Origin of the sequence: Pedobacter nanyangensis (assembly GCF_003313505.1) — a bacterium.
Taxonomy (GTDB): domain Bacteria; phylum Bacteroidota; class Bacteroidia; order Sphingobacteriales; family Sphingobacteriaceae; genus Pedobacter; species Pedobacter nanyangensis.
The window spans coordinates 282,679-340,349 of record NZ_QMHO01000004.1; the positions used below are offsets into that span (position 1 = coordinate 282,679).

Consider the following 57,671-nt stretch of genomic DNA (forward strand, 5'->3'; position numbering starts at 1 on the left):
GCCGGTCTCTATGCTGGGAAGCAAATCGGCATAAACTTTGGCTGTTTATTAAGTCCGTCCCAAATATGGGATGGGCTTTTTCCATGTTCCTCATAGGTACAGAATTTGTAGGTGTAAACTTTTTAGCCTAAGGGTTTCGTATTTTTGGTGTCGTTATCCCGAATTGTCTTTCGGAGTGAGGAAATGATAATGTGAAGTTGAAAAATAAAGACAAGATGAAAAATCCTTTAGAGAACAGACCCCGGCTGTACAGGGAACAGCTATTGACCGTTGAAGATATGGAGCAGTTTAAGTTTGAACTGCTGGAAGCCATGAAAAAGCTATTAAAGTCTAATGGTACACCACCTCCCAAAAAATGGCTGAAAACCGATGAGGTACGTAAGATACTGGGCATATCGGCCGGAAAATTGTTGAACCTGCGTATCAACGGAACGCTCCCTTACACTAAAATTGGCGGGGTAATCTATTACGACCAGGATGACATACAACAAATGTTTTCTTCGAGGAAATTCCAACATCCGTAGGTAATGGATATTCTTAATACACGTGGACTGGGGCGGCAGGTACCGCCTCCCTTTAGGTTTGTTAGCATATATTTTATGCAAAAGGGGCTGGATGAGAGCGAAGCACTAAAATTTTATGAATACCACCAACAGCACAACTGGAGGGATACTAAAGGCAGGCCTGTTAAAAACTGGAAAACACTTGCTTGCGATTGGATATGGGCTTTGCGGAGTATCAGGTTTGTTAGTTAAATTAGGGAGAAAGATTTATTTTACGTAAACGTTCTTTTGTTATAGTTCCTTTAATGCATTTATAATATCCTCTGTAGAATGAATTGAAGTATTCAACGCCATCTTGTCCGCTAAGGTTGGACTGAACTTTAGAACTTCGTCTTTGGATATTTTATGCCATATTGGAAGAATTACTTTGTGTCCGTTCATTTCCCTTGCAACCATACCGTTGAGTTCATATTCTGTCCAGTTTTTCTTTACAAACGAAGGGGATATGATTACAATTCCAAACCTTGAATTTATTAGACCTGTGTCTATTTTTCTTCTCAGGCTATCTCCGATTTTCAGTTCAAATTCATCATACCACACTTGAAACCCATTATCTCTTAATGCATCTGCAAGGCTTCTCACAATGCCGTCTTTATCTTCTGATGCATGAGAGATAAAGAAATCGTATTGCTTAATCTCATTTTCAAAAGCCTCTTGTTGGTTGGACATTAATTTAGATGAGTAGTTTTGATTAATTAAATAGTCTAATTGGCTTTTTTGTTGCTCAATAGAACGCTGTAACTCCCGTTGAAAATCTAATTGTTTCTGGTTCTGCTTTTTTTGTTCATTTTCTTCAGCTTTTCTAAGTTCTTGTTTCTTCCGTCCTAGTTCACTTGTTTTTGTTGCTATTTTCTTCTGATGGTCGGCTACTTTTTTTTTACAGTTGAAAATTTCATTTTGATAGCTTTGTATTTGACGTTGTTTGCTTTGCAGGGATGCAAGTGAAGTATTTTTATTGATAGACCTGTTTACGGTATCAATCTGTTTGGTCTTGTCATTTTCTTTTTTGCTTTCATCGGCTATCTTTTTATATAGATCAGCTATTTCTTTTTCAATGCTATTTATTTGATTTTGGTAGTATGTTGTGTTCATGATTTAGATAAATTTTTCTATACTCTAGTTAGCAAATTTTTAAATTATTCACAAGAAACCTGGTCTGAATTTGCTAGCCTAAGTCAGATTTATATTACAAGAAGTGTTTTTTGCATTCTTATAGTTTGGTTATATGAATTAAAATTACATAAAATATCCGGGGCAGTATATTTACATTAAACAACTCTCTATTACGGTTCACCCTTTCCTCCTCACACTTGCAAAGTCGTGTATATTACCCTGGTTTAAGGAAGCGCATAGCTTTATTTTTGGTTTGTAATTGCAACCATTATTAGTAGTGTGGCCTTACCGTATGGGCACACCACTATTTAGTCTACCCAAAGCCACAGCAATATGGTATTATATGAAAGTGATAGAACCCGTTTAGAGGAACTAAAAAGTTTCATTGATGAGCACATCCATGAAAAGCTTGTTATTGCAGCTTTGGCCGAACGGTATGGAATGAGTACCCGCACATTGCAACGGCAATTTTTAGCTATGTACAGAGAGCCGGTTTTTAACTACATACATCGCAAAAGGATGCAAACGGCCATGAACATAATTACCTCTCGTACCATGCGTATTAGCCAAACTGCTTATGCTGTAGGCTATCGCAGTCTCCCTTCGTTTGTAAAGGCTTTTACCAAATATTATGGCCACCCACCAACGTATTATGCAGGCTTTGCAAACGATTAAAATTTGGCAGGCACGTTTGGATAATATACTGCCGCAATAGGATAACGATTTGCTTGGTTTGGATAACTTTTTGCCGTGATTGGATAAACAGGCTCTTCTAATTTTACATGGCGTTACGGAAGAGGCGTTACGGAAGAAACTCTGAGCAGATGAAATGCGATCAACGGAATATAGACAGTATGACCCTTTAAAATAGTTTTCCATGCTCCGAAGAATTACACTAGAACTTATTACTATCCTTTTTATTGTTCTTTGGATGTACGCCGGACTAAGCAAGTTGTTTGAGTACGACAAGTTCCGGTTTCAGTTGGGGCGCTCTCCTTACATAGAAAGTATGGCAGGTGTAATCGCCTGGCTATTGCCCTTGGGCGAAATTGTACTAGCCGTTTTGTTGGTGCCCAAAGCAACACGCTTGTTGGCACTGTATGGTTCGTTCTTTTTAATGCTGTTGTTTACGGGCTATATCTACATGATGCTGCACCATAGCTATTTTATACCCTGTAGCTGTGGCGGCATATTGGCCCTGATGGACTGGCACGCCCATCTAATATTTAATGTGGGTTTTACGGTACTGGCTTTAGTTGGGGTTTTGCTTTTTAAGCTGTTGCCAAAAAGTAATTCCGCAATGAAAATCGCTTTCAATTGACTGCATGGTTATGAAAAACAGGATATTCGTTTTAGTGGGTTTAACAGTTGCTGCTTTTGCAATACTATTGGCATTAGGCACCAATGTTAGCAACAAGACCCGGCACAAAAATGGGTTTAGCCGCTCTATAATTCATCTTAGCCCAACACTTACAACAGAACTGCCTTTTATAGACGAGGTGCGTAATGTATGTGGCAGTTACGATGAGTGGATTTTTATAGAAACGGCTACGGTGGGTAAACTGTATAAATTTTCAAGCCAATCGCATACCCTTGATACCGTTATTATTCCCATGCCTAAAATTGCTGGTTTTGCTCATGCTTTTTCTACCGAGGTGCTTTATCCCTTTGTTTACATCAATAGTAGTTACGCACGCTGCCAAATCAGATACAATCTATTAAATGCACAGGTTGATACTATGCAATTGCTAACCGGAGGTTTTACCAATGCAGTTATGCTGCATAATGGCGATGTGGTTGTAAAAGCTATTGATACCCCCTCTTTTAACAGCAAATTTAAAAAGGTGGCTGCGGCCAGCCGGCAAATACTTGTGGAGAAAAATCTGTCTCCCGAATTGGGAGATGCGGGAATTACGTTAGATGGTAAACTGAGTTACGACCCCTCGTTGGGCTTGTTGGTTTACGTTTGTTATTACAATAACCAGATTACCTGTTTTGATACCACATTGAAAAAGGTTTATAACTCCCGTACCATTGATACGGTAAAGTTTTCGCCAGTAGGGCTAAAAAAAACATCATCTTATGTATCGTTTGCTAAGCCACCATTTACCATTAATGCTTACAGTACGGTGGCAGCAGGTAGGCTTTACGTAAAATCTTTATTGAATGCCGATGACGAGACTACGGATAATGACCATACGGTTATAGATGTTTATAGTGTTACAGATGGTAGGTATAGCGGAAGTTTTTATCTGCCTAAGCCCAAAAAGCAGGTGCCATTATTTAAAATTTATAACGACCGGGTTATTGTATTGAGCAAACACCTGTTGAGTATTTATTCGCTTAACCTAAAGCAGTTGCCCACATAAATATCTTGAAAGAGGAATAATTTATTAACCCTCAACAATAGCGTAGCCGGTAATGCCGCCCGATACGCTGATAACAGATAGCGGATTGTTTAATTTTTGTTGTGGTATATAAAATCGAATACCAAACGCCCCATTTTTTAACCATCTAATTTTAAAAACAATGAAAAAAGTAAAAATCTCCTTAGCAGCAGTAGCCTTGCTTTTGGCTACCGGCATTACCTATGCCACTACATCAAAAAGCACAAGTGAAAATGTTCCTTGCAAATCAAGTCCGTTTTTAACAGAGCCAGATATGTCCTACAATCCTGAAGACTGTCAGAATGTTATTGAGGTAATCTGCTGTTTTGACGCTGAAACGAACCTGCCAATTAGAAAAACAGAACTATAGCATTGAACTGTAAATAAAGAGGTCGATAAATTCTTATCGACCTCTTTCAGTTTACTTTTTATCTCTGATTACAATCATATCCAATTCTTTCTCTGTTTCAACCAGCTTAAAGCCGTATGCTTCCAATGCTTTTGATACTGCCCAAATATCTTTAGGGTCTGCATCTAAACGGAAGTCAAGCGGTGTTTTATATTCGGTTTCGTTAAGGATCGGCGTCATGTACCTAAATAAATGAAAGCTCATCCACATAAAAAGAAACTCATCAGTAGTTGAGTTAGAAAAATCAAATATTTTCCTTGCCCCATCTATAGTTGTAGCTTTTTTACCTCCTTTCGATGGAATTACAGAAATACCGGGTATCCTCACTAAACTGAGGCACTTTACTTTCCGCTTTTCAACTAAACCCTCAATGCCGTACAGTTCTCCAAAATAACGGTTAAGATCCGCAACCATCCAACTGTTTAACTTATCAACGTCTTTTGCAAGCATTACCACCTCGTAACAAAATTGGCTGTCTTCCTGTACTCTTCTATTAGAACGTGGCCGACCGGGATAGTAATATCTCGTACTATCTTTGGCTTCCCAAACTAACCTTGAAGGGTAGCGCAAAGGCCAGTTTGGATCGTTGACTAATGTATATGGTTTGGGCTTAGAGGCGAATGCTGTTTGGTACAACGTTTCAATATCTGCGTTAGTAGCCTGTATCATAGCGTAACCGTCTTTTACAAATGGTTGACCAGCTCCCGCACGAATGCTAGGGTTAAATGGCGTAAAAATTGAACTATACGTAATGATAACATCTGAGTTTGCATTTTCGTTTAGTCCGCCTAACAGCAATGGTTTATAGGGATTGAAACTAACATTGTCCTTTTTTACCTTAAAATTTACCTCATGTTGTTTAAACAGTTTTTCCAGATTTTCTTCGGTCAGATCATCAGTAGAAGTAGTGGTAATTACTTTGCCATCTGGATTAATAATCACCTCATGCGGTATCATTCGGTGTGGGAATAATTTATTAACGGAAGTATCGGAATATACCACTGGAATATTAGACGGTAATACTCCCGGTCTGGGTTTGAAAAAACTACCAATTACTTTATCTGTTTCTCTTGTTACCGCCAGTATCACTAATTTGTCTTTGAACTTTTCGGCAAGCTTACCCAGTTTAGGGAATGCACCTACACAAGGAGCGCACCAGGTGGCCCAAAAATCAATGATAACATACTTTCCCTTAAAGTCTGACAAGCGTGCGCTCTTATAGTTCGCATTCATTACCTGTGCAAACTGAAGGTCTGGCACCTGATCGCCAATGGTTAACCCTACTTTCTTGTCTTGCGCTTTTAGATTAAGTACATTGAGTATAATTAAACAACAACCTAAAACTATTAAGCTAGTTGCTTTTGTAACAATTCTATTCATAGCCCGGGTTTTGTGTAATCGAGTTGAACTTCTGTATATCGCCCAACGGGATTGGCCAGAGTGCGGCGGTAGCTTTCCATGTGCCGGGTTTTTCTAGTGCCATAATGGTATTTACCCTGCCGGTGCGTTTAATGTCATACCATCGCAGACCGTTTTCTGCAAACAGTTCATTACGTCTTTCACGTTCTACAGCAAGCAGTGCATTTTCTTTGCTAATGTTATCAGCAATAGGTACTAAGTGGTTAGGGCTTGGCAGGCTTGCTCTAGTTCTTAGTATATTTAAATCTGCTACGCCATCTGCTATTTTATTCTGCTGTATTCTGCTTTCCGCCCTTATGAGGTATTGCTCTGCCAACCTCAATAGGGTGGTTTGTTCGGTATTGCCCACAGCGGTTACCGTAAATTTAAAAGGCGTATAAAATGTTTCCGTACCTACGGTATATCTTTTGGTCCATTTTTCCTTGCGTTGGTCATTTGGTTCAAAAGAATTTGTCATTGAACTGGTCAACACAAAATTTGGATTAGTGCTCGGAAGAAACAACACCGCTTCATAGTTTTGGTTAGAGGTTAAATTGGTAATCTGAAAAATGGCCTCATTATTATTTCTGCCATAGAGTTGGCTACTAATGCCGATAAGGTTATATAAGCCAGATTGAATAACTGCATTAGATTGTATTTCGGCCTTGGCAAAATCACTGGTATGCAAGTAAATCCTCGCCAAAAGCCCAGTAGCTACCCATTTGTTTGCCCTTGTTCGGTTGTTGCTGTTAAACGAGTAATCGGGGTTGAGTTTGGTCTGTGCGTCCAGTAAATCGGCAATCATTTGCGCATATACCTCGTTAACAGGTGTGCGAACAGTTTTTGATGATATTTCTACATCGGTGGCCAATACCAAAGGAACGGCCCCATACTGGTTTACCAGAAAATAATAATTGAGCGCACGCAAAAATTTGGCTTCGCCTATAAATGGATTTTTTACGTTTTCTGCCAAAGAGCTTTTTTCAAGCCTTTCAATTGCCGCATTACAGAGGTAAATGGTGTTGTAATTGCCCGCCCACGACATATCTTGCGGGAACAGGTTGTTTTGGAAATAATTATCGAAAGTAATGCTGCTACTTCTGTTTTTTAATTCATCGCTGGCAAGCCCTGTGAAAATAGACATCGAACTTGTAGCCGACATAAATAGATTTTGCTTAAAAGTGCTATATATACCTGCAATAGCGCTATTGGCGGTACCTCTATTATCGAAAACTTCGGCAGCGTAAAGCTGATCGGTAACATTATTAACCTCTACAAACTTTTTGCATGATACTGTTAAACATAGTAAGTATATAATTAGCCAATTGAACTTACCTTGTAAGCGCAACGGACTTTGTTTTTTAAATATTTTCATTTTTACTCCATTAAAAATTTACTGAACCACCAAAAACAAATAGTTTATTTGGGGGATATTGCGCTGTAGCAGATATTCCTATGGGTAATTCAGGGTCGTAACCTACGTAATTACTAAAGGTTAATAAGTTCTGTGCTTGGGCATAAACCTTAAAAGATTTCACATTTACACTATTTAGCCATTTGGCAGGGAGTTGATAAGAAATAGACACGTTTCTAAGCCGCAAAAAAGAAGCATCTGAAACGGTGGCATCAGATAATATGTAACGACTAGTTGATGCTAAACTAGCAGATGTAGGTTTGGGCAGGTTTGCCAGGTCTCCCGGCTGTTTCCAGTATCCCAGAAAATCAGTCCATACATTTTGTAGTTTACCTGCGTAGTTGTAAAATCTGAACAGGTTATAACCATCTTGTTTTACATAGTTAAAGAAGAAGTTTAATTCAAATCCTTTGTATTGAAAAGAGTTATTTAACCCTGCATACCAATAAGGGTCAGTTTTGCCGGCAATTACATAATCTCCCTTCTGATCGTTATAGGATGACCGGGCCTGATATGCTCCGTCACCATTAACATCTTCAATAATAGCCTCACCCGTTTGAGGGTCTATGCCCAGAAAGTGGTATCGTTGTACAATACCTAACGATTGCCCTACAACATAGCTATTGGCATAGGTAGTAGCAGACAAACCGGGAAAACTAACTAATTTATTATTGGGTATGGTTAGGTTAAAAGAAGTTGACCATTGAAAATCCTTATTTGTGATGTTTTGGGTTTCAAGCTCAAATTCCCATCCTTTATTTTGCACTACTGCGGGCAAATTGGCGGTATAGCCGGTGTAGCCTGTAATAGTCGGTAGCGCATAGGTTACCAATTGATTGCTTGATCTGTTTAAATACCAGGCCGTATTGAATACAATCCTATTATTAAAAGCTCCCAGTTCTAAACCTATTTCCGATTTTTTATTAACCTCCCATTGAAAATTATTGTTGGCTAAGCCTGTGGGTATAATAGCAATCTCATCCCCATAATTACTTGCTGCTCTGTAAAGGTTCAAATATTGGTAATCACCAATACCATCGCTTCCCGTTGTACCGTAGCTACCCCTTAATTTTCCATAACTTAACCATGGTAACTTATTTTTCAATAAGGCTTCGTTTGTAAATACCCATGCGCTCCCTATGCTAAAGAAATTTCCGAATTGGCGATTGGGGCCAAAACGGGTGGAGCCATCTCTTCTAAATGTAGCATTTAACAGGTATTTATCTTGCCCGTTATAATTTAATCTGCCAAAAACAGATGCAAACCTGTATTCAGTAGTTGTACTTCCTTTGGTCAGAAGCGAACCGAAGTTTTGACTTTCTAACAGCAAATCGTTAGTATAGCCACTCAACGCAATTGTTGTACCCCTGATAGAACTACCATTAAGTGTAGCGCCAGCTAAAAGTGATAGATTTCCACCTAATAAATTGTCTTTATAGGCAATTTGTGGCTCAAAAATATAAGTTTGCGAAGATGCCTGAAAAAATGCAGCAGTACCTGTAGGGTTACTTGCCGGATTTTGCGAGATAATGGTAGTACCGGAATATTGTCTGTTGTTGATTAACCCATAGCCCACATTCGCTTTTAATGATAGCTTCTCTATCACCTTATATTCGAGCGAGAGGTTACTGTTTAAATTATAGTTAGATGCTTTGTATGGGTTTTCATAATCTATTTTGGGGTTTGTATACCCAGTTCGCCAATGATAGCTGCCATCAGCATTATACAGAGGGAAATTGGGTGGTGCTAGAAAGTTGAATAATGATAGTTTCCCATTAGCCCCTAATATGTTGCTTTTATCCGTGTTAAAAAATGTGTTTGACTGCATTTGCAATTTGCCATTATCTGATACATAGTTCAGATTAAGATGTGCGCCACCTCTTTTAAATCCAGAGTTATTTCCTTGTAGTGTTGTTTCGTTATGAAAGTTGCCACCTAACAGAAAGGTAATTTGTTTAGAACCTCCGCTTAAACTTAGGCTGGCATCTGTTTGTTTGGCAGTGGCTCCAATTTGCAAATCTTGGAAGTCAGTAGATGCTTGTTGGTCCCATACCAATAATTCTGGTGCATTGGCGGTAGTGGGTGTTGCATTACTGTTTGCAAAGCCATCTTTGCGTACCTGTACGTACTGGCTGGTAGAAAGTAAAGTTGGTACTTGGGTAGCCGAACCAAATCCACTTTGAAAAGTAGCCTTAATTTCCGGCTTGCCAACATTGCCTTTTTTAGTAGTAATTAATATCACTCCATTAGCACCCCTGCTGCCATAAATTGAGGTCGCATCCGCATCTTTCAAAATTTCTATGGAAGCAATATCATTGGGATTAATCGTGTTTAGAGGAGAGCCATTTCCTGCGCCATTTGCTGTGTTTAGGTAATTAAAACGTTCTAATGATGTGGTTGGTAATGGTACACCATCTATAATATAAAGAGGATCATTATTTGCATTCATAGAATTTTGCCCCCTAACCCTAACTTTTGGTGCTGCTCCCGGCAAACTGCTGTCTTGCGCTATTTGTAGCCCGGCCACGCGTCCACTAAGAGCTAATATGGGGTTGGTTACAGGTTGTTTTTCTATCACATCTGCTTTAACAGTAGATATATTTCCCGTATTTAGGCGTTTGGTTGTTGTACCATAGCCCATAACCTGTACCTCATCTAACTTAGAATTGCTTCGTAATAGGGTAATGGTTATATTGGGTGTAGCTGTAATTTCTTTGGCCTCGTAGCCTATAAAAGAAATTAGCAGTATGGCCTTATCGGGTGCGTTGGCTATGGTAAACTGCCCCTCGCTATTGGTGGTAGTGCTAAGGGTAGTGCCCTTAACCTTTATGCCCGCCCCGGGCAAGGGCTGGCCGCTTTCGTCTACCACTTTGCCATTTATGGTAATGGCTTTCAGGTAATCGGCAATGCGGTTTAACAAGCTCTTTTCTTTGCGTTTTACCACAATGGTCTTATCCAGTATCTCGTAGGTTAATGGCTGGTTTTTAAACAGGGCGGTTAGTGTTGCATCAATACTGCTGTTTCTTATGTCCATGTTCACTTTGTTGGTGTTTGCCAAGGTGTGCTCGTTGTAGAAAAAACTGTAGCTGCTTTGTTGCTCTATCTGCTCAAATACTTTTTCAATAGCGATTTGGTGTGCCTTTAGGGTTATGTTTTGCCCATATACCGTTGCCGATACATTTAGATAGCAGGACAATATGAACAGGGCAGTTAGTTTCATAACCAATAGGGTTTTGGTCAGTTGCTTTCGGCTTTGCGCACAGGCATGCCAAAAGCATGTAAAAAAATTCATACTTTTGAGTGTTAGGGTTTAAGTGATTACTTCTTACGATCTTCATTTGGCCCCAATTTGCCAGCGGTACTCGTCACAGTACTGCTGGCTTTTTTATATGGAGGCCATCAATTAATTATTAACTGTTTTTATGGCATAGGCTTTGGGTTTTTAAGGTTCTATTATTAGTATTTTGCCTTTCGGCGTGTTTTCTATACTAAAATGGATGCCGCTCGACTGGAATATCTTAAGCAGTGTAGCCAGGTTGGAACTACGTGCTACGCCTCCGGTATAATATTGCTTAGAAGGGTCTCCCTTAAATTGTATCTCTATGTTGTACCATCGGGCCACCTGTCGCATTATGGTTGGCAGATCAGCTTTTTTAAAGTACATTTTACCATTTTTCCATGCCAGAGTGGTTTGCAGGTCGGCAGGCTGTACGTTTAATTTATTTCCGGTATTTATGGCTTGTTGGTCTGGCTTAAGTTTTTCGGTGCTGCCATTACTAAGGGCTACTTGTACACTACCTTCGGCAAGTGTGGTTAAAGTTCGCTCTTCATCGGCGTAGCTGTTAATGTTAAAGTGCGTGCCCAGTACCTCTACGGTTTGCCCTGCGCTTACCACCTTAAAGGGCTTGGCCTTGTTGTGTGCCACCTCAAAGTAGGCTTCGCCACTTAGCGTTACCCGCCTTTCGTTTAACGCACCAAACGAGGCAGGGTACTTTAGCGTAGAAGCAGCGTTTAGCCATACTTTAGTGCCATCGGGCAGCACAATCTGGTATTCGCCGCCCTTTGGGGTTTCAATGGTGTTAAGCCCAATTGCTCCCCCTTTAGGGGCCTGGGGGGTGTAAATAATTTCGCCATCGGCGGTTTTGGTAATCTCGGTGCCGCCATCGTCGGCAAGTTTGCCCTGTTGGGCATCGGCAAGGCTTATCCTCTCGCCGTTAGAAAGTGTAAGCATGGCTTTTGGTGTGCCGGCCTTAATGCTGGCTATTGCTGTTGCGCTATCTGTTATTGTTTGGTTGTTACGTCCAAGCATGGTATAAATACCGATGCCCACTACCAACAGTACGCTTGCGGCCACAGCAATTCGGCGCCATGTTTTTTGCTGCCGTACTCGTTTTTTTGCTGCGTTTATGCCTTTCCATGCTTCGTATAAAACTTCTTCCATGCGCTCTTCAGGCAGGTCAAAGTCTGGTGTTTCGATGGTTTCGTACCATTGTTCTACCATTGCTTTTTCCTGTAGGGTACAGGTGCCGGCATTGTAGCGTTCTATAATTTCATACGCAATACGGGAGTGTTTTGACATATCTGTTGTTAAATGCCCAAGGGCTGTTTAACTATAGGTCAGCTAAGATGAAAACTGGGGGGTAAAAAAAATGAAAATAGTTTTATTGGCGTAGCAGCAGCATGGCAAGCAGGTATATATTAAACTTTGGCCTTAAAATGTGCAGCGCATTTTTTACGTGGCTACGTACACTCTGCTCTGTGATGTTTAAACGTTCGGCAATTTCTTTATGGCTAAGGCCTTCTTTACGGCTAAGCTCAAAAACCTGCCGCATTTTTGTGGGGAGCTGCTCAATTTCTTTTTCAAGCAGAGCGGTAAGCATACGTTCGCGTACCCTATGGTCGGTACCCTCTGCGTAGGAATTTACAAAGGCTTGAAAATGGTCTATATATCGTGAAGCATTAAGCTGTTTGCTGATACGGTTGATGATGCGATAACGGGCGGCATTGTACAAATATGCCGAGAGGCTATCCTTTATTTGTAGGCTGTTCCTGCGTTCCCAAAGGTTTAAAAAAATCTCTTGTACCACATCTCTGGCTTCATCTTCGTCTTGCAATTTTCGGTAGATGTGTACAAACAGTAAGTGTCTGTACTGGTTGTATAAAAGGGCAAAAGCCTGCTCGCTACCCTGTGCCATTTGGCCAAGTAGTGCCTTGTCGTCATATAGGGCTTGGGTACTCACGTTGTTTGCTTTTGGTAAACCAAACTTAAAAAAATGTTAACACAAACGCAAGCCTGTATTGTATTTGAACCATACTGCTTGTTAATTTCTCCTACATACATTGCTGTTGTTTCTTTCCTGAAAAACGGACAAAAAGTGCAGCCAAGCTAGTGGACGGCAGATGCTACGAGCGCATAATGTTTTTGTTCGTGCCTCACAAATCCACCCTACGGGACTTATAGCTCTCCGCATCATTTTTTTATCCGTCCACATGTTTTTTGCTTTCCTTTTTTCCGTTTTTTCTTTTGAAAAAAATCTTTTTATAGTTTCTGAAAGTTCGTCCATCTTAAAAACGGCACTGTGTTTTTGGGGGAATTACGAGGTATGTAAAGTTGTTTCTTCCTAAATGTCAAGGACGTTTTCGTGGTATGTGTTACATGGAATATTTAATTGATAGCTAAGCAATGAGTGCTGCGAGCACCTTATAATCTACTGAGTTTTTATTGGACAAATACCCATCGGCTAAACAGACCTTCTTAAGCGTAGGTTTGGCAACGTTGGGGCGGTTCGCCTGTTTCACTGCGAACGGCAAGATGTACCGTTGTATCACAACGGAGATCTTGCCGCCCTTTACTCCGAAGTCGTGGGCGGGATGAATGACATAAATATACCAGATATGGTGAATGTTTTTCTGAATGCCATAAAGAGAAGGACGCTGATAAATCGGGCTCGAATGCCAGAGAAAAACCCTAATAATTGCCGTAAAATATCTATCAGCCGACATAGAAAAGACCATAGGGGGAAACACTTGAAAGATCTTTGCCTGTCTGGTAAAAAAATAGAATGCACGCCGAAATGTCCTAGCTATTGGGGAGCCGGAAAATTCATTTATTGCCGAATATCTTGGTTCGATTTAGCGTATACAATGCAGTTCCAAAGAGGCTATACATTGTCATTAAGCGTCCTGAATAAAGGTTGTATTTCTTTTGTTGGAGAGGGTAAAAATGGCGGTATAATATTGAAAAAATCTGAAAAAGTCAACCGTGAAAACACTGGGGATTTTTTATTCAAAATTTGTTTCTTTTGTTCTAAGAACGGTTACTCTTTGTCTAAGGAGCACCTTCTTTGTAAACGCTTAACCGATAATTTTAGTAGTTTCGCCAGGACTTAAAGCCGTTATCACCTGATAGCAACAGAAGAATAAAGACATACTAGACATTATAGCGTTTGCTATACAAAAAGCTGCCAGTCAAAGTTCGAAATTAATTGTACGCAGCCAATGTATAAGCCAAACGCCCGCGCAGCAGCGTGGGTGTTTGCTGTACTTGCGTACAAGGGCTTCGAACCCCTGACTGGCGAGTTAAACAGTAAAGCCCATGCTGCTTTTTCGTTTTCGTCCCGGCAGCAGTGGGAGATTTCTTCACCACCAAAATCTGCCTGCCTATGGTCCGACTTGCTTAAATGTATTGCCCGTTCCCTGTGCCGTTTTTTCATTATTGTGGCAACAAGCGGGTTTATTTTCTCATCCGTCAAAAGAATGCTTATGATAACACCTAAATTTCATTTGTTCGTGCTATATGCTTTTTTCGGCCTTGTGCCGAAACGCATCAGTGCAATGTGCACAACCCTTTTCCTGTTTCTTTTTTGTTTTGGTCCGGTATGGGGACAAAGCCCTCCGGACAGCCTGTTTATCAGATCGGGCGAACTCTCCAAAGGGGCCTTTCCCTGTGGCGTGAGCGCCGAATACTTTTCGGGGCTGGTCAACAGTTCCGGAGGGGGAGGCTCCGGCTATTATATCCTTCCCGTTAGTTTTCCCGTAACGGCCATTGACACCTGTGGCAAATTTCAGGTCTATTATGTCGACAAAGCCATGGGTTCCGCTAAGGGGTTTGACGACCCTGTTTCCGGTGCCAACCGCAGGGCTGTGGTTTGTGCAGTGCTCAGTTATGTACAAAGTGTGATTGACATGAGCCTGATCCCGTCAGGCCAATATATCCGCCTTTATGTGGACAGCTCCTATACCAGTTCCCATATAGCCCCTTTCCCGACCACTTATTTTGCCAGGGCCGGGGCAAAGCACTCCCCGTCGGCAACAGGCGTGGTCAATGGAGATGTCCATAAATTTATTACAAGCGGCACCGACCCCACGGCTATGACGGATTACCATGCCGAAATGAAAATTAATTTTGACCGCGTTCATGTTCCTGATGACTTTGGTGTACTTATGGGGGATTATGAGCCGGTCAACTACAACGATAGCCTGGGACCGGTGGCACATTGCCAGATCGATTTCATGTCCACCGTTCTGCACGAGATTACCCATACATTGGGCTGGTCAAGCTATCTGGGCATTTTCCCTTCAGGCACTCCTTCTCCTATCTATTCCAGTATCGATACGGCCTTACATGCCGCATCGCATGGCACTTCCCTTACCACGCTTAGTCCGGCATTTTCATCGGGAACCGTACTCTATAGCCCCGGTACTTATTCCTACTGGGTCAATGGTAAACAAGCCCCTGATAATTACCCCGTCTATTTGGCTTCCTACCTTTTTACCTATACCAAATGGGCAAGCAGTTTTGCCCATATGGATGATGAATATGATGCCTTTGCCGCAAGGCAAAGAATTTCACCGGGCGATGCACAGGATTATGTTATGGGGCCTTTCAGCCGGGAAGGAGTAACAAGAAGAACCTACACAAAGGGGGAGATTGTGACCCTGCGGGATGTTTTGGGCTATACCCTGAACGCTCCGCTTAGCACTTCTGCCGCCGCTACCAACCATGTTCCCTGGTCGTCGAGAATGAGCTCCGTTAAATACAGTGGATTATATACGACATATGCACTTGATGCCTTCCATGAGAAAATGGATGCCGATACCATTTTAATCAATGATTCCGGTACGGTATGGACCATACACCTGAATGCCGATACCTCCCTGCACGATGCGGACGGAGACCCCTTGCAGATCTATCCGGGCTCCCTGGTCAACTTCAGGGGCTGCGGCGAGGGGGGGAACAACCATGCCAGCCTGACCATTGGGGGTGGCGGTACCTCAATTACCTATACCCCCCGCCACAATTTTATGGGCAGGGCGCAATTTGGCTATAACCTATATGACGGGAAGGAAAAAGGCGCCTTTGTCATGCATACCATAGATGTATATCGTGGAAACAATGTGGGTGCGGAGCCGGGTGAAGAATTAGTGTTAAACGGTGGCTTTGAGGAAGGTACGGAAGTAAAGGTCCGCATCGCTAATGAAAGTGTCAATAATACTTCTCTGATAGCGGGCCGGGCCGGCAGATTGTATGGCGCCCATTTTGCCGACAGCCATCCGTTTGATTACTGGGCCTATGCCTATATGCCTTCCGGAGGAGGATGTGCGATTCGTAATGCCTATGCAAATTGTGATTCGACAGGATTAACGACATCCGGTTTCGGGATTTTTCAGAACAACTTCCCCGACCCCGATATGCTGCGCATTCTGCCGCCGAAAGATTCCGGTGACCGCTACCAATTGATGCGGTCGGGTACCGCAACCCACTACTATTTGGCAGATACCTTAAGGACATGTAAACGCTATAAACTTGCCCTGGATTACCATATCCCCAATCATATCCCCGCCATTTCAGGTACAAGGCTGCCCGTTGAATTTGGTTTTACCGACACGGGGAAAGTAGGCTATGGCGGACTTACATTTACCGATTTTCATATCCCCAAAACCAATTACACCCTTAAACCGGTCTCTGAATTTGCCGTAAGTACTGATTGGACACATGTGGAAATACCATTTGTCTATTGTTCAGACATTCCTTCGGATATGCTGACGATTAAGATAGGGAATATGTTTCCGGAGCTCTATCTGGATAATGTCTCTCTTGTAGAAGATACCTCCAAATTTGTAGTAAGCATTCATGACAGCCTATGGACGCCCTGTAACAATACACGATTGAAAGCTGTCGTAGAGAACAAAACGATGCGGAGCTGTATAGACACATTGGGCACCGCCCTGGACTATACCTGGACACTCAATGGAGACACCATCAGCAGGGATAGCCTTATTTATGTATTACCTGAAGATACGTCCTTATATAAAGTGGCCGTTTATGATGGTTGCCGGCTGGTGGAAGATTCCATTATCCTGTACCCGGCGTCAGGCCCGGTAGTAGTACTGAGGGATACCTCCATTTGTCAGGGCGATTCTATGCTGCTGACACCTGTTATTAGCGGGACAACGGGCACGGTAAGCTATAGCTGGTCACCCTCCTCCGGCCTTTCCTGCACCAGCTGCTCCGGCCCCGTAGCCAATCCATCGGCCAGTACCACCTATTATCTGACCGTAACAGATGCACTTGGCTGCTTCACCTATCCGGTAAACATTACGGTAAAATCCCTTCCGGAGTATACCATCAGGGATACGGTCATTTGCCATAATAGCCGCACTGCTTTGGAAATCGCTACATCGGGTACCTATACCTATTATTGGTATGACGGTTCTTTGTCTTGTGATACCTGCCGAATGGTAATCACGCCCAATTTGACAAGCTCAACAGATTATGTATTTGACGTAACCACTTCCGGGGGATGCACCCTGAAAGATACCGTTTCCGTAGCTGTCCGGCCTGCAATCCCTGTGAGTATAGTAGCTTCTCCTCCTTTTGCCTGTGGCACTGACCCTGTGGTCCTTACCGCCTCCGGTGGTATGGACTATACCTGGCGGGGTTCCCCCTGGATCGGATGTACTACCTGTGCGTCTACCCCGGTAAATCCGCCCACAGACCAATGGTTTGCAGTAGCGGTAAGTGATACCAATGCTTGTCTGGCGAGGGATTCCATATTGGTAAAAGTTCATCCCAAACCGCTGGTGCATGCCATCGCCCCCTCCGCCGTTTGTCAGTATTCCAGCGCAACGGTAAGCGGAGCAGGCGCATCCACCTATACCTGGGCTACACTTTCGGGTACGACTGCGGGCATCGCCTGTCCGACCTGTCCGGCAACCTCCATCGTTGTTATGGCGCCGACCTATTATGTCGTGACGGGAACCGATACGAACGGATGTAGCAATAAGGATACCTTCCTGATCAATGTGCACAGCCTGCCGACCGTTACGGTAAGTCCGGCAAGTGTTACGATCTGCGGTACCGATTCCGCGACCCTCACTGCCGGAGGGGCCCTTAGTTATACCTGGTCTCCGACAACGGGTATTTCCTGCTCTACCTGCAATCCGGTAAAAGTAAGGCCCCTGACCTCGCCCCGTACCTATGTGGTGACGGGAACGGATGCCAACGGCTGTACCAATACGGCAAGCTCCGTTATTACAACGGCTGGCGCCTGTGCCTGTTCGCCGGTAGACGTATTCGGCACATCCGCCACAACCCTGAGCGGTACGTTCAGCGGTACCTTCGGAGCGGGCTACTATTATATCCCCGACAACATCACCATTACCGGCACCACCACCTTTACCGATGCCAAAGTGCTGATCGGCAAGGACGTGACCGTAACGGTGGACAACAATGCCATGCTCACCCTGGATCACAGCCACTGGTTCACCTGTCCCGACAGTAACATGATGTGGCAGGGTATCGTGCTGGCCAGCGGTGTCAGCTCATCGGGAAGGATAGAGGTACGCAACAACAGCCTGATCGAAGATGCGGTGATGGCCATCTATGCCAACAATCCCCGCACACCCGGTTCGGGCCATATCATCAGGGCGACCTCATCGGTGTTTAACCGGAACCAACTGGATATTTCCGTACGCAACTACAATCCCAGCACATCCACCACCTATCCGTTCTCCGTATTGGGCAGCGTGTTTACGGCCCGTGCCTTTGATACGGTGAGCGGCTATCCCGACAACTGGCCAACGGCCAGCGCATTGCGCACCAAACTGACGGTAAACAGTGCGAAGGATGCCTACAGGCTGAGCCGCAGCTATCCGCGTGCGATGTGCAAGGACAGCATGATGAAGTACATGGGTCTGCGCTTTGAGTATGTGGGGGCGACTACGGGCGGTGGCGCAACTTTTTATGAAACGGCCATTGGCGGCGGTAATTCCACCGATTCCACCAACCTGTTCGACAACCACAAATACGGCATCTTTGCCAACCGGAGCAATATGACGGTGCGCAACAGCGTGTTTATCAATATGTCGAAACGCTATGAGCCTTCCACACAGCCGTCATCCGTACTGCCCGATTGGGGCGGACTGGGCATCTTTGCCCGCAGTGACGGGGCCTACCACAACCGTCTCCGGCTGACGGCCTCGGGCGGCAACCTTACCAACTATTTCCACGATTGTTTTGAAGCCATCGGTTCGGAGAATGTTTCGCAACTGGACATCAGCAGTGCGGTCATCACGACCAGCCACCGGGCGGGCGAAACGGCTCCGGGAGCGGCCTACCCCTGGGAGATCTATACGGGCAAGGCGATGTGGATCGTGGCGGGAACGAACTACAAGCAGTACAGTATCACGAGCAATAGCATCAGCAATGTAAACTGCGGTATCTACCTGTACATGCTCAATCCGCCTGCGGGTGCGGTGGCCGACCTGAACAACAACAATTTCTATGCGAAGAACCCCGACCCCGCCTACAGCGCCTATACGGGCAGGCAGTACATTGCCCAGGGTATCGAAGCCTACTGTGGCGGCTGGGGAGCGGCCAATACGCTGAACATCAATGGTAATTCGATGAGCATGGTCTGGAACGGTATTTTGTTCAGTGATATGCACACCCCAAAAACAACGGTCAATGCCAATACCATCACGCTCTGGGATACCCTGGTGGCTGGCATTACCAGTGGTGGGCAATACGCCATCCGTAGCATCTATTCACAACAGGCGACCATCAGCGGCAATACCCTGTACACGGGTACACTCGGACCTATAAGTACAGCCGACCGTATGCGGGGCGTATATGCGGTAGCCAATACCGACCTGCGTGTATGCGGCAACAGCAGTACCAATATAGGCCGGGCCTTTGAATTTGCGGGGCCTTACGCACAAACGGGAACCCGCTGGATCGGCAATACCATGAGCCATGCCTACAAGGGTATGGTGCTGGGTACGGACATCGGCGATCAGGGAGGTATGTACAATTTTGTGACCATGACACCGACCTATTTCTGGGGTGCGACCAAAAATGTTTGGTCTGGTGGAGTGTGGGGAGGTGGAGCATCTAGGTACCAAACGATTGGAGTGCACCCAACAAGTACCATGTTTTCTAAATTGTGGGTGTCAAATATACCCTCTGGTGGCTCTGTGGAAAGACCAACAGTAAATGAAACTACTCCATTGGGAATGCCCCCACCGTATCTTTATAATTATTCCGGTACGTCTGGTAGTATTTTAATTTCAAACGCTCAATGGGATGCGAATTGCCAAGGTGGTATCAATCCTACCGTTGTGATCAGAGACCCGGCCGTAGGTACGCATGGCGGCCCCAGGCCCCTGGGTGGTCTTATCCTCGTGGACGGCCTTGGCTACGATGAAGAGTTTAAGGTAAACCAATGGATGGCACAATTATCGCTCTACGAAAGGGCAACTTTGATGCCCGATCTGCGGGATTCTTCTGCCACGCTGGACAGTTTTATGACGGTGGCAGCCGACAGCCGTTTCGGCTGGCTGACGGCTATAGAGCAGGCATTGGCTGCCGGGGATACTACGCTGGCGGAAACCCTGCTGGACAATCCCGTGCCGGCAATGGATACTTTGCGGGTAAATGGCAACATCCTCCTTACCGATTATCCGGAGGCCGATGCCATCGTGGGTAATTATGAGCAGTACTATCGTACCTATCTGCGCTTTATGCGGGAAACGATGGATGCAAGTGATACGGCAGCCATTGCCGACCTGGCGGACAGGTGTCCCGACCTGGAAGGTGCAGTGGTGTACAAGGCCCGGAGCCTCTACAGCCTGATGCGGGATACGATGATCATTTACCACGATGACAGTTGCCGCTATGGTGGTGGGCAGCAGCGCCGGGTAAAAGGTGGGGCGATCACGGGAGGCGAAGCGGTAGATGGAGCCTATACCTTGTATCCGAATCCCAATACCGGCAGCTTTACGCTTACAGCGCTTAGAGACAAACAGGTCGCTACAGCCGGTATCAAAGTGTATAGTGCGTTGGGGGCACTGGTTCATCAATCCCTTTGTACCTTTAATAAGGGTAAAGTGACCCTGGATATAGGAGAACAGGCCGCCGGACTTTATCTCCTTTGCATAGAAGACGGAACGGGTACGGTCACCTGCCTGCGCTTTGTAATCCAATAGATGCCTTATGAGAATAAGTTTTCTGATAACCATTGCTATAATCTGTGCCTGTGTAACTACACAGGCACAGATTATCAATTATGTAAAAAATCCTTCTTTTGAGGATACGATTAGATGCCCTGACGAAATTAACCAGATCAGCTACTCAAAATTTTGGACATGCGCAATAGATACAGTTGGAGAACCATATTATGCGCCTGAATATTACAATACTTGTTCGGGAACATCGTATCCTATCCGTTGTGGGATACCAGAAAATAGCGGTGGTTATCAGTTCCCTAGGACGGGTAATGCCTATTTGGGAGGGACTATTTATTATGATAAAACCCTTCCAGCCCCTCCTGGTTTACACTTTAATTGGCGTGATTATTTTCAGGGTCGTCTATATAAAAATTTGACTGCTGGGCAAACTTATTGCGTCAGCTTTTGGGTAGTAATGGGAGAGGTTTCTGCATACGGACAGAATAAAATAGGAGCATACTTGGATGATGGAAGCATAAATTTTAGGGATACAGCGGGCATTGAAATTACGGATGTAATACCACAAGTCTTTTCAACAGAGATCATTAAAGATACTTTCAACTGGACAAAAGTAGAAGGCTCATTTGTGGCTAGCGGCAATGAGACCCACATTACTTTAGGCTGCTTCGCCAAAAATGAAGATGTGGATACTTTTTACAACATTTGGGGAGGTTTTTTACAATATTCCTATTACTATTTCGACGATGTTTCTGTTATTCCTATTGATTACATGGCAAACGCAGGCTTTGATGTGCATGTACCGGAAGGAGGAACGGTAGAGATCGGTAATCCGGATACGACTGCTTTTGGACTGGATTGCAAATGGTATCATAAGGGTATGCTGATAGACAGTGGTGTGAGGATCACCGTACCTGCCAATATCCTGGTGGGAGTTACCGATACCTATGTGGTGGTACAAACCATCTGCGGTAATATCACCCGTGATACAGTTACGGTCTATACCGCAGCATTGGGTGTGAAGCATTGGGAGAAGAAAGCGGTACAGGTCTATCCGAATCCTTCAACCGGCAGGTTCAGCATTTCCGCAGACATAGCTGGCGATGTCTCTTTGCGTGTGTATGATTTGCAAGGACGGCTCGTACACCGGCAGGAGGCAGACTTAGGCAAAGGGAGTGCGGAGCTTTCATTGCATGTGGCTGCCGGAACTTATCTGCTGCATTTGGAGGACAGGGAGGGAAAGGTGTATCGGGAGCGGCTACAGGTAGAGTAAACTCCCGGTATAACCGGTATAACGGGTACGGTCACCTGTCTGCGCTTTGTAATCCAATAGATGCCGTATGAGAACAAGCCTTCTGATAACAATTGCTATAATCTGTGCCTGTTTAACTACACAGGCACAGATTATCAATTATGTAAAAAATCCTTCTTTTGAGGATACCGTGAAATGCCCTGACGGATGGAGTCAAATATCTTATGCTAAGCATTGGAGTTGTGCGGTAGATACTATAGATAACCCACCGTATGCTCCGGAGTATTTCAATGTTTGTGCAAAATCGATATATCAAGCAGGCATTCCTGAAAATACAGGAGGCTATCAATTTCCTAATACAGGAAATGCTTACGTTGGACTACATACTTATTATGATAAAACGATGCCGCTGCCACCGTCAATTATTCCTCCTAATTTTAGAGACTATGCCCAAGGACGCTTACATAAGCACTTAAAAACTGGGCAAACCTATTGTGTCAGCTTTTGGGTAGTCATGGGAGAGGCATCAGCATACGGCCAGAACAAAATAGGAGCCTATCTTGATGACGGCAGTATCAATGCAAGAGATACGCCGGGTGCAGAGATTACGGATGTAATACCACAAGTGTTTTCTACCGAGATTATTAAAGATACTTTCAACTGGACAAAAGTAGAGGGCTCATTTGTGGCTAGCGGCAACGAGACCCATATCACTCTAGGCTGCTTCGCCAAAAATGAAGATGTGGATACTTTTCATAATATCTGGGGAGGACTAATTCAATATTCCTATTTCTATTTCGACGATGTTTCTGTTATTCCCATTGACTATAAAGCTAATGCCGGGCCTGACTGTCATGTGCCGGAGGGCGGAACGGTAGAGATCGGTAATCCCGATACTACAGCATTCGGATTGGACTGCAAATGGTATCATAAGGGTATGCTGATAGACAGTGGTGTAAGGATTATTGTGCCTGCCAATACCTTGGTCGGCGCTACCGATACCTATGTGGTGGTACAAACCATCTGTGGCAACATCACCCGTGATACCGTTACGGTCTATACCGCAGCATTGGGTGTGAAGCATTGGGAGAAGAAAGCAGTGCAGGTTTATCCGAATCCATCGGACGGACGTTTCAGCATTTCCGCAGACGTGCCTGGCGATGTCTCTTTGCGTGTGTATGATTTGCAAGGGCGCTTGGTGCACCGACAGGAGACAGACTTAGGTAAAGGGAGTGCGGAGCTTTCATTGCATGTGGCTACCGGAACTTATCTGCTGCATGTGGAGGACAGGCAGGGAAAGGTGTACCGGGAAAGGCTACAGGTGGAATGAGTTGAAAGACAACACGCCTGAACGGTTATTTCTCTACTGTTTGGTATTACTTGAGTCGCGTGCAATTACCCTATGTTTAATACATACTTTTTACTTCGCAGTCGTTCTAGATTGGTTATTAAATATATTTTGGGCTAGTTATACATGTATAATTATTTGAATAATTTCGTTATTCATATTTTTCTCGTTCAAAAGATTTGCCTTTAATACTTATGAAGACAATACTATCAATCGAAAAAATATTTTTTATATATTGTGATAAAATCTGTTTATAGTATATCGACGCATTACTATCTTAGTATGGAGAGATATTAATCAACCGTCAATTAATTTAATGAATAAGTAGAAAACAAATGTAAATTATAAATGAGCTTTCATGACCCAATCCGGCAATCTAAACATTTAAAACAAACTTTGTAAGAATAGAAAAAACCGCTAATTATATATTAAGCATCTGTTTTCGGGTGTTTCATATTAATAAATTTATACAAACACATAATGAACCAACTAACACACGATCCTTCTGAATATATAAGAGGAATCCAACAAATTCTAATATCCGACAAAAAGAAAATAGGTTTCCTATTTGGTGCAGGAAGTTCATTGGCTTATAAAAGTGGCAAGTCTCTTACAGTTCCGGCGATAGGGAAAATGACGTCCGAAATAGTAGGAGAAGTTGGAAAAGCCAACAAAAAATATAAAGAAGCATTTGTTCAGATTAAGGAAGAGCTTGGAAATGATAATTTTAATATTGAAACGATATTATCCAATCTTGAACAGAAATACACCTTCATAGGTAAGGGAACTTTAAATAAGCTAGATCAGAAAGAATTTGCTGATTTAATTCAAAAGGTAAAAACAGAAGTACGAAAGAAAGTCAGTGTCCATAAAAATAAGGAAGATAAAATTGTAACCAAAGATGTAGTTTCTGAATTGGTTCAAACTGATTTTGCTAATTGGATAGGACAAGCGGAAAGAAAATTTCCGATTGAAATATTTACTACTAACTACGATTTTCTATTTGAGCTTGGATTAGAGCACAAAGAAATTCCCTATTACGATGGTTTCTGCGGTAGCTTAAGAGCATTTTTTAATCCAGAGTCAGTAGAAGATTTTAGATTTTTACCAAAACAAACAAAGCTTTGGAAAATACACGGTTCTTTGGGATGGCACTTTGATAAGGACACCGAAAAGATATTAAGAGTTAGTCCTGATGATGACGATATTCTAATATATCCTTCTACTTTAAAGTACAAAGATTCAAAAAAACAGCCTTATGAAAGTTTATTGGACAGATTGTCTAATTTCCTCAAACAAGATGATGCCATATTGATAACTTGTGGCTACTCCTGGGGTGACGAACATATTAATTCCCGCATTATTTCTGCGTTAAAAACAAATACTACATCTCATATTATAGGATTAATTTTTGATAAGTATAAAGATGATAAGGGTACTATTTTTTATAGTCTAAACCAAGACAGCAAATTAGCTAAAATTGGAATGGATAACCCTAAAATCTCTATTTACGGAGGGAGATCGGCAGTAATTGGATGCAATTTTGGTGAATGGACTTTGAAATCTGAACCCTCAAAAGAAGATTCTGTAAACATTGATTTGTATTTTGATGAAGATGCAGCAATTGACCCGAAAGAAGAGAAAAAAAAAGAAGTAAAAGGTGAGGAAGTATGGACGGGAAAGGGAGAATTTATACTACCTGATTTCAGCAACCTTGTAAGGTTCCTTAATTCTATGGTCAGCGATAACGAGATTAAAAAATTAGGAGAAAATGTCAAAAAGTAAAATAACGGAAATCGGGGAAATTGATAGTATCAGCGGAAACAGTATTTCTGTTAAGCTTTTTGATAATATAAAATCTAATATGCCAATTATAGATGGTGTTGTTTATCGCGTAGGACAAATAGGATCATTTGTTAGAATTCCTTTAGGTTATGCTAATCTTTACGGAATCGTAACACAAATAGGCTCGGCTGCCATTCCAGAGAGCCTGAGAGAAGCTGTAGCTAAGGATTATGATCACTTAAAAAATACCCGTTGGATAAATATTGTTTTAGCAGGAGAGCAAGTCGGAAAAAGATTTGAAAGAGGTGTTACACAATATCCGACAACAGGAGATAAAGTTCATTTGGTAACCATAAATGATTTAGATATTATCTATGGAGGATATGAAGAAGCAAATTCAGTTACTGTTGGAAATATTAGCGTATCTGAAAGTTTAGATGCTAAAATTGATTTAGATAAACTCATATCAAGGCATTGTGCTATTGTTGGTTCAACTGGAAGTGGAAAATCAAATTCTGTTTCTGTATTGCTTCAATCCATTGCAAGCAGAGAGTTTCCAAGTTCAAGGATTTTGGTGATTGATCCACACGGAGAGTATAATGATGCCTTATCGAAATATTCAAAAGTGATTGAAGTTAACTCAGCAAATGACGACAATAAACTTCAAATCCCATTTTGGGCTTTACCTTTTAATGAATTAATAAAAATATTTTCAGGAAACTTAACAGATCAAAATAGAGAATATATACGAGAGAAAGTAGTAGAAGCAAAAATTAAAAGTGCGAAAGAAAATAAAATAGAAGTTGTAGAGGAATCTATTACTGCTGATTCTCCTATCCCTTTTAGCATAAAGAGACTATGGTTTGAGTTAGATGATTTTGAAAGACAAACGTTCACCGAAAGAGCAAAACCGGAAACAATAACAAAAAAGATACAAAATGGTGATGCAGAAAAGTTGATTTCAAATTTATATCAACCCGCAAGTGCCGGAGGCGGTAGTCCCTTTCTCAATAATCAGGCTAAAGGACTTTTAGGTTTTTTAGACAGTATGCGTACTCGGCTTAATGATTCAAGTTATAGTTTTCTATTTAATCCGGTTAAACTAACCCCCGATTTAACTGGTAAAATTACTACTGATTTGGATAACCTCTTTTTCAATTGGTTGGGAAATGACTTACCAATAACTATTTTAGACTTATCTGGAATTCCGAGTGAAATAATGTCATCCATTTCAGGAACGCTTTTGAAAATTATTTATGATGGATTGTTTTGGGGTGTCAATACTAAAGTCGGTGGAAAAAATCAGCCCTTACTTATTGTTTTAGAAGAAGCACATAGTTATTTGAAATCTGGAGAACATTCTATTTCATCCAGAACTGTTCAGATGATAGCCAAAGAAGGACGTAAGTATGGTGTAGGATTGTTGCTTGTTACCCAAAGACCTTCAGAACTGGATGAAACAGTATTGAGTCAATGTGGAACTATGATTGCTCTGCGTATGAACAATTCCAAAGATAGAGGGCATATTCGTTCAGCGGTGCAAGATGAATTGCAAAGTATGGTTGATTTGCTCCCGAGCTTGAGAACCGGGGAAGCTTTAATATCGGGTGAAGCAGTAAAAATCCCTTCTCGGGTTAAATTCTTTAAGATTGCAAATGCTCCCAAAAGTTCAGACCCCAAAGCTTCTGAAAAATGGCTGGAAACCATTGAAGATGTACAAAATGAATACAAAAAACTATTAAAATCTTGGCGTAATAAAAATTATAAAATATGAGTTTACCAGAAATGACCCCAGTAAGTTCATCTAACATTAATAGTATTGGTTATGATGAGCAAAATCAAGAAGTCTATGTTAGATTTCTGAATGGAAGCCTTTATGTATATAAAGGCGTTCCACCACACGAGTATCAAAATCTAATGGAAGCTCCTTCTCACGGTTCTTATCTGAATAGGAATTTCAAAAATGTTTATCCGTACGAAAGGATAGAGTAATCAGTTAGATATTATGGAAAGATACAGGAATTCAGGAGGGGATTCAGGCGTCTCCTCCTTTGAAATAGGTGTTGATTATATCAGCGTAAGGTTTTCAGGCTCTATCCGTACCTATCGATATAGCTACCGAAAAGCAGGTCAGCATCACGTGGAAAATATGAAAAGATTGGCCAGAAGTGGTAGTGGTTTGAATAGTTACATCAACCGATATGTGAAAAATTTATACGATTAATAATACCTTCCCTATGCATATAGAAAACATTATCATTTTCAATTACCGTAGTTGTAAATTTCTGGACTTAGAATTATCAAAAGAGAATCCTAACGTATTTATAGGGTTAAATGATTCCGGCAAATCTACAGTTCTACAAGCATTTGACTTATTATTAGGCAATAAGCCTAAATATAGTTCATATGGAGAGGGAAGTTACAAAAGTGATTTGTCTAATTCGTTGGCAAGTATCAAACAATTAAATGCTACGTTATCAAGTAAAAATTTGCCTTTATTTGATTTTACGGACGATTCTACACTGATAATCGGCAAATTGGTTTATAGTGATGATGAAGTTGAAAAATATACAGATCTAAACCTAACCACCGCATTAAAATGGTCTATTGAATGCAATCCTACTAATGTATTGTGGATTGCCAAAAGATATTACAACAATAGAGTCCAAACATATTTAATTTCCTCAGAAGCAGACGAACCATTAGAGCTTTGGAATGCTACGCAAGCGACAATAAATGGAAAAATTAGAGAATTGGCTGTTACCAATGAAGATATTGAAAATGAAAATAGAAAAGGGAGATTTTCAAACTTCGAAAAAATAAGAGCGATTTACGGTAAATTGAATTGTTCATTAAAATGGGTGGAGTATAGCTTTGGAAAGAGTGATAAGGATATATTTCCGTCCTTCAATTTGTTCGATTGGAACACGTCATTGGAAGAAATTATCTCTACCGCTAATGCGATAATGCAAGAAGAAATTAATGAGCACATAACACCCATCAAACAATTGGCGAGTGATTCAGCGAGAAAAGCTGAGGAAGCGATTAATCAAAAGTTCGGAGCAATCAGTTCGATTATCAAAGAGGTTGCTAAAGAGGTAGAAGGCATTAGTTCAAAAGTACATTTTGATGTCAAGGAAAAAATTTCGGATATAATGGTTACTAAAACCAATAGTGACGGCCCTATTCATCTCGAAAATCAAGGTGAAGGATTAAAACGTCAAATATGGTTTTCTTTGATTAAAGCGAAGGCAACCAGCGAAGAACAAGGTGAAACTAAATTTATTTGGGCGTTTGATGAGCCCGAAACGCATTTATATCCCGGAGCGCAGAGAGAGTTTTTTGATATCCTAAATAAGATTTCTATTGGTAATGTACAAACATTAATCAGCACACATTCAACTATTTTTATCGATAAATCTAATCTCAACAAAATAAATAGTGTCAAAAAAGAGAACAATGGTTATACAGAAATCAATTTTTGTAAAGATATTGATTCGATATTTTTATCATTAAGTGTCAAGAACAGTGATTTTTTATTCTATAATAAATTTTTAATTGTTGAAGGCGACACTGAACAATACCTGATACCCCAGCTTTATGAATTATATACAGGTAAATCGTTAATAGCAGATAATATCCAACTACTGAATATTCAGGGAAAAAACAAGTGGAATGAAAACAAAAGAATCATAGATAAAGTATTAGGGGATTTTAAGAAATCAGAAGACCAATTAATTTTCTTATTTGATAATGATATGAGTTTTGAAATTGGTAGGGGTGTAATTACTGAAAATATGTTTTTTGTGGGAGAGCAAGACATTGAAGATTCCATTGATGATGAGGTGTGGCTTAACATTCTCAATGACTATTATCAAGGAATATTAGAATTCAATTTGGAAGAGATCAATAGTTGGAAAGAGTCAGTAGCAAAAAATGCTAAATGCAATGATTATGAGAAATTTTATCCAATACTTAAAAAGGCAATAAAATTAAAGTGTGAAAACTCAAGTATAGAATATGACTCTGTCAAAAGAATACCGTCAAAAGGGGCTGAATCGGCTGAGTTCCTTCTCAAATTTATGAACACTGAGAATACCATTCCTTTAAAAATAAAGGAAGCATTCAATAAATTAAGAGTTTAATATGTCAACAATTAAGATAAACCAACAGCTTAAACGCTTAGAGATAAAAGAATTCGAAATCGAAAACCAAATCGTTTTCAACTATTTCGACAATCTTCCGGCAACAGAACGGGATGAAAAATTACTACGAGCTATTTATATCGGAGTACTAGCATTAATGGAAGACCGTATGTCTGCATTTCTTTCCAAAACCAGCAATGAACTGGGAACAGAACTGGAAAGTCTTAAAATGATCTTTGATATGAAAAAGGAGCTGTTTTACAAATCCTCTATCAAAGGAATATTGGCGGAGGACGAAATAGCCGATTTTCTCAATCAATATTTTGCAGAGAAAAGATTAAAAGACCGTGCAATACTAACTGGAAATACGGCAGGAACTATCCCGAAAAATAAAACGGGCGATATCATTTGTGAAATAGACGGCAATCCCAATCTTAGAATCGCTATTGAATGTAAATTCGACAAAAGTGTCCGGTTAGGAGATGTCGAAACCAAAGACTTATTTACAAGAAAGACCGATACCGCCTGGAGCCAGTTGCTCGAAGCACAGGCCAATAGGGACGCAAAAGTAAGCCTCATTGTATTTGATATCTCATTGGTAGATAATTCTGTTCTTAAAGAATTTGAAAATGTAGGGTATATCCCTGGTGTTGGGTTGGTTGCCATCATCAATTCTCAAAAGGGAGATTATTCCAATTTGGCAATTGCCTATATGCTGGCGAGAGATATCGCATTAAATGCTATACAGGTGGAACTGGATAAGGATTTGTTAGTGATATTGGTCAATCGGCTTATCAAAGATATCAACGAAATCACAACGATAAAAAACTTGGTTCATAATAATATTGAGAATAATAAAGCCATCCTTAAACAATTAGAAAAAAGTGTGTTGTTAATGGAGTTTAGTCAACAATACCTCAAAAAATTTTTGACGGATGGCACATTAACGAAAGAGGATTTACTTAATTATTATCAAGGCGAAGATGTAAAAGACAGGTTCAGGTATATAGAAAAAGAAATAGATAGTCTTGGTAAGATTTAATCAATGGAAGTATGCTTGAAGCGTTCAATTCTATATTAAAGGTAAAATCGTTTACAGAGACAACCATACCATTGAAGCTATTACGGGCAAGAAACCTTCCATTGATTATTACCTTCCTGTACAAAGAGTTCAAAGAAAATGAACAGATAGCTATACCCTATCAGAACCTTGTTCAAAAGCTTGGCGATTTTCTGGATGATATTGAATATTCGGATGATGACGATGAAGTAAAATCGGGAAAACTGATTTTGGATTTTGATGAGAAAGCCAAACTGTATATCAATAAGTGGATCGATCTCCACTATCTCAGGAATGTGATGGACGATGCCAATAAGCAGCCTCTGGTGTTACTATCCAAACACGTTGAAAAGGTATTCCAGATATTTGAACTCCTCAAAGAAAAAGAATTTGTAGGCACAGAGTCAAAATTTAAAGACATCTTTCATAAGCTAAGGGATATAGTTGAAAATGCCAATCCTGATAAGGAGCAACGATTGGCTGAACTTGAAAAGCGGAAACAGGCTATTGAGGAGGAGATCAGAAAGATTAAGATTGATGGCTATGTAAGTACCTATGAAGACTACCAGATAAAATCCCGGTACGAAGAAGTAAACAGACTATCCAATGAGTTGATAGGAGATTTTAAAGAAGTAGAAGATAATTTTAAAGAAATAACCCGCAGAATTTACGAACGCCAGCAACAGGCAGATTTATCCAAAGGTAAGTTGATAGCCGAGACATTTGATGCATTATATGAGCTAAGGAGTACGCACCAGGGAAAGAGTTTTTATGCTTTCTGGCAATTTATGCTCGATGATGTTAGCCAGTCTGATTTCCAAAAACTGACCAGAGAGGTGTATCAGGTAATGGAAGACCGGGGTATAGACGTACCTTCTACTTCTCTTAGAAAACTTAAAACATTGTTGCACCTGGCTGCAAGAAAGGTATTGGATAAGAACGGTATTTTAGCCGATAAGCTGAGCAGGGAAATAGTATCGAAAGATCAGTTGGAAAGTAGAAAAACCAGGGAGCTTATTTCAAGAATAAGACAGCTGGCTGTACAAAATTCTGATAAATCCAATGAAGCTCTGAGCTTTCTTGAACTGGATGGAAATCCGCTTATTAATCTCCCATTGGAAAAAAAGCTGGGGGAAAAGCCCGAGATCAATACTTTCTTATTAAAACCGGAGAATGGAGTGTTAAGTCTTAACGACCTTGATGATCTCCATAAAATCTATAATCCTGATTTAATAGATAAAGGGGCACTGTTAAAAAATATCCGTGAACTGCTGGCAGACAGGCCGTCCATATCCTTAAAAGAGGTTGTTGAACAAAAAAGGCTTACAAAGGGATTGGCAGAATTGCTGGCCTATGTTACATTGGTCAATCAGTCAACCAAGTTCTTTGTCAACGAGGCATTGCGGGAAACGATACTGTTTGATCCTGTTGCCGGCAAGTATTTAGAATTACCGCAAATAATATTTTCATCCTAAGCATATGGAATACCAAAACCCTCGTATAGCACCTTATGCCAAAGCAGCTACAAAACTGCTGCAAGGCTCTGTTTTTGAAGACCAGGAGGAATTGTGGGCAGAAACCAACAAATACCGGTCTGAGCTTACCCAATACTTTGAAAAGATAGCGATAGAATTAGTGATAGATAACCGGGATGGATATGCCTACCTTAAACAGATGCCCTTGGATGATCTTGGAACGACAATCGGCCTTATCCGGCGCATACCATTAACCTATGAGCTCACACTCGTTTGTGTGCTGCTTAGGGAATGGTTAATGGAATTTGAGTTGAACGATACAGAAACGGCAAACCTGTATATCACATCTAAAGAATTCAGAGACCGGTTAGAGATGTTTTTCAAAGAAAAAGCAAATGAACTTAAATTTATAAAGGAACTGAACAGGCATTTAGAGAGTTGCGAGAAAATGGGGTTCCTGAAATTAGTCCACAAAGAGCCAACAAATCCGGACGAACATCGCTACGAAGTAAAGCGGATTATCAAGGCAAAAATAACAAATGAAGAGTTAATTAGATTTAAAAAACAACTGGAAGATGAATTTAAGTCTGTTTAGCACAAAACCAAGCGAAGCAGGTTTCAGGTTACATACCTATGAGGTATTGAACTGGGGAACGTTCGACAAACAGGTATGGTCTATCGAACCTGGCGGAGAAACCTCTTTGCTTACCGGGGCCAATGCATCGGGGAAAACGACAATGGTAGATGGATTGTTGACCCTGCTTGTGCCGGAAAAGAGAATGCGTTTTTATAACCAGACCGCAGGATCTAAAGGAGAACGTACGGAAGATAGCTATGTAACCGGAGAGTATGGTGAGACGGAAAATGCAGACACGCAAACAAGGGAGGTTAAGAAATTAAGGGCCGACAAAACCACCGCCCAGTCTATTCTTTTGGCTGTATTCCAGAATGAAACCCAGTATGTTACTTTAGCTCAGGCAAGGTGGTATTCCGGCGGAGACTTGAAACGTGTTTTTATCCTGGCTTATAAAAAACTATCCATAGCCGATGATTTTACGCCGTTTGATAGTGCCGGGGAATGGAAAAAGAGATTGAAACAAAAATACCCCAAGCAAGTTAACAAGGACTTTATACACCTGATGGATAGCCCAATGGAATACGGCAGGCTGATGCGTAAGATTTTTGGTATGCGATCTGAAAAAGCACATACGCTTTTTAGCCAGACCATAGGGTTAAAGGTTTTGGGTAACCTGGATGAGTTTGTACGCTTTCAGATGCTTGAGGAAAGAGATGCCGAAACTGAATTCCAGAAAATAAAATCATATTTTAAAACCTTAAATGATGCCCACCGGGCTATTGAGAAGGCTAATAAGCAAATTGAATTACTCACGCCTATCAGGGATATCAGCATATCGCTCACAAAACAAAAGGCAGATTTAGCCATTCAGGAAAGCCACAAACAAATTCTCCCACATTGGTTTGCCAAAAAACATCAGGCGCTTATCAATGAATATATCGAGATCGAGCAAAGGCGAAAGTTATCATTGGATGAGGAAATCAAAACAAGAAGCCAAACGATTGCTAACCTGGTCAACCAGGAAAGAGAACTTGATATCCAGATCAAAAATGATGAAATAGGGTCGCGGATTAGCGCTTTAGAACAGCAAAACAATAAGCTAAAAGCTGAAAAGGAAGACAGGCAGGGAGAACTTAACAACTACAATAAATTAGCTGAGCTTGTGGGCTTTCAGCAGGATCCGCAATCGGCTGAGTTATTCGAAGAACAAAGAAATTCGGCCATTGAGAAGAAGGAAAGAACAAAAAGTATCCGAGCACAGAACGATGAGACAATAGTAGATTTAAAAATGCAGCAACGTGAACTTCAACAGCAATTTGACGATGTTTCCGATAAACTTAGTGTACTTCGATCGCAAAAAAACAACATAACCGGAGCACCCGCCAGAATAAGAAATGAAATATTGGAGTTTGTGGGTGCATCTGAAACAGATATCCCTTTTGTCGGGGAGCTCATCCGCGTAAGGAGGACCGATGCTTCGGATTGGGAATATGCGATAGAAAAAGTACTGCATAACTTTGCACTTCGGCTAATCGTGCCGGAAGAATATTATCATCAGGTAAATAAATATGTACAGGAGAATGACCTTAGGGGAAGGATTATTTATCATAAATTCCAGCATAAAAAGGTCGCTCCACAAATATTTCAAACTAGGGAAGAAAATGAGCTGATCCACAAAATCGAATTCAGCAATTCGGAATACGCTCTTTGGGTAAGAAATGAAATTGAAACAAAGTTCAACTACCTGTGTATCGACGATATGCAGGAATTTAGTCTGTCTGACAAGGCACTTACCAAACGCGGCCTTACCAAAAACGCATCGAGGCACGAGAAAGACGACAGACCGGAAATAAAAAACAGGCAACAGTATGTTTTAGGTTGGGATAACAAAGAAAAGATCGCTGCCCTTAAAGAAGAAGCCAGCATACTAAACGGCGAATTGTCACAATTAACAAACAAGATCAACTATCAGAAAAATCATCAAAACAGAATAAGAGAGGAAGATGACAACTTGACACGCTTTGTGGAGGTTAAACTTTTTAGGAAAATAGATTGGTGGTCCGTTGCGGCACAAATCAATGCAAATGAAATAAAGATCAAAGAACTGGGAAATACAAATAGCAAAGTAAATACTTTAAAAGCCCAAAGAGATGACATCCTCAAGGAGTTGGGCATTTTAACGAAGAGGGTTGACAACGCTAAAAGTGATTTAAATTCAATAGAACACCAGATTGCCCAACAGCAACAAAAATTAAGAGAGATTTCCGGAGTACTTGAAAATTACGAGGGGCTGAATGTACAGGAAGCTACGACTTTTTTTGAGGTTACCTTCATAAAGGAAAAATCCTTTAGCTTGGGCAATGTAGATGCGATAAGATCCGAAATAAGCAGGAAGATAAACAGTGACATCGAAAAATTAAAAGATAGTATACGACGAGAAGAAAGTACCGCAGAAGGCTTGATGAGAGCCTTTAAAAACCCTGATAGGGCAATTAGCGATAAGTTTGAAGATTGGAATGCCGACACGCACCGGCTTACTGAACGTGCTGAATTTATAGAAGAATATACCGTCCTATTGGATCGGATAGAGAAACAGGAGTTAGCTGGCTACAGGCAACAGTTTAAACAATACCTGAACGATGAAATGATTACAAAAATGTCCGACTTCCAGACTTGGCTTGAAAGGCAGGAAGAAGACATTGAAGAAAATATTGAGATATTGAATAAATCTCTTGAGAAAATAAATTTTAAGAAGACTCCGCCTACATTTATTAAACTACACGTAGAGAAGGGTTATTCCACAAGGGTAAAAGAATTCAAGATTAAACTAAATGACTGGAAACCCAATATCGTAGAATTTGAGCGAACCAAGGATTATGATATTTTAGAAGAAAGTTTTAATAAGATAAAGTTGCTGCTTGATCAGCTTACAAACGAAGAAAATACAAGAAAAGAAGTACTGGATGTCCGCAATTGGCTAAAATTCCGGGCAGTGGAACATTACCGGGAAGATCTGTCAAGAATATTCAGGAGCTACACCGGAACGGCCAAACTATCAGGAGGGGAAGGCGCTCAGCTTACCTATACTATTTTAGGGTCTGCCATTGCCTATCAGTTTGGCATACATAGCGAAGGTATCAACACCAACTCATTTCGTTTTATATGTGTTGATGAAGCATTTAGCAAACAGGATGACGAAAAAGCGCAGTTTCTTATGGAACTATGTAAACAACTCCATTTACAGGTAATGGTGGTTTCTCCGGCGAAAGCCGAGGAGGTTGCCATTGTGGAACCGTACATCGCCCGTGTACATTTTGTTCAGCGGAAAGATAATCGCCACTCCGTAATTTACGATATGCCTATTAAACAATTACGGGAACACCAGGAGCAATATTTACAGGTAACGGAATAACTATGATAACAGTTGAAGAAATAAGAAAAAAAGCTGCGCGAATATATCCGGACATCCTCAGGAGTAGTCTTCTCTGTGTGGAAAGCTTTCCGCTGAATCTACGTTCAGATAAAAAGCTTTCCAAAGATTTTGCCGCGATGAGCAGAGAGATAGCTCATTTGATGTCGGAGGCGAAAGACAGGAAGGGATATGGCTATAACGTTATTTCCGAAAAAGTTAAAACTAGATCGCATGGATTCCAAGATATTCCCCTGTCTATTAGGTTCGATACGTTACAAGATTTTCTGAAATTTATTGGCAAGGTAAAAGAGTACGAAGAATTTGAATGCGCCTGTAATTTGATCAATTCAGAAATACCGGAATTAAAAGAATGGACAGTTAAAAACCCACTAAAGATTGTTCAGAACCAAAACGAATGGGAAAACCTGTTGAAAGTCTGCAAATGGTTTTTACACAATTATCGCCGCGGAGAATTTTACATACGGGAATTACCCATTGATATACATACCAAGTTTATTGAAGCAAATACGGGGGTAATAAAAAGCCTGCTGGAGGTGTTGATACCTGATAGGATAAAACATGACGAGCGCATGTTTGAAAAACGGTTCGGATTAAAATATGCAGAGCCTCGTATTAGAATTCGCTTCCTTGACGAACGGTTATTTGTTGAGGGTAGATTTAAGGATATAAGTATTCCGTTGCATGAATTTGCCGATGCAGATTTCGATTGCAGGCGGATTATTATTACCGAGAATAAAATGAACTTTTTAACACTGCCCGAAATGAAAGATGCCGTAGCAATTTGGGGCGGTGGTTTTGCGGTAAAAAACCTCAAAGACATAGAATGGCTTAAGGGTAAAGCGATTTTATACTGGGGAGATATAGATGCGCAAGGCTTTGAAATATTAGCTCAGTTGCGCAGTTACTACCCTCAAACGATATCAGTTATGATGGATAAGGAAACCTTTAACCGCTTTGCTGTTTACCAAGCACAGGGTACTAAATCAAACATCATTCTGCGGCAATGGCTTACAGATGCCGAACAAGAATTGTACAACCTGGTAAGGGAAAAAAGTCTTAGGCTGGAGCAGGAAAAGATACCGCAGCGTTATGTAGATAAGATTTTCTCACAATAATATTCCTTTTATACTTATGAGTATTAAGATATTAAAGAAATAAATAATAATTGGTTTTTTTGACATTTTTCTATCTTTGTATTGATAGTTCTTTCCCAAACTGCTACAAACTCAAACAATCATTGAGGGTGCTTTCAAGGGTACCCTAAGATACATTTGTTTTTTGTCTGTCTAAAAAATAGTGACTTACAATGTTTTTGGTGGCCCCAGCGGGATCACAGACAACAATGTCAAATCATAACAAAACCCTGCAAATCAAATGATTGCAGGGTTTTTGTTTTTAAGGGCTAGAACAAAATAGTCACTAAAACGCACCGAATATGTGCGTCATTAGGGGCGTCGAGCCGAAAAAATAAAAGACTCACCGATTTTGTTATAACGATCTGATATACAGCTAGTATAGAAGTTATACATCTTGTACATCCGGCACTGCATTGCTAATTTTACATCGTCTTTGACATTACTCCGACGACGGTGTAGCACTTATCCGAAAATCGGACAAGTTTGTTAAACCTTAATGTTATCATTATGAGAACAAATCTTAGCGTGCTTTTCTTTCTAAAAAAGCCAAAGAACTACAGACAGGGTAATCCCTGTTTCATCTACCTTAGAATTACAGTGGATAGTGTCCGTTCGGAAATGTCCACTGGCAGAAGCTGCGATCCCGAGTATTGGAATTCCAAATCGGGAAAAGTGGTCGGCAACAGGGAGGAAATAAGAACGATCAATGCATATCTTGAAAAAATGAGGGTCGATATATTCGCAATCTATACGCTGATGACTGTAGAGAATCTGGAAATCACTTCCGAAAGTATCAAATGTCGGTATCTGGGCAAAGAAGAGAAATCCCATACATTGCTTGAGGCCATCAAGGTCCATAACGAAAAGATGGATGCACTGGTAGAAAAGGAAGAATATGCCAAGGGAACCCTTAAACGGTTTGAGGTACTCGAGAGACATATCAAAGATTACCTTAATGTTTCCTACGGTAAAAACGACATCAACGTAAAAAATATAGACCACAGCTTTATAGACGGCTTCGACCATTTCCTTCATGTAAACAAGGAAAATGATACCAATACGGCGAACAAGCACCTAAAAAACCTCAAAAAGATAGTCAGCATCTGTCGAAGGTATAAATGGATAACTACAGATCCATTCTTTGGACATGTGCTGAAGTCAAAACCAGTACATCGTGAATACTTAACTTCCGACGAACTGCAGAAGATCACCAAAAGAAAATTCAGTACCGAAAGACTGTCAAGGGTACGCGACTTCTTCCTGTTCAGTTGCTATACCGGGCTTTCCTATGCAGATGTACAGAAGTTAAGGCCATCAGATATCGGCATCGGTGTCGATGGAGAACGTTGGATATTCGCTTACAGAAAAAAAACAGATACCAGGGCCGCCATTCCACTGTTGCCGATTGCAACTGACATCCTAGACCGTTACCATGACCACCCGTACTGCGCCAACAACGACAGGGCATTACCGATTTCGAGTAACCAGAAAATGAACGAATACCTTATTGAAATCGCTGCGCTATGCGGTATCAATAAAATACTTGGCAACCGTATCGCCAAACGAACCTTCGCCACTACGGTAACCCTGATGAACGGGGTTCCGATAGAAAGCGTTTCAAAGATGCTGGGGCATACCAATATCCGTACTACACAGCTTTATGCCAAAGTGCTAGATGTGAAGGTAAGCAGGGACATGGCTCCGTTAAAGAAAAAATACACTGAGAAAGACGACATATCAGAAGCATCCTAAATAGCAAACGAATAACCCAAATGCCATGTAGACAAAGCTTCTACATGGCATTTATGTTAGAAACTACCGCCAATATCGCAATGTAACTCGCCAAAAGGCAGTAACCCCTTAAATTTTCCACCGTAGAAGCCAAAAAGCGGGAACAGAGGTGGGTTGTGGGTTGGGGTTCCGCAGGCCGAAAAAGAGCGTGGGGCAAACTGGAATTTCAGGATTATCTACCCATTCCAAAACCGTGGCCGTTATCCCTGCTTGTTCCCTTACCGACATTCTTACCCTTGGACAGCCTCTCTTCGATCTGCTGTTGAAGTTTCCTTTCTATTTACTTGGGTATCTTCATCGCCCATTCGGGCAATTTCTCAGCCCTGGCAACAACCACGCCGTTTTTTATGGTCATCAGTGCGGCCACCTTGAAAGGTTCGTTCTGGTCGATGGTACTCTCCAAAAGATCCACGGAATCGAACCCGTCGTAAAATCTGACCAAGTTTTCCAGCCCACCGGTAAAGTTTTTATTCACGTTTTCGGCATCGACAAAGTGTCCTCCAGCCTTCACTCTCATGTTGACCCTGTCGATGGAAGCTTCTATGGATGGAAGACCAATAAATATCATCCTTGTTTCATAGCCTGCATCCCTGAACTGCCGTACGCTTTCCATCACCTGTGCCGTTCTGAAATTGGTCTCAAAGGCGAAATCGCTTCCAGAAGTGATGGCATTTTCCTTTCTCTTGTCGAAAATAATCCCATTGGCCGCCTCGTAAAGCGTACCGCTATCGGTCATCGGATATTGGTGCCTCAATAACGCCATTTCCCTGTCTCCATCGAAAATGTCCGTACTGGGAGGCACAAAGGTTTCGGACAGGGTCGATTTGCCGGCACCATTTGGGCCGCACAAAACATAGAGCTGTAAAGGCCTCATGTTACTCCAATAACTTAATTAAAGTAATCTTGCCAGTTTTGGCATCAACGCTCACAAGCTCTTTCCTATCCCCATACTCATTGATAAAAAGGTCCGGGGAAGTGCAAAGTTCATTCCTGTAGCTGATGAACGAACCTTTTTCAAGGTTAGTCATTTGGGCATCACGCACCTTTTCCTCCAAGACTAGGGATTGCTCCTCTAGGCTCATTTCGTGGAATGGTATAAAAGTGAGGTTTGCCATAAGCTTGTACAATGGATTTTCTGGATTAATGTCCGCCCTCAGTTTTGGCCATTCTTCCAATGGGAGAAATATACCCAGTGGATGGTCTTTGGCATCTACCAGGATGCTCAGTGCCAATGGCTGATGTTCTGCGGTATTCAAATTTACGGAATTTTTCATGCTTTTAAAAATTTGGTTTACAGTTCAATGTCTATAGAAGTAATAGGTAAGCCCTATCGCAAGGCACAACAGAACGATGAGTATGGAGAAAACAATGATTACCCTTTTGGTCAGTCTTGCAAAATGGTGATGGTGCCTTACCCGCACAACCTCGGGCATCGCTGCGACCAGCTGTCTTATCTGTAACATGATCTCTTTCATATTTTCCTGATGGTTGCTTTGAAGGAATGTATCTACACTTTTGCGAACAGCGTGGAGGTCGCTGGTGTAGTCCGGTATCCTGATCTTGGGATATTTCGGAATAATGTTTTCCAGTCTGGACAGCCTTTCGCCATGTGATTTTAGGCTTTCGCGAAATTCACCCAGTTGTTCTTGCTGTGTTTTCATATTTTATGTTTTACATACCAAAGCCATTTGATTGGCCCTGGTCCATTTGTTTCTTTTTCTTTTTACGCCTTAGTTCATCATTAGGTGTCTGTACTGGTGGTTCATATACTGGCTCCAACATGATGTCAAGGAATTTTCCTACCGATGAACCGATTGTGGCCAGCATATCGGAACTGGTCATGAATATTCCTTTTGAAATATCCTGTGCCAATTCATGGAATTGACCATCTTTACCAGGGTTGATTGGCACACCTGCAACCAATGTATCGAGCTGTTTTTTCTGTTCCAATGTCCCGTTCTTTAGGATATTGGAATAGGCCATGGTATCCTTAAGTCCCCGGTCAAATCCGAACTCCTTATCGAAAAGCGTTTCGCCGCACTGTTTGAAAGCTACCCTGTCGAACTGTCCCATTTTTTTGGAATGCTCGACGTTACGTCCCCTGGAACTGTTCATCGGACTTAGCTTGATACTGTTTGTCACATCTTTTCTGCTCGCGATCACCTGTATATGGCGCTGGTCGCCCTGCTTGAGCTCGCCACGTTTTGCCGTTCCATTCTTGACCTCCCTATCATTAAAGGTATAATACCTGTGATGTTCCAGTTTTGCGAACCAGACCAGATCACTGCTGTCCCTAATTCCAGGCCTGTTGAAATTACGGGCATATTCGTCCATTACCTTAACGGCATAGTCCTTTAGCGCTCCAGACATTTTATCTTTTCCATATTTCTCCTCCAGGAATTTGAGTTCCTTCTGACTGGGGCTGATATTGATGAGAAAAAACTTGGCATCGTCCCTGCCCAGCTTTGCAATGTTGCCGTCGATCTTCCTACGCACCTCATAAGGTTCATATTTATCTGCCATATGGTTGAACCAATGTTCGGGCTCTTCCTTTACGTACAATCGGTTCTCTTTTTCCAGATAATTGACCAATTGTCCGCTACCGCCTTTGTTATCTGCCGTTCTGCTATCAGTAATGTTGATGAACATGGTCAGAGAAGTTTGATTTGGCTGAGCGTAGTAGCCAGCAAATGTTCCCTTTCCTTTCTGGAGCCCAGACCGGAAGCATGGTCACGGGCCGCTGCATAACCTTCAAAAATATTGAGGAAAAGTCGCTTCAGTTTTTCCTTGTCGGAAAGTTGGAAGACAATCGATTTGTAGTGGATCTCCAGTTGGTGCAGATATTGGTTTTGCCTATCCATCAATTGGGGAATTATTTCGTTCTGCTTTACAAGCCCGTTGAAACCATGTATCACCTTTTTCTGCGATTCAACCAAACGGTCGACCTCCCGCTTTGTAGGGATGAGCAGATCGTTCTCCTGCGTCTTCACAAATCCAATGTGTTCCCGATGTTGCTTCAACAGTGTGTTTTTCAATATTTCATCATTGATATCCAGTGGATCCTTTCTCGTCCTGTGGAAATAGTCGATCATCTGCAGGAACACCTGCCGCTTTGACCTACCCAGCTTAAGGGAAATCAGGTCCAGTTTTTTACCTTCCACTTCCGAATATTTGATTGATCTTAGAATGTCACTGCTCATAAGTCTGGTATAGATTTTTGGTTCATCAAATAGCTATATATCTATATGTTCTGTTACTCGGCAGTTATATAGCTGTTTATATCGCACCTCCCATAGGGTGCAAAAAATTAGTCCTATCACACTTTAAAGTGGCCGAAGCACCCCTGGAGGGTGCTTCCAACCCCCATGGCGATAGCCTGGGGCGAGAAAGGCAGGGCTTTGCCCAGCCTCCGCTCGCTCCTTTTTTGAAGGAAAAAAGGACAACCGGCATCATGCAAGACCCATATGGTCGGAATTGCAACCCGGAAAGTCCGTGCTGTTAGGGACCGAGCTTGAAACTGACCCTGCTGGCAATGATGGTGCTATAGCTGGGGAGGTAGTCGATGTACCCCTGCCGCACCAATTCTTTGATGCAATTGTGGTAGGTGTTGTAGGAACGGATGGCCGATAGCTTCATCAGTTCGTTCCGACAGACCCTGAAGGGTTGGATACTTCCCTGCATCTGGCAACAGATGACCATGGCGGTAAACAGGCTGATATGGCTGGGCAACAGTTTTCTGTTGGCTCCCGAAATCTTCAGGAAACCCAGGTGTATCTTGGATGTATCGATCATCGTCTATCCTCACTTTCCAACAGTTTTGAAATATCGGCATAGGCATAATAGAGGATACTGCCGACCTTTCTGAACGGCAGGGTGCCGTTGATGCGGAGGTTCTGCAGCGTGCCCGGCGAAATATTGAGCAGGTTTCGTACCTCTGCACTTCTCAGCCATTTCTTCGGTTGGCGTTGCGGTCCGTTTATATTCAATTTTTCCAATTTATCGAACAATTCTTTTTTGAAGCTTTCGAGATCATCTTTTGTAATCAGGTCTAGTGTGGTCATAAATCAATATTTTTTGATGATTGTGCAAATAGCTAATAATTCTATCCGCATAATCTCTACTAGTGACAATTTATTTATGGTTTGGCTTGATATTCAGATCGGCATGGTCATGGGAAATCCAAGGCAGGAGGCATCCGCCCTAATGGTAACAATCTTCGGAGTGTTATTCTAGTGTTCGGAGCGTACCTGTGTGCGCATAAATCGGTGGGGCACCTAAAATATTGTACAAGGTTTTTGGGAGTTGGCTTGGCTGGAGATCTTAAAGGCATGGTGCATTTCCGTTAATGGTTAATAAATACGGAAACAAATTTGAGCCAAAGATTTGGTCAGGCAATGACCATCAGGTTGACATGGTCATGTCTAGAAGGTGGATAGGAGCTTATTTTCTATTTTTTTGGTCGAATCTCGAAAATTTTCATCGACGGATCAATCTCGGTTCCCTTGGATGGTACATCACCGGACTTTTCTACGAAATAATTGCGTGCCGTTTCCACCGGAATATCCTTTTCACCATGCGAAAAATACTTTGCGATGAGCTTGGCATAGGTCGCCCTGAAATCACATCGTAATAGCAATCTGTCAGATGGCAATTTTAGGTTCCTCATCTGCTGAAAGACATCGATTAGCGTGGGCAGGTGTTCGTCCTCGATGCTGATCTTCTGCTTAACTTCATATTGGTTAAGCTGTGCAAGCTGTTGCTTCAGTTTTTCGTTTTCTTCCTTAAGTTGTTGTATGAGCAGTTCCTTTTCGGTAATGACTAGATGCGAGGGGCGGGCGTTCCATTTATCGATGCCCTCGAGAATTTTTTGGAACTGCTGAAGTTTGTCGATATTATCCAGATGTTGTTGACGGTTGCTGTTGAAAGGGTTCTTATTTCTGAAATATCTTATTCTGTCGTACACCAATTGCCATACCTGTCTAAAGAATTCCTCTTCGCTGGCTATATGGTTATCAAGTGTATACCGTAGGTGGTAATTATAATACTCGCCATATTCCCCTTCGTCCAATTGATATATCTTCAATAGAAAATGGCTGTCCGCTGTACGCTTCCAGGGGCCAAAGGCATTTCCGATGTCGTAGGGATGTGGAGAAAAATCGAAGCTCCTGCGTACCTTGAAATAATTGGATTTCATAAAGTTTGGATTTTGTTAACTGTCATCCTTGCAATAAGATATCTACAAAAATACCATTTTTTTGTTTGAGCTTATCGGAAATGGTTCAGGCAACACGGCAAGAGAATTTTCTTTCCATCATTGGGGGATTTTAAATAAAACACCCCCCCATGCTATGAATAGCATATCTTCAAAAAACTTACACCAAAACTATTTAATGAGGTAGTTTATTCCTCAATAAGCCATACACCCACGTACCCGCAATAGCACTTAGCAGGGTTACAACAATTACAGTTGCACCCGTACCAATTTGTGCAAAAAGTGGGCCTGGACAAGCACCTGTGATAGCCCAGCCTAAACCAAAAAGTAATCCGCCAAAAATTTGCCCTTTATTAAATGTTTTTGGATGAAATTCAATTTCTTCACCATAAATAGTATTGATATTGAACTTTTTAATTAACCAGATTGATAACATGCCCACTACAATGGCGCTACCAATAATGCCATACATGTGGAACGATTGTAAACGAAACATTTCTTGAATACGGAACCAGCTAACCACTTCAGATTTTACGAAAACTATACCGAACAATATACCCACAATTAAGTATTTGATGTTGTGGTACCATTTGTGGATTAAATGACTTTCGTTTAAGCAAATGGCATCTAAAGAACGTACTTCAAAATCTGTATTTTCTTGATTTTTCATAACATTAAAGGGCTAAAATGTGAGGTAAAATTAAATTGGCCATGATAAAACCGCCAAGCATAAAACAAATGGTGGCTATCAACGAGGGCCATTGCAGATTGGATAAGCCCATAATGGCGTGTCCGCTAGTGCAACCGCCTGCATAACGTGTACCAAAACCCACTAAAAATCCACCTACCGCCATTAATAGAAAACCTTTTAAGCTAAGTAATGCTGGCCAATTCATGATATCCTGGGGTATTAAATTATCGTAATTGGTAATACCATAACCTGCTAATTCTGTAGCGAGTTTTGGGTTTACAGCGATAGGGTTAGGGTTTGGTAAAAAATGGATCGCGATAGTTCCACCTAACAAAATGCCAAAGACAAAAAATAAGTTCCACGCTTCTTTTTTCCAATCGTATTTAAAAAACGGGATATTGGCTGGTAGGCAAGCGGCACAGATATGTCTTAACGAAGAGCTGATACCAAACGATTTGTTGCCTAATATTAAAAGTGTCGGTACAGTTAACCCAATAAGTGGCCCTGCGATGTACCAAGGCCAAGGTTGTTTTAAAAATTCTATCATAGTTATATTTTTGCTGTTTTACCTCCATTAGCCAACCACTCTTTCATCCCTCCCGAATAGATGAGTACATTATCAAAACCATTCCTTCTTAAAATGGAATAAGCAATGGCCGCACGATCGCCACTTTGACAATGGATTACCACCTGTTTATCCTTATCAATTTTATCTAAGTTATCTTGCAAAGTGCCCACAAAAATAGGTTCTGCACCTTCAATATGGCCATCTTGGTATTCTTTCGAATTGCGTACATCAACAATTTGTACATCTTCCTTACCTAAATAACTTTTAAATGTTTCTAGATCAATTACAGCTGCAGTTTGCAAGTCGATGTTCAAATCTTCAACGCTGGCAATAAAACCATAAATGTTATCCAGTCCAATACGCATTAATTTTCTGGTAATTTCTTCCATTTCATCGGGCTTTGCCACCAATATAAAATGCTCTTGATAGTTTAAGATCCATCCTGCCCAAGTAGCTAAACTATTGTTGTGTTGTATGTTGATGCTTCCAGGCAAAAATCCTTTGGCAAAATCAACTTTGTTGCGGGTATCAATTACTTTAATGTCATCTGCATACGCTTTTTTAAAGGCATCGGTCGATAAGATTTGGTGTTGCGGCACTTCTACCAATAGCGGCCTTTCTACTTTGTTCAGGTGTTTCATCATGGCAAAGTATTTTGGTGGCTCGGGTTGACCTTCCAGTAAATAATCCACAAAACCAGGTTCGTCATTTTGGTACTGGAAAGCCCAGTTTCTTATTTTTTCGTAACCTACGGTTGAACTTGGCACCGCACCTATTGCTTTACCACAAGCAGAACCTGCACCATGCCCTGGCCATACTTGAATAAATGGAGCCAACTCGGCAAATTTTTGTACCGATTGATACATTTGCTTGGCGCCTTTTTCTTGCGTACCTAAAATTCCTGCCGCTTTTTCCAGTAAATCTGGTCGGCCGATATCGCCCACAAAAACAAAATCTCCGGTAAAAATCATCACAGGTTCGCTGGTTGCAGGATGATCGGTAAGTATAAAACTGATGCTTTCTGGCGTATGGCCCGGCGTGTGTAATACTTCTAAAGTCAAATTGCCTACTTTAATGACATCGCCATGTTTTAAGCCCACATGATCAAATTGATATTGCCAATCTGCACCGCCTTCGTCTGATAAATAGAGTTTGGCCCCGGTCACCGCAGCCAACTCCCTAGAACCTGCCAAAAAATCGGCATGGATATGTGTTTCGGCAATGTGGGTAATTTTAAGATTATTCTGTGCGGCAATGTTAAGGTAAATGTCCATGTCACGTTGTGCATCTATAACAATGGCTTCGCCTTTGGCTTGGCAACCTATTAGATAGCTAGCTTGTGCTAAACTTTTATCGTAAACGTGTTGAAAAAACATAAGATTTGATTTTTAAATTGATGTTACAAAGTTGCGACTAATAATGTTGTTGTACAGTTACTTTGGTTACACAACCTTAATTATTTTAAAATGGTTTCTTTAATCAAAATGTAGATGCCCATTACCAACACAAACCAGCCAAATGCGGGCTTTAGTTTTTTGCTATCTATTTTGGTGGATAAGTAACTGCCTATAAAAATTCCCACAATGGCCATTGCCGTAACGGTGAGTAAAAATGACCAATGGATGTGACTTTGCCCGAGCGAAAAGCCGAAGCCCGCCAATGAATTTACAGCAATAATGAGTAACGAAGTACCTATAGCTGTTTTAACGGGCAACTTTAATAAGTTAACCAATGCTGGGATAATCAAAAACCCGCCACCAGCACCAATTAAACCCGTCACTACGCCTACAGCTGCGCCTTGCCACACTACTGAAAAAATGGAAGTGTCATGGTGCTGAAGCTCATCTACACTACCTTTTTTAATCATACTGTATGAAGCAAAAACCATTAGTATTGCAAAAAACACCATTAGTAAAATAGATCTACTCAAATCAAAACTTCCAATGTTTGTTATGTGTTCCGGAATGCTGGGAAGGATGAAATGTCTGGTAAAAAAAACAGCAATGATAGACGGTATCCCAAAAAACAAAGTAGTTTTGAGGTTGATTAATCCCTTTTTTAAATAAGCGAAAGAGCCTACCAAACTGGTAGAACCTACTACAAAAAGTGAATAAGTTGTGGCTAAAACCGTATCTACAGTAAACAGGTAAACCATCACCGGAACAGTTAAAATACTGCCGCCGCCGCCAATCAAGCCAAGCGAAATGCCAATAAGAATTGAAGCCGAATAACCTGTAATTTCCATTTTTAACTTTGAATAGTTCAAAGCTAGCCCAAATGGAAATAGATTACAGTTACTTTAGTTACACAAGTGTGATTTTGTTTCTGCCCAGCTTTACAGTGCCCTGATCTTCCAACTGCTTAAGCAAGCGAGACACCACTACACGTGCCGTACCCAACTCGTTGGCCAATTGCTCGTGCGTAATGGCAATGATTTTATTGTCGGTTAGCGCTGTTTTTTTGTGTAACAGGTTAAGCAAACGTTCATCTACCTTTTTAAAAGCGATGGCATTTACAATTTCTAATAGTTCTTCAAAGCGTTTGTGGTATAAACGGAAAATGTAATCCAGCCACTGCGGATATTCTTTGATAAATAGCGAAACCTTATCAATCGGTAGAAAAAGTATCTCTGCATCTTCCTCTACCTCGGCTTTCACTTTGCTGGTTTCGTTGTGCATGCCACCCAAAAAAGACATGATACAGCTTTCACCCGCTTTAATGTAATACAACAAAATCTCACGTCCATCTTCTTCAGTACGGATTACCTTCATGCTGCCCTTGGTTACGATAGGGATAGCCCTGATATGCGCATTTTCGTTTAAAATCACGCTTCCAGCTTCATAAGTTTTCATGATGCTATTTTCGTATAGCTTGGCTATGAGCGCAGGAGATGATTTTAGCTCCTCAACTTGATCAAGATTTTGCATAGTATAAAAGTATAAAACTACCAGATTGATTTCAAATTGAAATTTTTACGTTCCATATATCTAAAACTCCGACAACACACAAGCAATAAAGTGTTAGAGAGATTTAAATTGTATCTATGTGGTTTCGTCTGAGCAAAAGATGATAAATTATTTAAATTTAAGCATTGTTAAATTCTTGTATTCTCTATAGTTTTTCAACATCATTGAAAGCTATCGGTTTGATGTGAAATGACATATAATTTATGTATGCCCGAAACGATTTTTTTTCACATTGCCAATCTTTAAGACTATATAATTTCTACTATATAGTTTGGTTAACAATTATTTATCGTAATATTGCAATATATAACAAGATTTAGAAATGGGTGTAACAAAAACGGAAATATTTACAGACCAACAAAATAACTTAGCTACATCGTTAAAAGCATTGGCTCATCCTGCTCGTATCGCAATCCTGCAATACATCATCAAGCAGAATGCTTGTATTTGTAATGACTTGGTTGAGGAATTAGGATTGGCACAAGCAACTATTTCACAACATTTGAAAGAATTAAAGAACATTGGTATCATCAAGGGAAATATTGAGGGAACAAGTGTATGTTACTGTATTGATGAAAATGTTTGGCAACAGCTTAAAAAGGAACTCAATACTTTCTTTGTGGATAATATAGGGGTTGATAAATGCTGTTAAGCCTTTTTTTTAATTATATACATCGTAATAAAGCAATATAACAATTAAATAAAAAAACAATGAAACTATCAGACATCAAAGAAATCTTGCCAGCATTAGATAATGTTGAATTTCAATTAGAGAACGGAACATTTGTACCGGAACACTTCCACGTTACAGAAGTAGGTGTTATTACAAAACACTTTATTGATTGTGGCGGAGTAATCCGTAAGGAAAAAGTAGTCAATTTTCAATTATGGAATGCACATGACCTTGAACACCGATTAAAACCGACCAAACTATTAAACATCATCAAACTATCTGAAGAAAAATTGGGCATTGAAGATGCAGAAATTGAAGTAGAATACCAAAGTGACACCATTGGCAAGTACGATTTGGATTTTAACGGAAAAACATTTGTATTGAAGAATAAAACGACGGCTTGTCTGGCTCAGGACGCTTGCGGTATATCTTCCGAAAAAGTCAAGAAAAACTTAGCTGAACTTTATGTAAATAATGCTAACACTTGTACACCAGGTGGCGGATGTTGCTAAAATACAATTATGATGTTTTCAAAAATAATTCATACAGATAATTCGAATACAACAATTTTAGTCCGATTAATTGTTGGAGCTGTTTTTTTATCAGAGGGTATTCAGAAGTTTCTGTTTCCTGCTACTCGTGGAGCCGGTCGGTTTGAAAAAATCGGCTTGCCATCGCCTGAAATTTTGGGGAATTATGTCGGGACATTTGAAATTCTTTGCGGAGTTTGTGTTTTGCTCGGTTTGCTTACACGATTGGCAAGCATTCCGCTTATCATTATTATGCTGGTCGCTATTGTCACTACCAAAGCTGATGTTTTGGCCAATGAGGGCTTTTGGGAAATGCTGCACGGAAGCCGTACCGATTGGACTATGCTTTTAGGAAGCATATTTTTATTGATTAAAGGCAGTGGTTACTGGTCTTTGGATAAGCAATTGATGAATAATGGAAAATAAAATAAGTATAAAAGAAATCATTCGTTTATTCATTAAACTTGGCTTCATTGGTTTTGGCGGACCTGCTGCCCATATTGCAATGATGCAGCGGGAAGTGGTGGTTAAAAGGAAATGGATGAGCGAACAGCACTTTCTGGATTTGCTTGGAGCTACCAATCTTATTCCGGGACCAAACAGTACCGAAATGGCGATACATATAGGTTATGATAAAGGCGGCTGGAAAGGATTACTGGCTGCGGGTTTATGTTTTATTCTCCCTGCGGTTTTCATTACCGGGATATTTGCATTCCTATATCAGCAATATGGACAACTGCCCGAAGTACAACCGTTTATTTATGGCATCAAACCTTCAATCATCGCTATTATTATTGGAGCGGTATTTCCATTGGCAAAGAAATCCGTTAAATCAACATTCTTAGCATGTACAGGAATTGTTGTTTTGGTGCTGGCATTATTCAACATAAACGAGATTTTTTTAATGTTTGGGGCAGGGATATTGGCTGTTGTATTGTTTTATTTTCAACATCGAAAGAAGAATACCCTGCAAAGCATTGCTCCATTTGTATTGCTGCAAATAAGCACCTCAAATTTCTTTTCAGAAACCAATATCCGTTTGTTTTGGATTTTCCTTAAAATCGGAGCTATTCTTTACGGAAGCGGTTATGTTCTTTTCGCTTTTTTAGATACTGAATTAGTAGCGAAGGGTTTACTCAGCCGGCAGGAATTAATGGATGCCATTGCAGTTGGTCAGTTCACGCCAGGTCCGGTTTTTTCGTCCGTAACATTTATCGGTTATCAAATCAATGGAACTTCGGGAGCCATACTATCCACCATTGCCATTTTTCTTCCTTCATTTGTTTTTGTAGCCTTGCTCAATCCAATAATGAAAAGGATGCGTCAATCTAAAGGACTTTCAGCTTTTCTTGACGCTGTAAATGTAGCGTCAGTAGCGATTATAGCGGCTGTTTGTTTCTCAATGGGAAAAGAAACTATTACCGACTGGCGAACCATAATGATTGCACTGATCAGTGCATTTATTGTATTCAAATTCAAAAAAATCAACAGTGCATTTATCGTTTTAGGCGGTGCATTGTTAGGTTATCTATTATACCAATTATAAAACAAAATAAAATGTACCAAACGTTATCCAAAACAATCGAGCAATTACAACTACAAAACATTAGTGAAGAACGTAAAGCAACATTACAACCATTGATAGATTTTGTACAACAGAAAACAACCAGCAAAGAGCAAATAAATATCAATTTCATTTGTACACATAATTCCCGTAGAAGCCATTTGTCACAGATTTGGGCACAAGTAGCAGCAACACATTTTAACTTACCAAATGTAAATTGTTATTCGGGGGGTACCGAAGAAACGGCATTATTCCCGAAGGTAGCGGAAACATTGACCAATCAAGGATTTAGCATTTTCAAAATTGCAGATACTAATAATCCTGTATATGCTATAAAATACAGCGATAACGCTTTGCCTGTAATTGGTTTTTCTAAAAAATACGATAGTCCTTTCAATCCTGTATCTGCGTTTGCAGCTATTATGACCTGTTCGCAGGCAGACGGCGGATGTCCTTTTATTGCAGGAGCAGAAAAACGAATACCTATCACATTTGAAGACCCTAAAATTTCGGACAATACGCCGGAACAATCTAAGACATATGCCGAAAGAAGTTTGCAGATAGCAACAGAAATGTTTTACGTCTTTTCACAAATAAGCCAATAACCGATGCAACCAAAACTAAAATTTCTTGACCGTTACCTAACCTTATGGATATTCCTTGCAATGGCAGCAGGTATAGGATTGGGATATTTCTTCCCGAATATTTCAAATGTTACCAATGCCTTATCAGTAGGCACTACCAACATTCCATTGGCAATGGGATTGATATTGATGATGTACCCGCCATTGGCAAAAGTTGATTATACATTATTACCTAAAGCCTTTAAGGACAAAAAAGTTATCGGCATATCTTTATTGCTCAATTGGGTAATCGGTACAGTATTGATGTTTGGATTGGCAGTTTTGTTTTTACGGAACGAACCCGATTACATGACAGGCTTAATACTGATAGGCTTGGCAAGATGTATAGCAATGGTAATTGTTTGGAGCGACTTAGCAAAAGCAAACAGAGAATACACAGCTATGTTAGTGGCATTAAACAGCATCTTCCAAATAGTGAGTTATAGCTTCTTGGTTTGGTTGTTCATCAACGTGTTACCAAGCAAGTTAGGATTAGCCAATTTCAATGTAAGCGTGTCTATGAGAGATGTTACCGAAAGCGTGTTGATATATTTAGGTATTCCTTTCTTAGCAGGTTTCCTTAGCCGTTATTTCCTTATCAAATCAAAAGGCATCGAATGGTATAACAGGAAATTTGTACCTGCAATATCACCTATTACATTGTATGCTTTATTGTTTACCATCGTATTGATGTTCAGTTTGAAAGGCGACAAAATAGTAGAGTTGCCAATGGATGTGGTAAAAGTAGCCGTTCCCTTAATCATCTATTTTGTACTCATGTTTTTCGTGAGCTTCTTTATCAATAAATCCTTAAAAGTCCCTTACGACAAAAATGCTTCCATAGCATTTACAGCAACAGGAAACAACTTTGAGTTGGCAATAGCAGTAGCCATATCAATATTCGGTATTCATTCGCCTCAAGCATTTGTAGGTGTTATTGGTCCACTTGTGGAAGTGCCGGTACTTATATTATTGGTAAGAGCGAGTTTATGGTTGAAGAAAAAGTATTATAGTTAAATGTATGTTTAGGGATCTCGCAAGAATAAATTGGTGAATTAATTGTTCAAAATGAAATTGATATAATACTTTTGCTATTACAAAAGGAAATGGTGTTCTTCCTTTGTGTATTTCGGTAAATGTAGCCAACCCATTCCGTTCCAAACTGTCCACTCCATCTGATCGTTTTTGTTTTTCATCCCGACTGCGTTCGTCCTCCACCACTTACATTTTCCGATTCCGGTACCATCGACGACCAAGCTTCCGCACCAGCCTTTTGCGTAGCAAAAGCACAGAAACGCTCCCCAGATACCGCTAAATAACCCTATGTAAATCTAGGTCAGCAAGCCACATAGAAACTTCGCGAAAAAACCGATTATAAAGCGACCAGATTCGTTAAAACGTATCGTCCGGCACATTATATCCTCCATGTATGTTGTTTTGGGATAAAACTGGTTGTAAGGATTATTCCTGCAATCTATAGTCAGGAGTTTGTTGAGACTAAATGATAGCCCACAATCAATCGTACAAATTAAAGCCAGCCCTCTCTAATACACCTCGCACCCAATTCCACTAAATTTTTACAGTTGGACTTGAAAAGAATCTTTTTTCGGTGGCTGTCTACTGTATACCTAGAGATATGAAGCGTATCGGCTATTTCCCTTGAACTTCTTCCCTCTATGATGAGCCTTAGCACTTCTTTCTCCCGCTTACTAAAAATTTCCTTTGAAAGCAACAACAATGTCTGTCCAACATCAACATTGCAATAGGAAGGCTCACCATCTAGGCCCAAAAAAGATAGTCCCGATGGTCTGTTGTCCGTTTTCAGGTGTGTAATATCCGTATGTACGCCCATCACACGTATGACAGCACCATCTTCGGTACTTTGTATCGTGATAACCTGTTGCAAGATCCATTTATAGGAACCGTCTTTGCACCTTAATCTATAATCGTAGCTCACCTTGTATTTAAGTGTTTTTTCGGCTGGGAGAATGTTGAAAAAATCAGTGACTTTCTGTTCATGGAGAATGAAACGCCCCTTGTCCTCCGGATGGATACAATCAAAAATATATTCGATCGAAAATTCTTCCTTTCCGATGCCCAAAGTCTTTGTGACGCCATCACTTATAAATTCCATTTCCACCTGGGCAATATTAGCGATGTAATAGTAAAACTCCCCAGGCTGGAAAATATCCAGCATCTTCTTATAAATTTCAAGTTCAAACGAGGCAGCTAGGTCACCATTATGGTTTCTGGCGATCTGATGCCATGTCTTCTTCATCTGGTCAAACTTAATCAGGGACATAGGTAGGATTATCTAAAATTTAATACACTGATATTGATGGAACACATGTTCAAATTTAACAATCCGTTTCAAAAATCCCTATTAATAGGTATTTTATGGTATGCCTGCATACGGTAGCTTTGTTGGGTTGTGTTTTATAATGTAAATAACTCAAACATGGGAACTTCAAAAACAATCAGACATCTATTAACAGTGATACTCCTTACCACCTCTTTCGGTATCATTTTAACCTCATGTAAAAAGAAGGGGAATAATGACGATATGGATGATAACAGCCCGTTTACCACTAAACCAGAAGCCATTGCCGCTGAAGATAGCGGAAGTGGGGGCGTGTACAAAGGTGTGTTGGTAGGCTCTACTGGTTATGTGAAAATTATCTTACAAGGTGGGCAAAAATCTGTTACCGTAACTATGGATGGTACAACTAAATCGCTTACCGAAGTATCGTTTGCTCCTACAAATTGGACTTCTGGACAGCCCATAACACGGGCGGTATTTGCCAAAGATAATTGGCAGGTTGTATTTTCGGTAGCAGCAAATGGTGGCAATCCAGTAATAGAAGTAGACATACCCGGGCATAGCAATATCACTGTGGCTGTGTTAAAAGAAACCTCAACTTCCGTAGTAAAAAGCTATGAAGGCACGGTAACCTATCAGGGTACATCGGCCAACAGCGTATTTAATTTCGTGGTCAAAGGGAACAGCTTTTCTGGTTTGGTTCGCATACCTGGAGAAACGGCAACCTATACCATGCAAGGGAGCTTACAGAACGGAACTACTTTGCAAGGCACAGTAAATGGTGCTACTGTAAACGGAACCATACAAGGAGACAATGCTACGGGTAATATCATTACGCCAAATACTTCGGCGCCGTGGACAGCAAAAAGAACACTTTAAAAACTATAATGCAATGAAATTAAATCAATATCATGAAAACATTTGTAATAAAAACGGCTCTTAAATTATCGGTTATTTATTTGCTCTTTGTTGCGCTTAATTCTGGTTTAGCTTATGCGCAACAAAATGAAAAATGGCTCTATTTGGCAAGCGATAAGCCCATCAAGTATAAATTTGTTAAGGTAAAGGAAGAAGCCGGACGTGTCTATTTTCAGATGCAGGTGAAGTATGATAAAACGGCTCCTACCTATTGCGAAAGATGTTTGGGCTATACCATCTACATTTCCAGGTCAACGGGTAATCCAGATGATAGCTACAGACTACATTATCAGTTCTATCAGTCTGATAATACGGTTACGATACCTCACGTATTTAGTGTTTCAAAATCAAATGATGATGGACGTTGGCTGTCTTATTGGGACGATAACTCGAAAATGCCGATGGTAAAAAACAAGGTAGGTGGCGAGCCAGAGCAGCTAAGGTTCGCGACTTGGTGTGTAGATAATTTTAAAAATGATGGCGTAGAGGAATTTAATCGTTGTAAAAGAGATTTTCAGGGAGTGGCACCAGTGGAGTTAAGATAGTAACTGATGAGAATTGTTTTTTTGCTTCTGTTTTTGTTTGTAAATAAGGTAGTCTTGGGGCAAAACTTATTAGCAGGAAATTATACTTCTACTGATGGTAGGTACACGGTAATTGTTGAGCACAATGGTAGTACCATAAAAATAACCGAGCCAAATAAGGAAAACCTGTATAAAAGTTCGGGGGGAGCAATTTATCGTCATACAGAGCCAAAATATGCTGCTTATTATATTAAGGTAGCTGCCAACAATAAATATTATTCTGGCAAAAATGGAGGACAGGAATATTTATTTACTTATTCGGGTGGCAATACCTCGCCCTCCGAAGTGCTGCCCTCAGGAGCAGATAATTGCCCTTTGTATGATAAGTATGCCGCTATGATTAAGAAAGATCCAAATAACACACAAGGTTGGGCATTTTGTGCTGCCGCAGCTCTGGCATATTGCACTTATAATGTAAATGAACGAAAAGAGATGCTAACGCCAATTATACAGGCCTTAAAATCGATTTTGGAACAACCAGAAAAATGCCCTTGTGAAGATGTAATACCTGCCACAGTTTGGAAATCAGTTAAAATAGATTAGCATTTAAAATTAGGTTATGGTTAGTAAGTTTAAATTCTGCCTATTGCTTGTTACTTTTTTTATAGGTGCACAGCGTTCGCTGGGGCAGGGCATTAAGCTAGAAAACGTAGTAAATGAACAATTTGGTACGCTATTAGAATCTTTATTAAAAGATGGTAAGATAGATGAAGTAAGTGCCAAAACATATCTGGAAACGGTGTTTGGTTATGATGAAGCTGTAAGCAATTACCTGAAAACCGTAAATCTAAGTCAGCAGTTAAAGGGTTTGGGACAGGGAAAAATGTCTTTCGATAGTTATATTACAAGTTTAAACAGCAGTTTGATTTCATTTATACCGCAAGAAAAGCAGCAGGCCTATGCCTCTTATATGCAAACCCACTATATGATGGAGGGCGCAATGAACGAAATTAAAAGTGGGAAAATTGGCACCAATACGGTAGAACTGGCTTCGGGAATAATACAGGGGCTAAAAGAAAGCAAAGAACTCAAGCTTAAAAATGAGGCCATTGCCAAAAAACTGGAAGTAATTACGCCTACCTTAGCTAAATTAAACTCATCAACTGCCGAATATAAAAAACTAAACATAGTTGATGAAGTGGAGAGTGAAAAAAATTGGCACACAAATACAAATCCTGTCATGAGGGATAAGCCTGAATATCCGACCACCCAGTTTACTACAAATTATATGACCCTGCAAAATGGCTATTTATTGCTAACTACCCAAAATTATGTTGGTGCTGTTTTTAATTGGGATAAGGATACCAGATTTGAACCACAAAGGATTTACAGAAATATGGAGAAATTCGATTTCTCAAAAGACTTTGTCATGAGCTTTCATCTTCAAATGGATAAAAGGTTGATGCAAACATTTGAAATAGAAATAGGCAAAGGCTATCGCGTAAGTATAGCCCGGACAAATGGTTTTGTTTCAATAGTTACCCCAGCCGATTATAAAGTGACTGAAAAATATGGGAACTTAGCTACTCATAACGATGTAAAAAGGAAAAGCACTGTAGTAGATAGGGACAGATTTATTATACTAAATCAAAGCAATTACCCCGGATTACAGTTGATGATCAGGGAGAAGAAAAATCCAGATGTAAATTTTGATGGTGTACTTAAGCTTACCATTTCGAAAAAAGGAAATGTTTTTACCTGCAAATTAAATGATCTGCCGGGAGATTTAACTTCTACAGTCAATTACTTTCCCGACAAATATTATTTAGGAGCGGTGCTAAAGGAAACTAGTAAAAAAGCAGTGGTGCTAATCCATAAGCTGGAACTAGAACATTTGTAGTCAAAAGAATCATCGTAAAAGGATACTTTCTTTTGCATGCTATAAGAATGTCCACTTTATAATGGACGAACAATTTCGTGGTGAAAGCTAAACAGATACTTAGTATATTCGATCATTCCTTTGCCCTAAATTTTCAAATAACATGTTTAAAATGGACTTAGAATTTTAATATACTGACTAGCAATAATAAATTAATACATAAAATCTTAACTTGTAAATAAACCAATCTGTACAAGGACAGCTAGAAGTTCTTTTAGTAAAATCTTTAAGTAGTGCTATTTTTTCATACTTTAACAACGTTAGATTTTAATTTCTTAAGAGCGATAAAGTAAAAACTAAATCTGTCATGTTAGAGGTGTGGTTAACTATCCAACTGTAGGTAAGTCCTTTCTTGATATCAATGATTTGATGAAGTTCTAGTGTTTTGCC

At 40.7% G+C, this 57,671-nt stretch carries 50 protein-coding genes (1 of these 50 running past the window's edge); 30 read left to right on the forward strand and 20 right to left on the reverse strand.

The window, feature by feature from the left end; all coding sequences use genetic code 11:
* Together DUT71_RS09795 and DUT71_RS09800 are read left to right on the forward strand one after the other, a co-directional pair.
* Nucleotides 1–34, forward strand: partial view of a site-specific integrase gene (locus tag DUT71_RS09795; RefSeq protein WP_162796013.1) — the end only. It extends 1,232 nt beyond the left edge of the window; the window shows 34 of its 1,266 coding nt (coding positions 1,233–1,266); its start codon lies beyond the left edge, outside the window; its stop codon occupies nt 32–34.
* 181 nt (nt 35–215) lie between these two features.
* A complete protein-coding gene (locus DUT71_RS09800; protein WP_113662422.1) occupies nt 216–524 on the forward strand; it encodes a helix-turn-helix domain-containing protein in 309 nt (102 codons plus the stop codon).
* Nucleotides 525–794: 270 nt separating this feature from the next.
* On the opposite strand, the gene DUT71_RS09805 is transcribed toward DUT71_RS09800, so the two are convergent.
* Entirely contained in the window at nt 795–1,655 is an 861-nt protein-coding gene (locus tag DUT71_RS09805; protein WP_113662350.1) for a toll/interleukin-1 receptor domain-containing protein, read from the reverse strand.
* 354 nt (nt 1,656–2,009) lie between these two features.
* Here DUT71_RS09805 and DUT71_RS09810 point away from each other — a divergent pair, with 354 nt between their 5' ends.
* From DUT71_RS09810 to DUT71_RS20195, 4 genes are all read left to right on the forward strand, one after another.
* Nucleotides 2,010–2,351, forward strand: coding sequence for a helix-turn-helix domain-containing protein (locus tag DUT71_RS09810; protein ID WP_113662351.1), 342 nt, complete (start codon nt 2,010–2,012; stop codon nt 2,349–2,351).
* A gap of 202 nt (nt 2,352–2,553) precedes the next feature.
* Entirely contained in the window at nt 2,554–2,997 is a 444-nt protein-coding gene (locus DUT71_RS09815; protein WP_113662352.1) for a MauE/DoxX family redox-associated membrane protein, read from the forward strand.
* A 10-nt stretch (nt 2,998–3,007) separates the two neighbouring features.
* Entirely contained in the window at nt 3,008–4,045 is a 1,038-nt protein-coding gene (locus DUT71_RS09820) for a hypothetical protein (RefSeq protein WP_162796014.1), read from the forward strand.
* Nucleotides 4,046–4,205: 160 nt separating this feature from the next.
* On the forward strand, nt 4,206–4,433 hold the full coding sequence (locus DUT71_RS20195; RefSeq protein WP_162796015.1) for a DUF6520 family protein: 228 nt from the start codon (nt 4,206–4,208) through the stop codon (nt 4,431–4,433).
* 51 nt (nt 4,434–4,484) lie between these two features.
* Here DUT71_RS20195 and DUT71_RS09830 read toward each other — a convergent pair whose 3' ends face one another.
* The 5 genes from DUT71_RS09830 to DUT71_RS09850 form a co-directional block, all read right to left on the reverse strand.
* Nucleotides 4,485–5,852, reverse strand: coding sequence for a TlpA family protein disulfide reductase (locus DUT71_RS09830; protein ID WP_113662355.1), 1,368 nt, complete (start codon nt 5,850–5,852; stop codon nt 4,485–4,487).
* Entirely contained in the window at nt 5,845–7,245 is a 1,401-nt protein-coding gene (locus DUT71_RS09835; protein ID WP_113662356.1) for a RagB/SusD family nutrient uptake outer membrane protein, read from the reverse strand. Before DUT71_RS09835 ends, DUT71_RS09830 begins: the two co-directional genes overlap by 8 nt.
* A gap of 10 nt (nt 7,246–7,255) precedes the next feature.
* On the reverse strand, nt 7,256–10,504 hold the full coding sequence (locus DUT71_RS09840) for a TonB-dependent receptor (RefSeq protein ID WP_162796016.1): 3,249 nt from the start codon (nt 10,502–10,504) through the stop codon (nt 7,256–7,258).
* Nucleotides 10,505–10,726: 222 nt separating this feature from the next.
* Entirely contained in the window at nt 10,727–11,863 is a 1,137-nt protein-coding gene (locus DUT71_RS09845) for a FecR family protein (protein WP_113662358.1), read from the reverse strand.
* An 82-nt stretch (nt 11,864–11,945) separates the two neighbouring features.
* Nucleotides 11,946–12,524 (reverse strand): RNA polymerase sigma factor, encoded by a 579-nt coding sequence (locus tag DUT71_RS09850; RefSeq protein ID WP_113662359.1) that lies wholly within the window; start codon nt 12,522–12,524, stop codon nt 11,946–11,948.
* Nucleotides 12,525–13,782: 1,258 nt separating this feature from the next.
* Between DUT71_RS09850 and DUT71_RS09860 the strand changes: the two genes are divergently transcribed.
* The 14 genes from DUT71_RS09860 (at nt 13,783) to DUT71_RS09925 (ending at nt 38,714) form a co-directional block, all read left to right on the forward strand.
* The gene (locus DUT71_RS09860; protein ID WP_113662361.1) at nt 13,783–20,772 is read left to right on the forward strand and encodes a T9SS type A sorting domain-containing protein; all 6,990 of its coding nucleotides are present in this window, start codon (nt 13,783–13,785) and stop codon (nt 20,770–20,772) included.
* 7 nt (nt 20,773–20,779) lie between these two features.
* Nucleotides 20,780–22,024, forward strand: coding sequence for a T9SS type A sorting domain-containing protein (locus DUT71_RS09865; protein ID WP_113662362.1), 1,245 nt, complete (start codon nt 20,780–20,782; stop codon nt 22,022–22,024).
* 67 nt (nt 22,025–22,091) lie between these two features.
* Nucleotides 22,092–23,333 (forward strand): T9SS type A sorting domain-containing protein, encoded by a 1,242-nt coding sequence (locus DUT71_RS09870; protein ID WP_113662363.1) that lies wholly within the window; start codon nt 22,092–22,094, stop codon nt 23,331–23,333.
* Nucleotides 23,334–23,831: 498 nt separating this feature from the next.
* On the forward strand, nt 23,832–25,136 hold the full coding sequence (locus DUT71_RS09875; RefSeq protein WP_113662364.1) for an SIR2 family protein: 1,305 nt from the start codon (nt 23,832–23,834) through the stop codon (nt 25,134–25,136).
* On the forward strand, nt 25,123–26,910 hold the full coding sequence (locus DUT71_RS09880; protein WP_113662365.1) for an ATP-binding protein: 1,788 nt from the start codon (nt 25,123–25,125) through the stop codon (nt 26,908–26,910). The genes DUT71_RS09875 and DUT71_RS09880 overlap by 14 nt, the downstream gene beginning before the upstream one ends.
* A gap of 11 nt (nt 26,911–26,921) precedes the next feature.
* Nucleotides 26,922–27,128: a KTSC domain-containing protein gene (locus DUT71_RS09885; RefSeq protein ID WP_205313901.1), complete on the forward strand. Its 207-nt coding sequence runs from the start codon at nt 26,922–26,924 to the stop codon at nt 27,126–27,128.
* A 13-nt stretch (nt 27,129–27,141) separates the two neighbouring features.
* The gene (locus DUT71_RS09890; protein WP_113662367.1) at nt 27,142–27,360 is read left to right on the forward strand and encodes a hypothetical protein; all 219 of its coding nucleotides are present in this window, start codon (nt 27,142–27,144) and stop codon (nt 27,358–27,360) included.
* 13 nt (nt 27,361–27,373) lie between these two features.
* A complete protein-coding gene (locus tag DUT71_RS09895) occupies nt 27,374–29,281 on the forward strand; it encodes an ATP-dependent nuclease (RefSeq protein WP_113662368.1) in 1,908 nt (635 codons plus the stop codon).
* 1 nt (nt 29,282) lies between these two features.
* Entirely contained in the window at nt 29,283–30,323 is a 1,041-nt protein-coding gene (locus DUT71_RS09900) for a hypothetical protein (RefSeq protein ID WP_113662369.1), read from the forward strand.
* A gap of 11 nt (nt 30,324–30,334) precedes the next feature.
* Nucleotides 30,335–31,816, forward strand: coding sequence for a DUF3375 domain-containing protein (locus tag DUT71_RS09905; RefSeq protein WP_113662370.1), 1,482 nt, complete (start codon nt 30,335–30,337; stop codon nt 31,814–31,816).
* A gap of 4 nt (nt 31,817–31,820) precedes the next feature.
* Complete coding sequence (locus DUT71_RS09910) at nt 31,821–32,411, forward strand: DUF4194 domain-containing protein (protein ID WP_113662371.1); 591 nt, start codon at nt 31,821–31,823, stop codon at nt 32,409–32,411.
* Complete coding sequence (locus DUT71_RS09915) at nt 32,392–35,805, forward strand: ATP-binding protein (RefSeq protein WP_113662372.1); 3,414 nt, start codon at nt 32,392–32,394, stop codon at nt 35,803–35,805. The genes DUT71_RS09910 and DUT71_RS09915 overlap by 20 nt, the downstream gene beginning before the upstream one ends.
* Nucleotides 35,806–35,807: 2 nt before the next feature.
* On the forward strand, nt 35,808–36,941 hold the full coding sequence (locus DUT71_RS09920; protein ID WP_113662373.1) for a Wadjet anti-phage system protein JetD domain-containing protein: 1,134 nt from the start codon (nt 35,808–35,810) through the stop codon (nt 36,939–36,941).
* A 528-nt stretch (nt 36,942–37,469) separates the two neighbouring features.
* Nucleotides 37,470–38,714, forward strand: a complete 1,245-nt coding sequence (locus DUT71_RS09925) for a site-specific integrase (RefSeq protein ID WP_113662374.1) — start codon at nt 37,470–37,472, stop codon at nt 38,712–38,714.
* Between the two features lie 319 nt (nt 38,715–39,033).
* On the opposite strand, the gene DUT71_RS09930 is transcribed toward DUT71_RS09925, so the two are convergent.
* The 13 genes from DUT71_RS09930 to DUT71_RS10000 form a co-directional block, all read right to left on the reverse strand.
* Complete coding sequence (locus DUT71_RS09930) at nt 39,034–39,627, reverse strand: AAA family ATPase (protein ID WP_113662375.1); 594 nt, start codon at nt 39,625–39,627, stop codon at nt 39,034–39,036.
* 1 nt (nt 39,628) lies between these two features.
* Entirely contained in the window at nt 39,629–40,027 is a 399-nt protein-coding gene (locus DUT71_RS09935) for a hypothetical protein (protein ID WP_113662376.1), read from the reverse strand.
* A gap of 24 nt (nt 40,028–40,051) precedes the next feature.
* A complete protein-coding gene (locus tag DUT71_RS09940) occupies nt 40,052–40,414 on the reverse strand; it encodes a hypothetical protein (RefSeq protein ID WP_113662377.1) in 363 nt (120 codons plus the stop codon).
* A 10-nt stretch (nt 40,415–40,424) separates the two neighbouring features.
* A complete protein-coding gene (locus tag DUT71_RS09945) occupies nt 40,425–41,402 on the reverse strand; it encodes a DUF5712 family protein (protein WP_113662378.1) in 978 nt (325 codons plus the stop codon).
* A 2-nt stretch (nt 41,403–41,404) separates the two neighbouring features.
* Nucleotides 41,405–41,953: a BfmA/BtgA family mobilization protein gene (locus DUT71_RS09950; RefSeq protein WP_113662379.1), complete on the reverse strand. Its 549-nt coding sequence runs from the start codon at nt 41,951–41,953 to the stop codon at nt 41,405–41,407.
* A gap of 298 nt (nt 41,954–42,251) precedes the next feature.
* A complete protein-coding gene (locus tag DUT71_RS09960) occupies nt 42,252–42,545 on the reverse strand; it encodes a hypothetical protein (RefSeq protein WP_113662381.1) in 294 nt (97 codons plus the stop codon).
* On the reverse strand, nt 42,542–42,814 hold the full coding sequence (locus DUT71_RS09965; protein WP_113662382.1) for a helix-turn-helix domain-containing protein: 273 nt from the start codon (nt 42,812–42,814) through the stop codon (nt 42,542–42,544). The genes DUT71_RS09960 and DUT71_RS09965 overlap by 4 nt, the downstream gene beginning before the upstream one ends.
* A gap of 386 nt (nt 42,815–43,200) precedes the next feature.
* Nucleotides 43,201–43,947 (reverse strand): hypothetical protein, encoded by a 747-nt coding sequence (locus DUT71_RS09975; RefSeq protein ID WP_113662384.1) that lies wholly within the window; start codon nt 43,945–43,947, stop codon nt 43,201–43,203.
* Nucleotides 43,948–44,140: 193 nt separating this feature from the next.
* Nucleotides 44,141–44,635, reverse strand: coding sequence for a DUF6691 family protein (locus DUT71_RS09980; protein WP_113662385.1), 495 nt, complete (start codon nt 44,633–44,635; stop codon nt 44,141–44,143).
* Nucleotides 44,636–44,639: 4 nt separating this feature from the next.
* Nucleotides 44,640–45,203 carry a YeeE/YedE family protein gene (locus tag DUT71_RS09985; protein ID WP_113662386.1) on the reverse strand — a complete coding sequence of 188 codons (564 nt, stop codon included), beginning with the start codon at nt 45,201–45,203 and terminating at the stop codon, nt 44,640–44,642.
* A gap of 2 nt (nt 45,204–45,205) precedes the next feature.
* Nucleotides 45,206–46,600: an MBL fold metallo-hydrolase gene (locus tag DUT71_RS09990; RefSeq protein ID WP_113662387.1), complete on the reverse strand. Its 1,395-nt coding sequence runs from the start codon at nt 46,598–46,600 to the stop codon at nt 45,206–45,208.
* An 80-nt stretch (nt 46,601–46,680) separates the two neighbouring features.
* Nucleotides 46,681–47,469: a sulfite exporter TauE/SafE family protein gene (locus DUT71_RS09995; RefSeq protein ID WP_113662388.1), complete on the reverse strand. Its 789-nt coding sequence runs from the start codon at nt 47,467–47,469 to the stop codon at nt 46,681–46,683.
* Between the two features lie 58 nt (nt 47,470–47,527).
* Nucleotides 47,528–48,151, reverse strand: coding sequence for a Crp/Fnr family transcriptional regulator (locus tag DUT71_RS10000; RefSeq protein WP_113662389.1), 624 nt, complete (start codon nt 48,149–48,151; stop codon nt 47,528–47,530).
* A gap of 361 nt (nt 48,152–48,512) precedes the next feature.
* On the opposite strand from DUT71_RS10000, the gene DUT71_RS10005 reads away from it, so the two are divergent.
* The 6 genes from DUT71_RS10005 to arsB are packed head-to-tail and all read left to right on the forward strand — an operon-like array spanning nt 48,513 to nt 52,597.
* Complete coding sequence (locus DUT71_RS10005) at nt 48,513–48,842, forward strand: ArsR/SmtB family transcription factor (protein ID WP_113662390.1); 330 nt, start codon at nt 48,513–48,515, stop codon at nt 48,840–48,842.
* Nucleotides 48,843–48,901: 59 nt separating this feature from the next.
* Nucleotides 48,902–49,375, forward strand: a complete 474-nt coding sequence (locus tag DUT71_RS10010; protein ID WP_113662391.1) for a DUF6428 family protein — start codon at nt 48,902–48,904, stop codon at nt 49,373–49,375.
* Nucleotides 49,376–49,384: 9 nt separating this feature from the next.
* On the forward strand, nt 49,385–49,819 hold the full coding sequence (locus tag DUT71_RS10015) for a DoxX family protein (protein WP_240186897.1): 435 nt from the start codon (nt 49,385–49,387) through the stop codon (nt 49,817–49,819).
* A complete protein-coding gene (gene chrA / locus DUT71_RS10020) occupies nt 49,809–50,939 on the forward strand; it encodes a chromate efflux transporter (RefSeq protein ID WP_113662392.1) in 1,131 nt (376 codons plus the stop codon). Before DUT71_RS10015 ends, chrA begins: the two co-directional genes overlap by 11 nt.
* Nucleotides 50,940–50,950: 11 nt before the next feature.
* Complete coding sequence (locus DUT71_RS10025; protein ID WP_113662393.1) at nt 50,951–51,562, forward strand: arsenate-mycothiol transferase ArsC; 612 nt, start codon at nt 50,951–50,953, stop codon at nt 51,560–51,562.
* A gap of 3 nt (nt 51,563–51,565) precedes the next feature.
* Nucleotides 51,566–52,597, forward strand: a complete 1,032-nt coding sequence (gene arsB / locus DUT71_RS10030; protein ID WP_113662394.1) for an ACR3 family arsenite efflux transporter — start codon at nt 51,566–51,568, stop codon at nt 52,595–52,597.
* Nucleotides 52,598–53,108: 511 nt separating this feature from the next.
* On the opposite strand, the gene DUT71_RS10035 is transcribed toward arsB, so the two are convergent.
* On the reverse strand, nt 53,109–53,858 hold the full coding sequence (locus tag DUT71_RS10035; protein WP_162796017.1) for a LuxR C-terminal-related transcriptional regulator: 750 nt from the start codon (nt 53,856–53,858) through the stop codon (nt 53,109–53,111).
* Between the two features lie 180 nt (nt 53,859–54,038).
* Here DUT71_RS10035 and DUT71_RS10040 point away from each other — a divergent pair, with 180 nt between their 5' ends.
* From DUT71_RS10040 to DUT71_RS10055, 4 genes are read left to right on the forward strand one after another with little or no spacing between them, the layout of a single operon-like run.
* Nucleotides 54,039–54,779 carry a hypothetical protein gene (locus DUT71_RS10040; RefSeq protein ID WP_113662396.1) on the forward strand — a complete coding sequence of 247 codons (741 nt, stop codon included), beginning with the start codon at nt 54,039–54,041 and terminating at the stop codon, nt 54,777–54,779.
* Between the two features lie 32 nt (nt 54,780–54,811).
* Nucleotides 54,812–55,363, forward strand: coding sequence for a hypothetical protein (locus tag DUT71_RS10045; RefSeq protein ID WP_113662397.1), 552 nt, complete (start codon nt 54,812–54,814; stop codon nt 55,361–55,363).
* A 6-nt stretch (nt 55,364–55,369) separates the two neighbouring features.
* A complete protein-coding gene (locus DUT71_RS10050; protein ID WP_113662398.1) occupies nt 55,370–55,945 on the forward strand; it encodes a hypothetical protein in 576 nt (191 codons plus the stop codon).
* A gap of 43 nt (nt 55,946–55,988) precedes the next feature.
* A complete protein-coding gene (locus tag DUT71_RS10055; protein ID WP_162796018.1) occupies nt 55,989–57,242 on the forward strand; it encodes a hypothetical protein in 1,254 nt (417 codons plus the stop codon).
* The last annotated feature ends 429 nt before the right edge of the window (nt 57,243–57,671 follow it).

Excerpts from the sequence above, each read along its gene's own strand:
- DUT71_RS09800 (WP_113662422.1), top strand. The coding sequence starts at position 216 with ATGAAAAATCCTTTAGAGAACAGACCCCGGCTGTACAGGGAACAGCTA.
- DUT71_RS09805 (WP_113662350.1), bottom strand. The coding sequence starts at position 1,655 with ATGAACACAACATACTACCAAAATCAAATAAATAGCATTGAAAAAGAA.
- DUT71_RS09810 (WP_113662351.1), top strand. The coding sequence starts at position 2,010 with ATGGTATTATATGAAAGTGATAGAACCCGTTTAGAGGAACTAAAAAGT.
- DUT71_RS09815 (WP_113662352.1), top strand. The coding sequence starts at position 2,554 with ATGCTCCGAAGAATTACACTAGAACTTATTACTATCCTTTTTATTGTT.
- DUT71_RS09820 (WP_162796014.1), top strand. The coding sequence starts at position 3,008 with ATGAAAAACAGGATATTCGTTTTAGTGGGTTTAACAGTTGCTGCTTTT.
- DUT71_RS20195 (WP_162796015.1), top strand. The coding sequence starts at position 4,206 with ATGAAAAAAGTAAAAATCTCCTTAGCAGCAGTAGCCTTGCTTTTGGCT.
- DUT71_RS09830 (WP_113662355.1), bottom strand. The coding sequence starts at position 5,852 with ATGAATAGAATTGTTACAAAAGCAACTAGCTTAATAGTTTTAGGTTGT.
- DUT71_RS09835 (WP_113662356.1), bottom strand. The coding sequence starts at position 7,245 with ATGAAAATATTTAAAAAACAAAGTCCGTTGCGCTTACAAGGTAAGTTC.
- DUT71_RS09840 (WP_162796016.1), bottom strand. The coding sequence starts at position 10,504 with ATGAAACTAACTGCCCTGTTCATATTGTCCTGCTATCTAAATGTATCG.
- DUT71_RS09845 (WP_113662358.1), bottom strand. The coding sequence starts at position 11,863 with ATGTCAAAACACTCCCGTATTGCGTATGAAATTATAGAACGCTACAAT.
- DUT71_RS09860 (WP_113662361.1), top strand. The coding sequence starts at position 13,783 with ATGTATAAGCCAAACGCCCGCGCAGCAGCGTGGGTGTTTGCTGTACTT.
- DUT71_RS09865 (WP_113662362.1), top strand. The coding sequence starts at position 20,780 with ATGAGAATAAGTTTTCTGATAACCATTGCTATAATCTGTGCCTGTGTA.
- DUT71_RS09870 (WP_113662363.1), top strand. The coding sequence starts at position 22,092 with ATGAGAACAAGCCTTCTGATAACAATTGCTATAATCTGTGCCTGTTTA.
- DUT71_RS09875 (WP_113662364.1), top strand. The coding sequence starts at position 23,832 with ATGAACCAACTAACACACGATCCTTCTGAATATATAAGAGGAATCCAA.
- DUT71_RS09880 (WP_113662365.1), top strand. The coding sequence starts at position 25,123 with ATGTCAAAAAGTAAAATAACGGAAATCGGGGAAATTGATAGTATCAGC.
- DUT71_RS09885 (WP_205313901.1), top strand. The coding sequence starts at position 26,922 with ATGACCCCAGTAAGTTCATCTAACATTAATAGTATTGGTTATGATGAG.
- DUT71_RS09890 (WP_113662367.1), top strand. The coding sequence starts at position 27,142 with ATGGAAAGATACAGGAATTCAGGAGGGGATTCAGGCGTCTCCTCCTTT.
- DUT71_RS09895 (WP_113662368.1), top strand. The coding sequence starts at position 27,374 with ATGCATATAGAAAACATTATCATTTTCAATTACCGTAGTTGTAAATTT.
- DUT71_RS09900 (WP_113662369.1), top strand. The coding sequence starts at position 29,283 with ATGTCAACAATTAAGATAAACCAACAGCTTAAACGCTTAGAGATAAAA.
- DUT71_RS09905 (WP_113662370.1), top strand. The coding sequence starts at position 30,335 with ATGCTTGAAGCGTTCAATTCTATATTAAAGGTAAAATCGTTTACAGAG.
- DUT71_RS09910 (WP_113662371.1), top strand. The coding sequence starts at position 31,821 with ATGGAATACCAAAACCCTCGTATAGCACCTTATGCCAAAGCAGCTACA.
- DUT71_RS09915 (WP_113662372.1), top strand. The coding sequence starts at position 32,392 with ATGAATTTAAGTCTGTTTAGCACAAAACCAAGCGAAGCAGGTTTCAGG.
- DUT71_RS09920 (WP_113662373.1), top strand. The coding sequence starts at position 35,808 with ATGATAACAGTTGAAGAAATAAGAAAAAAAGCTGCGCGAATATATCCG.
- DUT71_RS09925 (WP_113662374.1), top strand. The coding sequence starts at position 37,470 with ATGAGAACAAATCTTAGCGTGCTTTTCTTTCTAAAAAAGCCAAAGAAC.
- DUT71_RS09930 (WP_113662375.1), bottom strand. The coding sequence starts at position 39,627 with ATGAGGCCTTTACAGCTCTATGTTTTGTGCGGCCCAAATGGTGCCGGC.
- DUT71_RS09935 (WP_113662376.1), bottom strand. The coding sequence starts at position 40,027 with ATGAAAAATTCCGTAAATTTGAATACCGCAGAACATCAGCCATTGGCA.
- DUT71_RS09940 (WP_113662377.1), bottom strand. The coding sequence starts at position 40,414 with ATGAAAACACAGCAAGAACAACTGGGTGAATTTCGCGAAAGCCTAAAA.
- DUT71_RS09945 (WP_113662378.1), bottom strand. The coding sequence starts at position 41,402 with ATGTTCATCAACATTACTGATAGCAGAACGGCAGATAACAAAGGCGGT.
- DUT71_RS09950 (WP_113662379.1), bottom strand. The coding sequence starts at position 41,953 with ATGAGCAGTGACATTCTAAGATCAATCAAATATTCGGAAGTGGAAGGT.
- DUT71_RS09960 (WP_113662381.1), bottom strand. The coding sequence starts at position 42,545 with ATGATCGATACATCCAAGATACACCTGGGTTTCCTGAAGATTTCGGGA.
- DUT71_RS09965 (WP_113662382.1), bottom strand. The coding sequence starts at position 42,814 with ATGACCACACTAGACCTGATTACAAAAGATGATCTCGAAAGCTTCAAA.
- DUT71_RS09975 (WP_113662384.1), bottom strand. The coding sequence starts at position 43,947 with ATGAAATCCAATTATTTCAAGGTACGCAGGAGCTTCGATTTTTCTCCA.
- DUT71_RS09980 (WP_113662385.1), bottom strand. The coding sequence starts at position 44,635 with ATGAAAAATCAAGAAAATACAGATTTTGAAGTACGTTCTTTAGATGCC.
- DUT71_RS09985 (WP_113662386.1), bottom strand. The coding sequence starts at position 45,203 with ATGATAGAATTTTTAAAACAACCTTGGCCTTGGTACATCGCAGGGCCA.
- DUT71_RS09990 (WP_113662387.1), bottom strand. The coding sequence starts at position 46,600 with ATGTTTTTTCAACACGTTTACGATAAAAGTTTAGCACAAGCTAGCTAT.
- DUT71_RS09995 (WP_113662388.1), bottom strand. The coding sequence starts at position 47,469 with ATGGAAATTACAGGTTATTCGGCTTCAATTCTTATTGGCATTTCGCTT.
- DUT71_RS10000 (WP_113662389.1), bottom strand. The coding sequence starts at position 48,151 with ATGCAAAATCTTGATCAAGTTGAGGAGCTAAAATCATCTCCTGCGCTC.
- DUT71_RS10005 (WP_113662390.1), top strand. The coding sequence starts at position 48,513 with ATGGGTGTAACAAAAACGGAAATATTTACAGACCAACAAAATAACTTA.
- DUT71_RS10010 (WP_113662391.1), top strand. The coding sequence starts at position 48,902 with ATGAAACTATCAGACATCAAAGAAATCTTGCCAGCATTAGATAATGTT.
- DUT71_RS10015 (WP_240186897.1), top strand. The coding sequence starts at position 49,385 with ATGATGTTTTCAAAAATAATTCATACAGATAATTCGAATACAACAATT.
- chrA (WP_113662392.1), top strand. The coding sequence starts at position 49,809 with ATGGAAAATAAAATAAGTATAAAAGAAATCATTCGTTTATTCATTAAA.
- DUT71_RS10025 (WP_113662393.1), top strand. The coding sequence starts at position 50,951 with ATGTACCAAACGTTATCCAAAACAATCGAGCAATTACAACTACAAAAC.
- arsB (WP_113662394.1), top strand. The coding sequence starts at position 51,566 with ATGCAACCAAAACTAAAATTTCTTGACCGTTACCTAACCTTATGGATA.
- DUT71_RS10035 (WP_162796017.1), bottom strand. The coding sequence starts at position 53,858 with ATGAAGAAGACATGGCATCAGATCGCCAGAAACCATAATGGTGACCTA.
- DUT71_RS10040 (WP_113662396.1), top strand. The coding sequence starts at position 54,039 with ATGGGAACTTCAAAAACAATCAGACATCTATTAACAGTGATACTCCTT.
- DUT71_RS10045 (WP_113662397.1), top strand. The coding sequence starts at position 54,812 with ATGAAAACATTTGTAATAAAAACGGCTCTTAAATTATCGGTTATTTAT.
- DUT71_RS10050 (WP_113662398.1), top strand. The coding sequence starts at position 55,370 with ATGAGAATTGTTTTTTTGCTTCTGTTTTTGTTTGTAAATAAGGTAGTC.